The organism is Galbibacter sp. L-19 (assembly GCF_056857615.1).
The window spans coordinates 1-48769 of sequence record NZ_JBSXNL010000029.1; the positions used below are offsets into that span (position 1 = coordinate 1).

The 48769-nt window shown below is 31.7% G+C and carries 35 protein-coding genes; 10 read left to right on the top strand and 25 right to left on the bottom strand.

What is annotated here, in order from left to right; all coding sequences use genetic code 11:
- Positions 1-360: 360 nt before the first annotated feature.
- From AC13CQ_RS02135 to AC13CQ_RS02150, 4 genes are all read right to left on the bottom strand, one after another.
- Positions 361-1224, bottom strand: a complete 864-nt coding sequence (locus AC13CQ_RS02135) for an endonuclease/exonuclease/phosphatase family protein (RefSeq protein ID WP_337900792.1) — start codon at positions 1222-1224, stop codon at positions 361-363.
- Between the two features lie 11 nt (positions 1225-1235).
- Positions 1236-2975, bottom strand: a complete 1740-nt coding sequence (locus AC13CQ_RS02140) for a RagB/SusD family nutrient uptake outer membrane protein (RefSeq protein ID WP_008616293.1) — start codon at positions 2973-2975, stop codon at positions 1236-1238.
- A gap of 27 nt (positions 2976-3002) precedes the next feature.
- Positions 3003-6512: a SusC/RagA family TonB-linked outer membrane protein gene (locus AC13CQ_RS02145; RefSeq protein ID WP_337900791.1), complete on the bottom strand. Its 3510-nt coding sequence runs from the start codon at positions 6510-6512 to the stop codon at positions 3003-3005.
- A gap of 182 nt (positions 6513-6694) precedes the next feature.
- Positions 6695-7639, bottom strand: coding sequence for a FecR family protein (locus AC13CQ_RS02150; protein ID WP_337900790.1), 945 nt, complete (start codon positions 7637-7639; stop codon positions 6695-6697).
- A gap of 416 nt (positions 7640-8055) precedes the next feature.
- Here AC13CQ_RS02150 and AC13CQ_RS02155 point away from each other — a divergent pair, with 416 nt between their 5' ends.
- The 3 genes from AC13CQ_RS02155 (at position 8056) to AC13CQ_RS02165 (ending at position 13807) form a co-directional block, all read left to right on the top strand.
- A complete protein-coding gene (locus AC13CQ_RS02155) occupies positions 8056-11568 on the top strand; it encodes an MBG domain-containing protein (RefSeq protein WP_474507031.1) in 3513 nt (1170 codons plus the stop codon).
- Positions 11569-11596: 28 nt separating this feature from the next.
- Positions 11597-12904 carry an OmpA family protein gene (locus AC13CQ_RS02160; protein ID WP_337900787.1) on the top strand — a complete coding sequence of 436 codons (1308 nt, stop codon included), beginning with the start codon at positions 11597-11599 and terminating at the stop codon, positions 12902-12904.
- A gap of 390 nt (positions 12905-13294) precedes the next feature.
- Positions 13295-13807, top strand: coding sequence for a glutathione peroxidase (locus AC13CQ_RS02165; RefSeq protein WP_337900826.1), 513 nt, complete (start codon positions 13295-13297; stop codon positions 13805-13807).
- A gap of 3 nt (positions 13808-13810) precedes the next feature.
- Here AC13CQ_RS02165 and AC13CQ_RS02170 read toward each other — a convergent pair whose 3' ends face one another.
- The 6 genes from AC13CQ_RS02170 to AC13CQ_RS02195 all read right to left on the bottom strand — a co-directional run bounded on the left by AC13CQ_RS02170 (position 13811) and on the right by AC13CQ_RS02195 (position 19625).
- Positions 13811-14452, bottom strand: coding sequence for a universal stress protein (locus AC13CQ_RS02170; RefSeq protein WP_335587411.1), 642 nt, complete (start codon positions 14450-14452; stop codon positions 13811-13813).
- A 52-nt stretch (positions 14453-14504) separates the two neighbouring features.
- The gene (locus tag AC13CQ_RS02175) at positions 14505-14894 is read right to left on the bottom strand and encodes a hypothetical protein (protein ID WP_008616286.1); all 390 of its coding nucleotides are present in this window, start codon (positions 14892-14894) and stop codon (positions 14505-14507) included.
- Complete coding sequence (locus tag AC13CQ_RS02180; RefSeq protein WP_008616285.1) at positions 14894-15307, bottom strand: GreA/GreB family elongation factor; 414 nt, start codon at positions 15305-15307, stop codon at positions 14894-14896. Before AC13CQ_RS02180 ends, AC13CQ_RS02175 begins: the two co-directional genes overlap by 1 nt.
- Before the next feature lie 101 nt (positions 15308-15408).
- Positions 15409-16698 carry a Glu/Leu/Phe/Val family dehydrogenase gene (locus tag AC13CQ_RS02185; protein WP_474507032.1) on the bottom strand — a complete coding sequence of 430 codons (1290 nt, stop codon included), beginning with the start codon at positions 16696-16698 and terminating at the stop codon, positions 15409-15411.
- 515 nt (positions 16699-17213) lie between these two features.
- Entirely contained in the window at positions 17214-18533 is a 1320-nt protein-coding gene (locus AC13CQ_RS02190) for a sigma-54-dependent transcriptional regulator (protein ID WP_474507033.1), read from the bottom strand.
- Positions 18534-18536: 3 nt separating this feature from the next.
- The gene (locus tag AC13CQ_RS02195; protein WP_474507034.1) at positions 18537-19625 is read right to left on the bottom strand and encodes a sensor histidine kinase; all 1089 of its coding nucleotides are present in this window, start codon (positions 19623-19625) and stop codon (positions 18537-18539) included.
- A 205-nt stretch (positions 19626-19830) separates the two neighbouring features.
- On the opposite strand from AC13CQ_RS02195, the gene AC13CQ_RS02200 reads away from it, so the two are divergent.
- Positions 19831-20709, top strand: coding sequence for a sugar phosphate isomerase/epimerase family protein (locus AC13CQ_RS02200; RefSeq protein ID WP_474507049.1), 879 nt, complete (start codon positions 19831-19833; stop codon positions 20707-20709).
- A gap of 192 nt (positions 20710-20901) precedes the next feature.
- On the opposite strand, the gene AC13CQ_RS02205 is transcribed toward AC13CQ_RS02200, so the two are convergent.
- The 7 genes from AC13CQ_RS02205 to AC13CQ_RS02235 form a co-directional block, all read right to left on the bottom strand.
- Entirely contained in the window at positions 20902-22161 is a 1260-nt protein-coding gene (locus AC13CQ_RS02205) for a peptidoglycan-binding domain-containing protein (protein ID WP_474507035.1), read from the bottom strand.
- Between the two features lie 11 nt (positions 22162-22172).
- Positions 22173-23009, bottom strand: coding sequence for a peptidoglycan-binding domain-containing protein (locus AC13CQ_RS02210; protein ID WP_474507036.1), 837 nt, complete (start codon positions 23007-23009; stop codon positions 22173-22175).
- Positions 22978-24714, bottom strand: a complete 1737-nt coding sequence (locus AC13CQ_RS02215; RefSeq protein WP_474507037.1) for a S8 family serine peptidase — start codon at positions 24712-24714, stop codon at positions 22978-22980. Before AC13CQ_RS02215 ends, AC13CQ_RS02210 begins: the two co-directional genes overlap by 32 nt.
- Before the next feature lie 9 nt (positions 24715-24723).
- Positions 24724-25410: a hypothetical protein gene (locus tag AC13CQ_RS02220; protein ID WP_474507685.1), complete on the bottom strand. Its 687-nt coding sequence runs from the start codon at positions 25408-25410 to the stop codon at positions 24724-24726.
- 62 nt (positions 25411-25472) lie between these two features.
- Positions 25473-26207, bottom strand: a complete 735-nt coding sequence (locus AC13CQ_RS02225; protein WP_008616269.1) for a hypothetical protein — start codon at positions 26205-26207, stop codon at positions 25473-25475.
- 18 nt (positions 26208-26225) lie between these two features.
- Positions 26226-26675 carry a hypothetical protein gene (locus AC13CQ_RS02230; RefSeq protein ID WP_335587419.1) on the bottom strand — a complete coding sequence of 150 codons (450 nt, stop codon included), beginning with the start codon at positions 26673-26675 and terminating at the stop codon, positions 26226-26228.
- Positions 26676-26688: 13 nt separating this feature from the next.
- Entirely contained in the window at positions 26689-27546 is an 858-nt protein-coding gene (locus AC13CQ_RS02235; RefSeq protein WP_474507039.1) for a hypothetical protein, read from the bottom strand.
- 349 nt (positions 27547-27895) lie between these two features.
- Here AC13CQ_RS02235 and AC13CQ_RS02240 point away from each other — a divergent pair, with 349 nt between their 5' ends.
- The 6 genes from AC13CQ_RS02240 (at position 27896) to AC13CQ_RS02265 (ending at position 31594) form a co-directional block, all read left to right on the top strand.
- Entirely contained in the window at positions 27896-28582 is a 687-nt protein-coding gene (locus AC13CQ_RS02240) for a hypothetical protein (RefSeq protein ID WP_474507040.1), read from the top strand.
- Between the two features lie 6 nt (positions 28583-28588).
- Positions 28589-29245 (top strand): hypothetical protein, encoded by a 657-nt coding sequence (locus AC13CQ_RS02245; RefSeq protein ID WP_337900774.1) that lies wholly within the window; start codon positions 28589-28591, stop codon positions 29243-29245.
- Complete coding sequence (locus AC13CQ_RS02250; RefSeq protein ID WP_008616261.1) at positions 29218-29961, top strand: sensor histidine kinase; 744 nt, start codon at positions 29218-29220, stop codon at positions 29959-29961. Before AC13CQ_RS02245 ends, AC13CQ_RS02250 begins: the two co-directional genes overlap by 28 nt.
- Positions 29962-29963: 2 nt before the next feature.
- Complete coding sequence (locus tag AC13CQ_RS02255; RefSeq protein ID WP_008616260.1) at positions 29964-30605, top strand: response regulator; 642 nt, start codon at positions 29964-29966, stop codon at positions 30603-30605.
- Between the two features lie 113 nt (positions 30606-30718).
- Entirely contained in the window at positions 30719-31339 is a 621-nt protein-coding gene (locus tag AC13CQ_RS02260) for a hypothetical protein (RefSeq protein WP_335587424.1), read from the top strand.
- A gap of 21 nt (positions 31340-31360) precedes the next feature.
- Positions 31361-31594 carry a DUF1304 domain-containing protein gene (locus tag AC13CQ_RS02265; RefSeq protein ID WP_474507041.1) on the top strand — a complete coding sequence of 78 codons (234 nt, stop codon included), beginning with the start codon at positions 31361-31363 and terminating at the stop codon, positions 31592-31594.
- A gap of 43 nt (positions 31595-31637) precedes the next feature.
- Here the strand turns inward: AC13CQ_RS02265 and AC13CQ_RS02270 are convergent, their stop codons facing one another.
- From AC13CQ_RS02270 to AC13CQ_RS02305, 8 genes are all read right to left on the bottom strand, one after another.
- The gene (locus tag AC13CQ_RS02270; protein ID WP_474507042.1) at positions 31638-31994 is read right to left on the bottom strand and encodes a hypothetical protein; all 357 of its coding nucleotides are present in this window, start codon (positions 31992-31994) and stop codon (positions 31638-31640) included.
- A 230-nt stretch (positions 31995-32224) separates the two neighbouring features.
- Positions 32225-34498, bottom strand: coding sequence for a translocation and assembly module lipoprotein TamL (gene tamL / locus AC13CQ_RS02275; RefSeq protein WP_474507043.1), 2274 nt, complete (start codon positions 34496-34498; stop codon positions 32225-32227).
- Positions 34499-39556 carry a translocation/assembly module TamB domain-containing protein gene (locus AC13CQ_RS02280; protein WP_482882693.1) on the bottom strand — a complete coding sequence of 1686 codons (5058 nt, stop codon included), beginning with the start codon at positions 39554-39556 and terminating at the stop codon, positions 34499-34501.
- A gap of 321 nt (positions 39557-39877) precedes the next feature.
- A complete protein-coding gene (locus AC13CQ_RS02285) occupies positions 39878-40438 on the bottom strand; it encodes an RNA polymerase sigma-70 factor (RefSeq protein ID WP_157136797.1) in 561 nt (186 codons plus the stop codon).
- A gap of 260 nt (positions 40439-40698) precedes the next feature.
- A complete protein-coding gene (locus AC13CQ_RS02290; protein ID WP_474507045.1) occupies positions 40699-42291 on the bottom strand; it encodes a calcineurin-like phosphoesterase C-terminal domain-containing protein in 1593 nt (530 codons plus the stop codon).
- A 15-nt stretch (positions 42292-42306) separates the two neighbouring features.
- Complete coding sequence (locus AC13CQ_RS02295; protein WP_474507046.1) at positions 42307-43734, bottom strand: SusD/RagB family nutrient-binding outer membrane lipoprotein; 1428 nt, start codon at positions 43732-43734, stop codon at positions 42307-42309.
- 67 nt (positions 43735-43801) lie between these two features.
- Complete coding sequence (locus AC13CQ_RS02300; RefSeq protein WP_474507047.1) at positions 43802-47287, bottom strand: SusC/RagA family TonB-linked outer membrane protein; 3486 nt, start codon at positions 47285-47287, stop codon at positions 43802-43804.
- A gap of 126 nt (positions 47288-47413) precedes the next feature.
- The gene (locus tag AC13CQ_RS02305) at positions 47414-48352 is read right to left on the bottom strand and encodes a FecR family protein (protein WP_474507048.1); all 939 of its coding nucleotides are present in this window, start codon (positions 48350-48352) and stop codon (positions 47414-47416) included.
- Between the last annotated feature and the right edge of the window lie 417 nt (positions 48353-48769).

Sequence of the window (48769 nt, forward strand, 5' to 3'; positions counted from 1 at the left end):
ATATTGAATTCTATAACACCAAAAGAAGGCATACTGAAATAGGAAAAGTACCACCTGATCAAATTTATAATACAAAAAGAATAGCATCATAAATAATTAGATATATATTTAAACTGTCTTACAGATGGGGAGTAGTGTATAGAGTTGTTTTAACGCCCGCTCATCTCTTTGTTCAAGCGATTTTATAAGTAAGAAGTTTTTATCGGATGGGGTCATTTGGCTTGTTATTGAGAAGTATAAATTTATGAGGTCTTAGGATTATTTAGATTTAATTTTCTTTATGCTATTGTTATGAAAATGTTTAAATAAAAAGATGCTTAGCAATAGTTGCTAAGCATCTTATGGAATTAAATCAACAAACTATTTTACAATAGCATTTACAATAATTGGGAAATGATCTGAAATATACTTGGCTCCACGTTGACCATCAATAACGTGGTGTTTGTTTATAGCAATATTTCCATGATAGAAAATGTAATCTATACGTTCTCTATTTTCATCTGGTTCTAAATTAAAACCATTAAAAGTATACTTTGGCCCATAATTTTTTTGTGCATTATTATGGGTGTCTTTTAAAATATAATCTTCATTATTTTCTTTTGATATAACTGTATATGCTTCTACTGAAGGAGGGAAATTAAAATCTCCTGTTACAAAAAAAGGTACTGCCTCAGCAATTTCTTGAGTCTTTTTTATAAGAAGATCTGCACTTTTTAAACGAGCTACTTCTCCTTTATGATCAAAATGTGTATTGAAAAAATAAAATACTTTACTAGTATTTTTATCTTTTAATTTAACCCAAGTTACAATTCTTGGTAAAGCAGCATCCCAACCCTTAGAGTTCTCTTTTTCTGGAGTTTCAGAAAGCCAAAAGGTATTACTATCCAAAAGCTCATATTTATCCTTTTTGTAAAATACTGGACAAAATTCTCCTTCTTTTCCTCCATTTCTTCCTATTCCTACATAACTGTAGTCTGGTAATCTGGTAATCATATCTTGAAGTTGAGTATATATTACTTCTTGTCCTCCAAGAATATCTACTTCTTCAAAATTAATATGCTCGCATAACCAGTCTTTTCTGTTATCCCAAATATTAATCCCATCGTTTGGACTAGCATATCGAATATTGGTAGTCATTACTTTTACAGGTGTTGCTTGTGCATAATTTTTTAGTGAAAAAACAGCTATAAAAAGTACACTAATTATTTTAAATATATGTTTCATACTTATCAATATTATTCCCATCCTGGGTTTTGTGTTAGGTTTGGATTTAATTGTAGTTCAACTCTAGGGATTGGATATAAATAATCTCTATTTTCATTAAAAGATCTATTATTAAAATCTGGTTGTGGATTCACTAAGTTATTTTCATCTAAATAAAGATCCGAACCTAATTTTATATACTGTACCCCTTCTCCACTTATATCTGGTGTTTCTCCTTCATATAAAACTACATCTGTGTTACCATCAGCATCAAGATCGTATTCCCCAACACCTGGAAAGTATAAACCACGTAAAGATTGCGTAATTGTTTGTCCAGATTTCCAACGTACAATATCATCCCAACGGAAGTTTTCCATATACAATTCAATACGTCTTTCTCTTCTAATTTCTAAAACCAAACCTTTATTAGCCCCAGAAACTGTAGGATATTGATCTTCCATAAAAGTATCTGGATTACTGTTTGCATCTGCCATGGATAAATTAGGCATTCCTACACGGTCTCTAAGAAGTTTAATTGAAACATCTAGATCTGCTTGCGCAATGGTTCCTAATTCTGCTTTTGCCTCTGCATAATTTAACAACACTTCTCCAAATCTTAAGATTGGTAAATCTGTAATCGATTCATCATTGGTATCATAAACAGGCTCTGTAACATATTTTGTTAGTTGATATCCTGTCATGGTTGCCCCTAAATTTGGAGCCAACTCGATACTTTCTCCTTTTCTAATATATCCAGGCGTACGGATTGTTTGAGATAAACGAGGGTCTCTATTTGCTACCTCATCTGTAAAGAAAATCTGATTGTAATTTGCTTGATCTGTAAAACGAGATCCATCTACCATTAAATAGCTATTTACCAAGGCTTTTGGCATTCCTGGACGCCCATAAGATGAAGTGGTTGTATAGTAATTTACATTATGATCTACCGCTACTGCTTGATCAAACTGTCGACTTAAAATCATTTCACTTGTTTGCGCATCATGCGAATTGAATAAATTCATATAATCATTCCTAGTATCTCCAGTACTATAAACACCATAAGGAGAATCGTTCATTAATACTAAAGAAGCACTTACAGATGCTTGTAAGTATTTTTCATAATTACTTACCCCTCTATATTTTTCAAAAGTACCTTCGTAAAGTCCTACTCTTGATTTTAAAGCCAAAGCACTGTATTTAGTAATTCTGTATGCTTGTACTTCTTCGTTTAGGTTTTCAATAGCATAATCTAGATCTTCAATAATCTTATCTACTACAAATTGTCTACTATCTCTAGGTTTTTGTAAACTTTCTGTATCTGTAGGATCTATGGTTTTTTCATACCATGGTACATCTCCAAAACGTTTCACTTTTTCAAAATAAAAATAGGCTCTAAAGAAACGTGCAACACCACTATAATGCCTTTTAGCACTTTCATCATCACACTTTTCATAATTATCTAAAAAATAATTAATGTCTCTTAAATAATCCCAATTCCATCCTCCTCCACTAGTAGGAATTAGGCGGGCACTTCTTACTTCTTCACTTAAAGTAGTAGTAATAATCTCCCCAGCTCTTTCATCTCCATTATAAATAGATGCTTCTGGAAACATTCTGTAAAAACCATTGGTATAAAGCTCTAGATCGCTTGCTTTTAAAAAGAAACTATCTTCTGTGACTTCAGAGAGAGGTTCCTTGTTTAAATATTCATCGCTACAGCTTATAAATAATAAGCTAATTATGAATGATAGTATGTAAATTTTATGTTTCATCTTTACTATTTATTATTTTATTATTTATTAAAACTGAAGTGAAACTCCTAAGGAATAGATTTCTGAAAATGGTACAGTTTGCGCTGTACTTCTATTAGTAGAAGTTGAAGGAGCATTTAAATTCACTGAATTACTTGCTGCTTCTGGATCAATATAATCTGTTAATTTTGAGAATGTTAACAAGTTCTCTCCACTAAAATAAATTCTGAATTTTGTAAAAGGTAGCCTATCGATAATATTTTTAGGAATAGTATATCCAACAGTCAAGTTTTTGAGTCGCAAATATGAAATATCCTGAATATATCTATCGTTTACAGCACCTAAAGCATCATTGTCTGAAAGTGCAATGTACCCGAACATTCTTGGAAAGTATGCATCTGGATTTTCTGGACTCCAAATATTATTTGCTAAATCCTTACGTATAAAAGAATCGTATGGACGGTTATACATAGCCCAAAATGTTCTTGAATCGGTATTTGGATACCAATCTTGTTGCCCTACTCCTTGGAAAAAAGCAGAGATATCAAACCCTTTCCAAGAAGAACTTACTTTAAAACTATATAAATAATGAGGAGCTGAATTTCCAATAATTCGTCTATCTCCAGGATTATCTACAGTATTTTCTCCTTCGTTAATAACACCATCTCCGTTTAAATCTACATATCTAACATCTCCTGGTTGCAATCCTCCAGCAGCCATAATTCTGTTTGAAACACGAGTTTGATCGGCATGTCCTACTATTTCTTCTTCCGATTGAAACAATCCATCTATATGATATCCCCACAACTCTCCAATAGTCATTCCTTCATAAAAATCTAATAAACTATTACTTGGATTGTCAAAACGAGTAATTATGGTTTCAGAATCTGAAAGCGTTCCTGTTATAGAAAAATTAAAAGGAGAATTTGCTACCTGAAATGTTTTATTGTACCCTAATGATAATTCAAATCCGCGAGTTCTTAAATCGGCTGCATTTTCTTGAGGAGAAGAAGTTCCTAGAACACTTGGTAAGGTAGCTCCAGCAGTTAACATTCCATCTGTATCTCTTTGAAACCAGTCAAAACCAGCCGTTAAACTATTATTAAAAAATCCAACGTCTACCCCCAAGTTGAGTGTTTTTACTTCCTCCCAAGTAATTTCGTTTGGATTTAATCCTGGAGATTCAATATAACCTAAGGTTGAGCCATCTATAGCATATCCTGTATTAATCCCTTTGTTTAATGTTGGAATGTATGCATAATCGGATATATTTTGATTTCCTAACGAACCGTAAGAAGCTCTTAATTTTAAAAGGCTAAAAGTATCGTTTATTCCATCAAAAAAATCTTCTTTACTAACAATCCATCCTGCAGATACAGAAGGGAAGAATCCCCACCTATGTTCCTCTGGAAATCTTGAAGAACCATCATAACGACCATTAAATTCTATTAAATATTTCTTTTTAAAATCGTATGAAAATCTGTAGAACAATCCTTGTAAAGCCCATTCAGAAGCACTCCCTGTTGTTTCTGCATTAGAAGTTGCTAAGCCTAACGAGTTTAAATCATCAGAAATACTGTTTTGCTTACTAGCCTCAATACTCTTTATTTGATAATTCTCTTGGTTAAAACCAACCATTCCAGTTAAGGAATGATTTCCTAATTGCTTTTTATACTCTCCAAAAATATTAAACGCATTATAACTAGAACTGTTATTGTATTCTGTTAACTTATCACTTCCGAAGGTATTAATATCATCCACAAAAATAGAATAAGGAATTCTTGTTGAGCGTTGGTAACGATTAAATGTAACCTTACGAATAGCGTAACTTGCCGTTATATCAAAACCTGGAAGCGGATTTAACTTTGCGGTTGCAATATTAGAAAACTCAGTATCATCTGTTACCTGTTTTGATTTACCTTGTAATAAAGAGGCATAGACTCCATCTCCTACAGTATAATTATTTAATTCTGTTCTCCACAGAGCAGAACCATCTGGATTGGTAGGCATATAAGAAGGTAAAGCATGTACCCAAATTAAACTTCCCCAAACATCTCTCCATCCATATTGACTTCCACCATGCTCTACATCATTTGCGCTATTGTATTGCATATTATTAGAGAATGTCAACCAATCATTAACTTCAACATCAATTTTTCCTCGTAAATTATATTGTTTGTACTGATCGTCTTGAACTTTTAAAATTCCAGTAGCTTGATAATTTCTATAAGAAAAATAACTTTTTACTTTATCTGAACCTCCAGAAATGGATACATTTGTAATATTTGAAGGGTATGAATCTCTAAAGAAAGTATCCCACCAATCGGTTGCTCCATAATGTACATATTGTAACTTTCCGTTTCTATAATCGCTTATTACTCTAGCCTTTGAAGGATCTTTTGAGACTTCTAATAATGCTGCATAATCTGCCTCTGTATATCCAGTATAATTTCTACCAACTGCAGTTCTAAATGCTTCATCAACCAGCGTTACCGCTTTATATGGGTCTGTAACAAAGTCTGTATTAATAGTAGGCGAACTTATTACCGTGGTATTACTAACATCTACAGTAATATTTCCTTTTTTAGCTTTTTTTGTAGTTACTAAAACCACCCCAAAAGCTCCTCTAGCACCATAAATAGCAGAAGAACCCGCATCTTTTAAAACACTTATCGATTCAATATCGTTTGGATTTAAACTATTAATATCTCCTTCAACTCCATCTACAATAATAAGAGGAGACCCACCATTGATAGAAGTAAATCCACGAATGTTTAATCGAGGTTCACTTCCTGGCTTTCCAGAAGACTGTGTTACGTTTAACCCTGGACTAACACCTTGCAATGCATTTGCCGCATTAGATACAGGGCGCTCTTCTATAGATTTTGGATCCACCTTATTTACCGCATCAATCAAAGTTTCCTTACTGGTTTCTCCATATCCAATTACCACAACCTCATCAAGCATTTCTTGATCTGCTTCCATGGTAACCGACATAGTGTTTGTAGAAGATTTTACAGCAATATTTATAGTTTTCATTCCTACATAAGTAAACACCAATGTACTTCCAATAGGTGCATTGATTGTAAAATTCCCATCAAAATCGGTAGTAACTCCATTAGCAGTTCCTTCTTGCATTACACTTACTCCCATTAATGGTACTCCAGTGTTATCTGTTACTGTACCTTTAATTTGCTTTTCTTGAATAGCCACTTTATTTGTACTAATAGCAATGGTTTTATTAATTTTTTTATAGGAAACTTGAAATTTTTTTGCAATGTCATTTAAAACCATTAGAAGAGGCTCATTACTATAATTAATAGAGCGTTTTAAATGAAGTTGTTTTACATCATCTCCATAAACAAAAGAAACAGAGGTTTGATTTTCTATGGAAGACAATATATTTATTAAAGTCTCATTAGATGAATCTAGAGTTACTTTTTCGTCTTCAGAAATATTTGCGTAGCTACTCCAAACTGATAAGATGGTTAGCAAACTCAAATAAATAGTGCGTGTAAAAGAAAGTTTTTTTTCTCTTTTTTGTATTTTTGATTTCATGTGTTTGTTTAATTGTTTTTAACGATCACATAGAACATCCAAATAACATATAGTTATGCTTGTTATAAAGTATGGATGTTTCATTATAAATTTTCTATTAGGTTAGTTGATAACTTTTTTAGACGATTTTCGCCCTTTTCTGTGCCAGCAGAAAGGGCTTTTTTATGCTTTTTTATTTCATATCAAGGTTTCTTTTTTATTATTAATTCATTTTCTTTAGTATGCTCTACGGAAAATTGTAAAGAGAATTGTAAGCCTTCTAGTACCTCTTCTAAGCTTGAATCTTTAAACTTCCCGTTAATATGTTCCTTTTTTAGATTTTCATCAGTAACTACAATACTAACATTAAACCACTTTTCTAATTTTTTGAAAGCACTATCAACAGAGATGTCATTAAACAAAATGATATTGTCTTTCCATGCAATATCATTTACAGAATTGTAATACTCCTTTTTATAAGTATTGTTTAATGGATTGAATCTTAATTGCTCATTTTTTATTAAATATTCTTTCTGATTATTCGCTACAGAAACTTCAACTTTCCCTGTAGCTACACTAACTTTAACCTCCTTATTTTCCTTATAAGAATTGATATTAAAAGACGTTCCAAGCACTCTAGTTTTTAAATGCGTAGTAGTTACTATAAAAGGTTTTTCCTTATTATGCGAAACTTCAAAAAAGCCTTCTCCATTTAAAAGTACTTCTCGCTTTTTATCATTAAAACTTGAAGTGTACTGTAATGTACTCCCTGCATTTAAAGCCACTTTTGACCCATCGGGTAGATATACTGTTTTTCTTTCGCCCAAAGCAGCCATTTCAGTATAAATAGTTTCCTTAGTTAATAATTGAAATAAAACGCCTATTCCAATAATAGCTGTAATGGCAGCAGCAATATTGATAAAAACTTTTCGATTTCGATGTTGTCTATGTTTGTGCTTTTTAGCTTCAATAGACATCTGAATTTTACGGTAGATTCGTTGCTTTATAGCTTGCTCATTTTCTATACTTTCTATTGTGGTATCCTGAAAACTATCAAGGTAATGATCTACAATTTTTTCTTCTTCCGATGTGCATTTCCCTTTTGAAAACTTTCCTAATAGCTTATCAATGTTTTTATCTTCCTTCAACGGTGCAAACTTTATGTGTTTACCTATAAGTCACATAAATTGACACTTACACGTAGTGAAAAATTCAAAAAAGAAGCTTCTTAACAATTTGTTTAAATTCAGAATTGTAGTTAACATTTAAGAGAAGTCTAGCTAACATTCAACTTATTTCTAGAGATTTATAAAGATTTTTCATCTTATATGAAGGAAGATATGAAAGAAAAGATTCTTTTAACGCCCAAAATTGCCTATTAACGATTAAAAATTATAAAACTCATCCGACTTTATAAATTTACTTCAAATAAACCTCCTCCACTCCTCTATATATTATTTAGTTAATTTTTAATAGAGTCTACTATTCTCTAAAACCAACCAATATGAAAGTTAAATTAAGCTACTACTTAATTTTGCTATTAAGTATATTTTGCAATTTTTTTATGCTAAATAAAGCTAACGCCCAAGCTACGGTAAATCTCAGTGTTAGCCCTAGCTCTAGGAGTGAAAGTGTTAATGTAGCCGTAGCTATAGAAGCTACTTTAAGTGAAACGCAAACGTTACCAGTTACGGTTTACTTAAGTTTCTCTGGAACCGCTACAAATGGCGTGGATTACACGCTTAGTTCTGAGAATATAGTTATTAATCCAGGGGAATTATCGGGGTCTATTAGCTTAAATAATATTTCAGATGTTTTAAATGAAGGAAATGAAACTGTAATTATAGATATTCTAGATATAACCAATGCTTCTGAAAATGGAAATCAACAAAAAACATATACAATTATTGATAGTAATAATACTCCTACAGTTGAATTAATACTAAAGGATATTTATAACCCTATTGTAGATGAAAATGCAGGAGAGGCTTATGTTGTTGCAGAAATTAGAGAACCCTCTCAATTTACAGTTACCGTTCCCTTACAATTTAGTGGTACAGCTACAGGGAACGGAACAGATTATACAACCTCATCAAATGCTATTATAATTCCCGCAGGAAAATTAAAAGACAGTCTTAAAATAACGGCAGTTCCTGATGGAATTCTAGAAGGCGATGAAACCGTTGTTATGGAAATGCTGCCGCCAATTCATACGCTAGAAAACGAAGGGAGTCCTGTAAAACTTACCATTGAAAAAATAGAAGGAGGTTATAAAGTTACTACAAGTATTGAAGGAATTATACAAGCGGAAGAAATTGTTGCCATGGACTTTGAATATTCTATTCACGCTATTAAAGATGGTTTTCAGCAAGAAACACTTATAATAACCGACAATGGTATTACTCCTCCAGAAGGATACGCTGTTTCTATTGACCAAGATCCTATAAATGAAGACAATGAAAGTAATGTTAGCTTTACTTTTGCAAATGCAACAATAGGGAGTGCTTACAATTATACATTTTCTAGTTCTGGTGGAGGAACTCCAATTAATGGAACTGGTGTTATTACAGAAGAAAATCAACAAATAACTGGAGTTGATTTAAGTGGCCTTCCTGTAGGAATAATTACCTTATCGGCCACCTTAACCAATGATATTGGTATAGCAGGAGCTCCCGCTACAGATACTGCAAATAAAATAAAAGCACTTAGCATTACTGCCAATACTGGTCAAGCAAAAGTTTATGGAGATCCAGATCCCGTATTTACATATACTGCAACTGGTTTTGATGGAAATGACGATGTTTCTATTCTTACTGGAGCGCTTACTAGAACTCCAGGAGAAACTATTGGAAGTTACCCTATTCTTATTGGTACGCTAAGTGCTGGGCCTTATTATACTATTGATTATACTGGAGCCGATTTTATTATTTCTAATAACTTATTAACTGTTGTTGCAGATGCAAATCAGGCTAAAGTATATGGAGATTCAGATCCTACTTTTACGTATACAGTAGCTGGTTTTATGGGAACTGACGATAAGAGTATTCTTACAGGAAGCTTGACTAGAACCTCAGGAGAAAATGTAGGAACTTATCCTATTCAATTAGGAACACTTTCTGCTACAGGCTACGATATTAATTTTATAACTGAAACTTTTGAAATTACGCATAAAGATTTAAACATTATTGCAGATTCTAATCAATCTAAAGTATACGGAGATTCAGACCCAGAACTTACCTATTCGGTAAATGGATTTGTAAATTCAGATGATGCTTCGCTTCTTACAGGAAACCTCACTAGAGAAATTGGAGAAAATGTAGGAAACTATAACATTCTTCAAGGAACAGTAACTGCTGGAAATAATTATACTATTTCTTATTCTGGTTCGGTATTTAATATTTCTCCTCGGAATATAATAATAACAACCCATTCAGGTCAAAATAAACAATACGGAAATCCAGAACCTACCCTTACTTATACAGTTGAAAATCTTGCAGAAAACGATACCGAAAGTATCTTATCTGGTAACTTAACAAGAACTAATGGAGAAGCTATTGGTTCCTACCCTATTACACAAGGTACTTTAACCACAAATAGTAATTATATTATCGACTTTAAGGGCGCCGATTTTTACATCACTCAAAGAATTCTAACAATTAGTGCAGATTCCAATCAATCTAAAGTATATGGAGAAGAAGATCCTGAGTTTTCCTATAGTGTAAATGGACTTGCTCCTACGGAAGATACTAGTATTCTATCTGGTAAATTAACTAGAGAGACTGGAGAAAATGTAGGTAGCTATGCTATTTTACAAGGAGATTTAACAGCTAATGATAATTATTTAATTAATTTTTCTGAAAATACTTTCAAAATTACTCCTGCTTATATTAACCCAGCTCCCCCAACTCCTAGTATTATTTTTAATAATAAAACTTTTGTTTTTAATGGCTCACCAAAGTCAATTTTTATTAATGGTACTATTCCTGTTGGAACCTCTGTTATCTATATAAATAATGAGCAAATTAATGTTGGTGCGCATGAGGTTAAAGCTATTATTACAGGACCAAATCATTATGATTTAGAATTAACGGCAGAACTTACTATTACTCCAAAAGAATTAAATATTACTGCAGATAATGGACAAAATAAAATGTATGGGCAAAAAGATCCAATATTTACATATACTGCTACAGGATTTGAAGGAACAGATGATGAATCTATCATAACAGGAACGCTAAGTAGAGCTACTGGAGAAACTATTGGCTCTTATCCAATTGAACTTGGAGCCTTAGGTGCAGGTTCAAATTACTCCATAACATTTAACGATGCTTCTTTTGAAATTATAAAAGCAGATCAATTAATTACTTGGGATCAAGAATTAATATTTGGATGCGACTCCAATTCAGAACTAGCCTTAACTGCAACTTCAAGTAGCGGACTCCCAGTATCTTATTCGTCTACAAATAATAACGTTGCTTCAATTTCTAATAATATACTTGTTAAAAATACCTCTGGAACTGCCAGTATTACTGTTTCTCAAGAAGGGAACGAAAATTACAATCCTGCAACAGTTATTGTCAAGCCTATAATTATTAATACTCCCGGACTTATTAGTCAGTATTGGGAAGATGTATTGGTGTTTGATAATAGTAGTAAACAGTATGTTTCCTACCAATGGTTTAAAAATGGAGTTGCCATAGATGGAGCCACTAAGCAATATTATTCTGAAAATAATCCGTTAAATGGAATCTACCATGCAGAAGCCATTGATGTAAACGGAAATACAATAATTACATGTCCGCTAGAAATTGATGGAGGGGATTTTTCTAGGAAAGTTAAAATTATCCCGAATCCAGTAGATGCTTCTTCACAATTTACTGTTCAATGTAGTTTTGAGGAATCAGTTCTTAACGGTGCGGTAATACATATCTTCGATTTAAACGCGAGACTATTACAAACAGTTGCAGTTACTGGAACACGCACACAGCTAACCGCTCCAAGAGAAATAGGAATGTATATTGTTTCTGTAACATTTACCAATGGAAAAAGAAAAACAGCAAATCTTGTAGTAAAATAAACCAATAATAACCACCAATAAAATCAATATGAAAGTAACATATTTTTTAATCATTTTAATACTCTGTATGCTTTCTACAGAAGCTCAAGAAATTACCATTAAAGCCACTGGAGGCATCTCTGGTATTGATTATCAAAGTCCTATTGGAAATGGAGAGGAAAAAGCTGGTTTTGGACTTGGTGTAGGATATACTTATTTTTTTAATGACCATTGGGGGATTACGACTGGTATAGAAGCTAGCTTAAACAGAAATACATTTGAGTTATTTAATGGAACTACTATTACTACTTTAGAAATAGATGACCAAGCTTCTGCTTTTGAATATAGCGTTGCTCCAACTGGATATGAGGAGAATCAATATTTTTGGTCTTTTGCAATTCCAGTTATGTTACACTATAAAACGCACATTTCCACAAATACAGGAATTTATATTGGCGCGGGTGTAAAATCTATGATTCCTACAAAGCAACATATCGATGCAAGTGCAGATAAACTAACTGTTACAGGTTATTATCCAGATCTAAATTTGGTGTTTGATGATTTATCAGTGCATGGTTTTGGAGATGTTAATAATTGGCAAGACGAAACAAAAGTGGCTCTTAAACCTAGCTTTTTAGCAAGTGCTGAAGCTGGATTATTTTTTAAACTGAAAAAGAAAATGAACCTCTATACTGGACTCTATTTTGATTATGGAATGTCTGATCTACAAAAAGATAATCAAACAAAAAATCTAGTAACCTATAGTAATAATGGCACGAGTTCTGTCAAAGCAAATGGTGTGATGTCTACTGAAAATAGCATCGATAAAAACAGATATTTTGCATTAGGGTTTCAAGTAAAATTAGGTTTTGATTTAAGAAAAGAAGTAGTTGTTCCAGAAACCGTTATTGAGGAAGAAATTATTGAAGAACCAGAAGAAACAGCTCCTATTGAAATTGTAAAGGATACTGTTGTTATAGAAGAAAAACCCATTTATACAGATGCAGAACTAGAATATATTCAGAAACCAATAATTTTTAACGTTATCAATAACACAGTCATTCCTTCTTCTTTAGATGAAAGATTAGATACAATTGCTGAGCTCCTAAAGAGAGATGAAGGCATTGATATTACTATTATTGGTCATACATGCAATCTAGGAAGTGAAGCCGTAAATATGAGAGTTGGAATGCAAAGAGCGCAGGCTGTAGCTAATAATTTAAAAGCAAATGGAATAGCAGAAGAACGTATGGAGGTTATCTCTAAAGGAGAATCTGAACCTTTGGTTCCAAATACATCAAGTGAGAATCGAGCTAAAAACAGAAGAGTTTCTATTGTAGTACTTATAGAAGAATAAAAACCTTTTATTATCAGTAATAGGTAGAGGGGCTGGCTTATGCCAGTCTCTTTTTTTAATAAAACTTTAAATGATTTTTCTAAAAAATAATGTAAGTTTGAAGTAATTCCTTTTGAGCAAAAGCCATTAGGCATTTAACTAAACTAGTTTAATAATAATCAACTACCTCGAAGCAAGCCTACGAGGTATTCAAAGGAAAATAATTTAATCCATTTCGATATAGAGCCCTTCGGTAAACTCTGGACAGGCTTTGGGGAATAAAACCCTCAATGAGGGATTTAATTCAAAAGTTCTTCGGTTTATTAAGAAAAGGTTTTGGAGCATTTAAATCTCGATTATCGAGTAAACTTATTATTTCAAATGAAAAAAACACTAATTATATTTTGCATTATGATATCTTTTTTTGGAAAAGCACAAGAGCCTGTAAACCCTTCAGCATCTATTTATGATATTTCCATTAATAATATTGATGGAGATAAAATACACTTAGGCACTTACAAAGGCAAAAAAATTCTATTTGTAAATGTAGCTTCCGAATGTGGTTTTACAGGTCAGTATGAAGATCTTCAGAAATTATATGAAACATATCAAGAAAATTTAATGATTATAGGGGTTCCATGTAATCAATTTGGAGGTCAAGAACCAGGTACAGCAGATGAAATTAAAACATTTTGTGAGAAAAACTACGGAGTTGAATTTCTAATTACCGAAAAAGTAGCTGTAAAAGGAGAAAACCAACATCCTTTGTATGCATGGCTAACCAAAAAATCTATAAACGGATTAAAAGATTCTACTGTAAAATGGAACTTTCAAAAATATCTTGTAGATGAGCAAGGTAGATTTATAGATTATTATATGTCTACTACAAAACCTATGAGTAGCAAAATAACTAAATATCTATAAGTGTTAAATCCCTATTCTTTGTGTAAATCCTAAATAGATATTTTGTAACATATCTGTTAGTACATAGGTAGGGTAAGAAGTTGTCTCTTCAGGAAAGGTATTTTTTAATAACATAATTGGGCCTTCATTTAAGGTTGCCTCTATAGATGAAAATGAAATATTTTTAGCTTGTATTTTATATGTCGGTTTTAAATTTTTAAGATTAGAAACTATAAGGATGGGTACTTCTTTAATTTTTTTAATTATTTCTCTGGCATTGCGTCCTAATTTATAACTCTTTTTATTAGAATTTTCTTTTGCAGCTATTAAAACTTGCTCAATATTTAATTCTGCAATAAGGCATTTAGTAGCCGATAGTAATCCTTTAGCCTCTCCAATTATAAAGAATTGATGCTCTTTATTGGAGTCAAAAAAAGTAATTCTTTGCAGGAGTTTAGTTAATTTACTTTTAGATTCAATTTCTGAAACCTTATGAAACGCTTCATATGGATCTAAATAATCTATAGTGTTTAATCCATATTTGTCTCTCGAATAAGAGTTTAAAATATAAAATTCGCAAGCTACATCTTTATATAACGAAGTGGTATATTTTAAAGCGTTCCAAGCATTCTCGGAGAAATCTGTTAAAACTAATATCTTTTTCATCGTTATATAATTTAAATTAATAGCTAGACTACATACTTTACGTAGCCATATTTCACAATCTCGTATAAATCAACATTTTTGAATAAAAAGTAATTTTAAAAGATTGAAGTATTTCTAAGAAACCAAGGTAAATTTTTCTACTTTTTTCATGATTACTTAAAAAAAATGTATCACAATCTACTGTATCACATTCGGTTCTATTTCCTAAGCTTACATCATATCGATATAAATCTTTTAAAGCTATAGCATTCTTCCTTCTTAAATCATTTAATTCTTTACTTATAACTGGATCTTTAATTAACTGACTTTCAATTTTTATAAAGAAATTAAGTTCATTATTTATAAATTCTAAATGATTAGTCCAGTTTTCAACTTCTTCTTTGTCTTTCCTTATCATTATTTGGGAGTCATTATCATGACTATAGAATAATTTTCCTCTCATTACAGATTGTTTATATTAGATAGCTGTTCCTGAGCAACATAAGCTATTTTTATTAATTGCTTTCCAGAAGGAAATTCCCACTGAAAAATATCTTCTAATGCATGACCAATTACGGCTGTTCCCATTGGGGATAATACCGAAATCTTATCATTCTGCACATCGCTTTTATTACCTACTACTAACTGAAATTTTTTTGTCCATCCGCCTTCTAATTTTACTTCTACATAAGAATTAAAACGAACCACATCTTCTGGCATCTCATTTTCATCAATAATTATTGCTGTTGCCAACTCATCCATTAATTGTTTGATGGACTTTTTAAAAACCACATCTCTATTATAATTAGACAAGCTCAACATTTGCTTTAAAAGCACATATTCTTTTTTTTCTATAACTAACTGTTTGTATTTCATTTTTACTTTCTTAAGTAGAAAAGCAAATTGCTAAAACGCTATGAACGCTCGGCGTAATAGCAACTGCTTTTCTTCAATAAATAATCCTATTTTTAAGCTTATTATGGAAAAATCCCTCTTTGAACATAGGCTTCTTCAAGTCTTTCAATAGCAATTATAAATGCGGCCGTTCTTTTATCAATACCTCTTTTTTGAGATACATCGATTACTTTTCTAAACGATTCATAAAGCTTTTTTTCTAACTTTTGCATCACCTCTTCTAAAGACCAAATCTCTCCATTTCGATTTTGCAACCACTCGTAATAACTTCCTATTACTCCTCCAGAATTACATAATATATCTGGAAGAATCTCCACCCCTCTTGCCAATAGCATTTCTTCTGCTTCTACATCTGTAGGTCCATTTGCTCCTTCAGCTATAACTTTAGCCTTAATATCTGGGGCATTGTTAACAGTTATTTGGTTTCCTAAAGCTGCTGGAATACAGATGTCGCAGTCTAATGAAAAGAAATCCTCAGAAGGTAAACTTCTACTCCCTTTAAATCCTGCTATGTTCCCTTGACTTTTATTGTATTCAAAAAGCGTAGTTACATCAATCCCTTCAGTATTTGAAATACTTCCAAATGCATCTTGAACCCCTACCATTTTGGCTCCTTCTTTTTCTAAAAAGTATGCTGCCCAATAGCCTACATTACCGAAGCCTTGTACTATAAACTTTTTATCTTTTAAAGGCAGTTCATTATGGTCTGCCCAGAATTTTATACATAAAAACACGCCAAATCCAGTTGCTCGGTCTCTTCCTTCAGACCCCCCTGCTCCAATTGGCTTTCCGGTAACAACATGCATATTTGTAGAACGCTCATTTGGAGATTTAGTAGACATATAAGTATCTAAAATCCAAGCCATTGTTTGCGGATTTGTATTAACATCTGGAGCAGGAATATCTAATTCAGGTCCAATATTATCTCCTAAGGCATAGGTAAATCTTCTTGTAATTCTCTCCAATTCTGAGGTTGAGTATTTTGATGGATCCAATTGGATTCCTCCCTTAGCTCCCCCATAAGGTAATCCTGCTAATGAGGTTTTCCATGTCATCCACATAGCCAAAGCTCTCGCAGCATCAATATCTACCGTTGGATGGTATCTCAATCCTCCTTTATATGGTCCTAAAGCATTGTTGTGTTGTACTCGGTATCCCGTAAAAACTTCTACCTCTCCATTGTCCATTTTTACAGGAAAATGAACAACCAATTCATTATTTGTAATACTTAATATTTTGCGAATGTTTTTATTTAAATCAATAATATCCGAAGCATTATTGAATTGTCGCATTACATTATTTAACATCCCTTGTTTCTGAGGTGTCTTTTTTTCTAATTCTTTTGTAATCATTGTTTGCTGTTTTTTAGCTTAACATTAGTCCACTTAATGGATTTTAAAACTAACTTGCCAAAATTGTTTTAAGTTCATTTCTATTTTCGTGTTCACTACATGTTATCACAAACTTTTTGTTCAGTGTAAGAACACAGTTATTTATAAAATGACATGTAGAACAGATACTTTTACTATAGTTTTTCATTACTTTTAATTTTTCTATAACTAGATAGACAATAGCTGTGCCAAGAGAAAATATAAAAAGAACAACAACCTCAATGAATTAATAATCAATAAGTTATTGTTTTATTTTAAATGAAGTAAGAAATATTAAATGAGGAGAAAATACCCAGCTGAAGCAAAACACCCCAATATATTTTATTGCTGAAACATGGTATTATAATGCAGCTTAAAAAACAGAGGTTTATAATAAACTTAAAGTCCATTTGTTATAAATTCTAAACTAAGAAGGCTTGTTGGAATTATAGGATTTTAAATCCTTTTCAGGGTTTAGTACACATGGTAAACCCTGTTTAATCACTCATTTTATTGCGTAGTGTTTTTCTGTCGATTCCTAAAATTTCGGCAGCTTTTGTTTTATTATTTCCAACCGTATCAAGTACTTTTTTAATATACTTTTTTTCCATTTCTGCCAAAGAAACTAATGCTTCTTCTGGGAAATCTATTTGGTATTTTAAAGCATCTGGAATATGAGACAATTCTATACTTTTATCACTCATAATTACCGCCCTTTGGATACAGTTTTCTAATTCTCTAATATTACCAGGCCATGGATATCTAAGAAGTAAATCTAATGCTTCTGGACTTACTTTTAGGAATCTATCTTTATACTCCAGTCCATATTTCATTACAAACTTATCCACCAATAAAGGAATATCTGTTTTTCGGTTTCGTAAGGGTGGGGCTTTTATTTCTACTACTGCCAATCTATAAAACAAATCTTGCCTAAATTTATCTTGAGTCACCAATTCCAATAAATTACTATTGGTAGCTGCAACCACTCTTATATCTATAGGTTGTGCTTTTTGAGCGCCTACTTTTATAATTTCCTTTTCTTGTAAGACTCTCAAGAGGCTATTTTGAACTTTTGCAGAAGCATTTCCTATTTCATCTAAAAAAATAGTGCCTCCATTTGCAGCTTGGAAAAATCCGTTTCTAGATTCATTTGCCCCCGTAAACGCTCCCTTTTCATATCCAAAAAGTTCTGCTTCTAAGAGATTTTCTGGTATTGCGCCACAGTTTACTGCAATAAATGGTGCTCTTGCATATTTTCCATTATAATGAATTGCTCTTGCAATAAGCTCTTTTCCTGTACCACTTTCTCCTTGAATAAGTACCGTTGCTTTAATGTCTTTTACGCGTTCAATAATATCTTTTACAACATTAAAAGCCTCCGATTCTCCTATTAATTCATCAAATTTTGAAACCGATTTAGAGACCTTTACTTCTTTCTTTGAAGTGTTATTAACCAACGATTTATCTATCGCATTTTTTAATTCTTCCTTAGTAAAAGGCTTCACTAAATAGTCTACCACGCCAGATTTCCCCATTTCTAAAGCGCCTTTAGCAGAAATATAACCAGAAACGACTAAAACTGGCATTTTAGAATAATGCTCAGAAACATATTGAATTAACTGAAACCCATCTACCTCTGGCATTTGTAAGTCTGTAACCAGTAAATCAATAGTATTTCCTTTTAAAATAGTTACCGCCTCTTTTACAGAAACTGCCTTAAATGTATAATAATTTAAAGCCTCTAACTGCCGTTGTAGTAACTCTAAAATATGAATATCATCGTCTACTATTAATATATTTTCTTTTTTATATGCCATTTTTTAATTTTCAGGGAAATTAATAGTAAAAATAGTTCCTTTTGGGGAGTTTTTAGAATGCTTTATAGTTCCTTTATGACTTGAGATAATTCCATGAACCACACTTAACCCTAAACCCGAACCGTCTCCTGTGGGTTTTGTAGTAAAAAAAGGTTCATAAACTTTGTCTTCAATAGTAGATGCTATTCCAGATCCTTCATCTATAATTTTAACCTGAATATTTCCTTTTAGCTTTTTAATACTAATTTCCACTTTACTGTGCTCTGGAGAAGCATAAATAGCATTCATTATAATATTAAATAATACTTGCGTAATTTGTATCTCATCGGCTCTAATTTGAAGCTCTGGAGATTCTATATCAAAAATACTTTGGATATTTTTATTCTTAAAAGAAGGCTTTAATAAATTAAGGACATTATCTACAATAGGTTTTAAAGTAACTTTTTGCATTTGTTGAGGAACTTCACAAGCAAAAAACATAAGTTTCTTTACTATTTCTCTAGAAAAGATAGCGCTTTCTTTAATCCTACCTAAATCGCTAAGCTGCTTTTTATCTTTAATTTCATCTTCCAAAAGTTCGGTAAATCCTAAAATATTGGTAAGCGGAGTATTGAGTTCATGGGCAATTCCAGCAGTTATTTCTCCTAAAATATTTAAACGATCGGTGCGTTCCATCTGCTTTTTTATGTACGCTTCATTATCTCTAATTTGCTTTCTTTCAATTAGATTTCCTATTTCTAAACATACATTTTCAAGCAATTTTTTTTCTTCATCTAAAAAATCATCTTCCGAGAATTTATCAGAAGGATAACCTATTAAAATAGTGCCACTTACTTCATTAAATACTTTTATATTCGACTTTATACAACAGAGACTTTCCTTAAAACTCCCGTCTTCTAAAACATAATTATTAGTTGTAATTTTTACATAACTCTCGGTTTCGTATTGCACAGCACCCTTTAAACAATGCGCAATTGCTTGCAATGAGAGTTCAAGCTGACTATAATCACAATTAACTATAATAGATGTAACCTCGTATAAACAAGTTAATTCTTTTATGCGTTCTCTTAATTTATCTTCAGTAGTATTCATAAACAAAAAATTTAATCAACGCTTCAATTTTAACCTTATGCAGAAAAAATGAGAAATTGAACTATTTACAAAAAAAGTATCTCAATAATAAACAATTAATAATTTATCCGCTATAAAAAAACTACTTATAAAGTTATTTTATACTTTTGAAAGAATAGAACTCATTAAAATGAGTCTACTAATTACTAACTATTTACGTAACAACATGAAATTTAAGTATTTAAAAAGTACTGTAAAAGTACTCGCAATTGCATCAATTATTTTTTTAACATCTTGCCAAGGAACTTCTAAAGATAAATTTGGAGGTTTGGCGCTCTATACCGTTAGAGATGATATGGGAGCAAATACAGAAGCTACCTTAGACTCGGTAGCTAAAGCTGGATATGTAAACATTGAAGCCGCAGGATATAGTAATGGAAAGTTCTATAATATGGCTCCAGAAGATTTTAAAAAGCTTTTAGATGATAAAGGTCTAAAAGGAATAAGTACGCACCAAGGAAGCGCTACGCTTGATAATATAGATGAAGAAATTGCTGCTGTAAAAGCTGCTGGATTTACCTATTTTGTAATTCCAGTTCCTCCTATGGGGCATTTTAAATATTATCCTGAAACTCAAACAATGGGAATGGATCCTGATCTGGACTTTATGATTAATTTCTTAAATACTGTAGGAAAAAAATGTAGTGATGCTGGATTGCAATTACTTTACCATAACCACGATTTTGAATTTAAAGAAAATGAAAACGGAATTGTTCCAATTGAATATTTCTTGGAAAATACAGATACTAAATATGTAAATTTCCAAATGGATCTTTTCTGGGTAACAAAAGCAGGTGCTAGCCCTATTGAATATTTTGAAAAATATCCTGGCCGTTTTAAATTATGGCATGTAAAAGACATGAGTAAAGATGGAAAGTTTGCGCCTGTTGGAGAAGGAACTATAGATTTTAGTAAAATTTGGGAGAAAAGAGAGCTTTCAGGTATGAAATATTATATGGTAGAACAAGATCAAACTTTTCACCACACACCACTTGAAGCAATTAAAATAAGTCACGACGGACTTAAAACATTTGGTTTTAACTAAAAATATTAGTGTATACTACTAAAAAGAGGCTGTCTAGAAAGTATCTAAACTCTAAATGTCATCCTGAGCTCAGTTCGACAACTATGAATTACTTTTTAGACAGCCTCTTTTTTATACAATTTCTGCTACGTTCCTACTGTTAAAAACGCAATTATATTTTATAGATTTAAGCATAGAATAATCTCTTATTCACTAACTAACTAACTTTTCTATCATTTGAATAACTCTTAATTTTAAAAGTCTTCCATATCTAGCGCTCCCTCCTACACGGTATCCTACATAAAATAAAGAACCGCTACCACTTCTTGAAGTCGAGGTTTGAAGTAATTTTGCTTTATTAGCTGGAATTGATAAAAAATTATTCCTTCTATTTTGAAAATTATATATGGCATAACAGGGAAATTCTAAATTTGTATTCATAAATAAATTATCCCAATCAGCATTACTACTACCACTTAAAATAGCCTCGGTGCTTAAACTTTGCCATCTTGTTTTATACGTATTTAAGGTAGAATTATTTCCGTTATAGCTTTTTATAAATCCTAAAAGTCTAGAATAAGTACTTCTAAAAGTTGTTTGTATCAAACCTCTACCTCTAAATTTGTAAAAATCGGCCTCCGATATAATTCCTGCATTTACTGGATTATTAGGAAATGTAGAAGGATAAATCTCTCCTCTCCACACACTATTAGTTGTATTTGCAATTTGTGTATGATAAGGTTTTTGCTGATGTGCGCTTAGAAAAGTGGTATCTCTAAATAGTTCGTAAGCACTTTTATTCCCAGAAGCCGTGTTGTACGACCGTTTCCTACCAGAATTTGTACCAAACATATAAGCTAGATTTCCAATTTCACTAATAGGAACAAACTTCCCTCCTGTTTCATTTATAATAATACTAACTAAAGCGAAGAATTGAAATATATTAATCGATTGATTTCCTGCTATCCCGAAAAAAACAAGAGCAATATTATTCCATACGCGATTAAAATTTTGTTGATGTGTTGAAAAATTACCACGAGGAATACTCCTACCATGTCTGCTTCTCCCTTCAAAAGTGATACTGCCCCAATATCCTTTATTACCTATTTCATCTTTAAACCAAGAACAAAAATCCTTTCCAGTCAACTGCGAAAAAAAAGCATTGATTTCTGCACTATTTCTAAAAGTTTTAGTGCCATGGGCTGTAATAAATCTATCTAATTTTGATGTCCCCGAAGGTGGGGTTACAGGAGGCGTTACTGGAGTAGGAATTGGTGCGCCACCTATTTGCGTTTTAAAATAGTTGTACAAAGCCGATTTTGTTTTTCTACCTAGTTTGCCATCTACACCATAACCCCCTAGATCAAACCCTTTAGTGTGTAAAAATTCTTGCACTTCCCTTACTTGATTAGAAGTATTAAGTTCTGCTAAAAAAATTTCATCAATGTTTTGATATGTATGTGTTGTTCTCATCTTTCATATTTTTATAAAATAGCTACCCCTCTTTTTTCTAATAATGTGTATGTAAATTTAGTTCCTGCTCCAAGTGTTGATTCCGACTTTTTACATAAATTAATAAACTCATTAAAGTCCACTTCACGCTTAAAAACCTGGCAACCAGCAGACCACTTATTTACATTGGTTGAGTTTGCACCCGCTTTATGAATATTTATTCCAAAAAAACCTGTATCGGTACTACCTGTCATAAAATCAAGACTCCCATTTTTGTTATTATCTCGATAAACAGTAACGGGACCATTACGTTGTACTAACGCCAAATATTGACCTCTGTGTAAACCAAGTTTATACGCATTTCTATATTGACCAGCTTTCAAAATAGCTGTTCCTTTTGGGTTAATCATAACATTTTGAAGATATCCTTTTCCAGGATCGGTAGTAACTGGGTATCTTTTTACATTATTGATGTTGTTCTCCTTCCAAATAACTACCAATTCATCATCAAAAAAATCAGCATTAGCGTCTAAATTTCTAATTCCAATAATATTTAGTTGAAGATTTTCATTTAGGAAAATATAATTTTTACGTCTAAAAATAGCTTTAAACTCTTCAATTAATGTATTATTTGCAGGTATGGTTGGATTTGTTGGAGTGCTATTCTCTCCATTAGATTGAGCTGTTATATAATTATAAATAGCTTGCTTGGTCATTCTCCCCAAATCTCCATCGGCGCCCCAGTGTCCTAAATTATACCCCTTACTAATCAAGAATTGCTGTATTTCTCTAACTTCATTTGAAGTATTTAATTCTGGGAAAGCTTCTTGAAAACGGTTATGATATATATGTTGTGTTGCGGTTCTCATATTGTATCTTTTTTTGGGTTATTAACTCATTTAATTTTTGTGCATTAATTACTCCATATCCAGATTTGTTAATTGTAGACTCGTTCATAGATTTTAAAGGCTCGCAACTGCTAAATAAGAGATGACGCAATTCGTATATATTCATTTTAGGAAACTCTTCTAATATTTTCACCGCTAAAGAAGCGATGTAAGGAGAAGCCATACTTGAACCACTTTTAGCTGTTAACTGATTTTTAGATTTCCTTTCAAACTTACTAGCAGATTTTGCAGCCATAATCTTATTTCCTGGGGCTAAAACTTCAGGTTTTTTTCGCCTATCAATGGTTGGTCCTGCACTACTAAACGACATAGGTACTTTTAAAAAATCTTCTTGATTGTATGCTCCAACAGCAATTGTTAAAGGAGCGTTACAAATAGAGCCAACAGTAAAATTTGTATTTACATCTTGAGTTGCAAATCTTGATTGCCCAATATCGTCTCTCTCAATATAGGCATGGTACTCTCCATTTGTTATTTCAATACCCTTAAGACGTACTATTAAAACTCTAGAATCTGGTCTTTTGGATAGAATAATATTGATATGGTTTTTGGTTGAATTAGGCTCCTTATATCTATGAAAAATGATTCCATTTTGTACCCCATCATAATTTACTATACTATCTTTAAAAGGTTCTGAAGTACCTAAAACCTCCCCATCTGTATCAAGAATTTCTACCCCTATTCTGTCTTGGTTTTCATACCAAATTTCTATTTCATTTGGCGATTTATCTATGGTATTAAACAACCACTCTATTTCTTTAATTCCATCTTGCTCTATTATCCCTGCATGGTGGCAATTTGCCATAAAGTAATTACCAGTACTTTGTATGATTGCCGTGCCTCCGCGCTTTTTTAAAACATTATTTAAAGCAATTTCTACTAAAGTATTCCCTGTATGATCACTACAATGTCCGCCTAAACTCAAATTAATAACACAAGGACGTTGCCCTGCTTGTTGCAATATAAAATCGATTCCTTCTATTAATTTTACAGAGTCTCCAAGCGATAAATCTGAGCCATTTACATAGCTAGAACCCATATCTACCGCAATAATAGGACTATTGCCTGCCAAACTTTTTTCTCCTATATTTCCAGAAGATGCAGCTATGCCTAACACATGAGTGCCATGCATTCCTCTCCCCATAAAATCATTTTTTCCAGGATGATAGCCTAATGTTTTAAAAGGCGCTGTGGTATAAAGAGCCACATTAATTTCCTCTTCTGTATAAATTCTTCCATACCCATATTTAGAATCATTTTTTTGTTTTGAGGGCTGTACCCATATTTTTTCAAACCTTGTTTTATTAGTGTGATTTAAAAAGTCGGAATGTGTAAAATCAAAACCAAAATCGATGATTCCAAAAACTACTTTACTTTTTTGAGAAACTGAGTAGTTACTTTTTTCTCTTTTTATAATTGATGTTGAATCTACCGAATTTTCATAAAACTGCGCTGGAATTACCTGAGGAGCTTTTACACTTCTCGTGGCAGGATCATCATAAATAGATAGTAAATTTTTTCTCAAAATACGACAACTAATAATGTCGTGAAATTGAGATATAACTATACAATGTTTAGGATAAATATCTGGATGCTTTAGCCTCAACAATAATTGAAGTTCCTCACGCGGATCTCCTTTTACGATAAGTTTTAAATTCGGATCCATACTACATCATTATGCTTTTGCTGATTGTGATTCGTGTTTTTCAGACATCCTTTTTATAGCTGATGTTAACGAATATAACTCATTAATAACCTGACCAATAAAAACATTATCGGTATATGTTTCTACTTTAAGTTTTTTGATGTTTTCTAAAAAAGGTTCTGTAGCAATACTTTTGTATTGGTTGTAATTACTTTTTAACTTTTCGTCATTACACTTTGTTATGAGCTTTACATTTTTCTTAAAATCATCACTCTGTATATTTTGAATTATTAAATCTATCTCCTTTTCATTCTTATAAGCTACAACACTGTTAAAATCAAACTTATATTTAGTAAATATTTCATTTAACTCATTGGATGGTTCTATCCTTTTAATCGTGTTAATTTGACTTAAAACCTCTTCTTGTTTCTTACTTATATGTTCTAATTTTTCTTCAGTATTTTTATCACTTTTAATAACTTCATTTCTTACCAATTCGAATTCTTTCTTTAATAAATCTGTGAATTCAATGTTGCTAGTGTTACTATTTAGCTCCTTATACTCTCTTTTCTCTAATATTGTAATAATATCATCTATTTCTGAGGAATCTTCTTTCTGTATTGATTTTTCCTTTGCTTCAAGGATTTTTATTAGATTATCAATAGTAGATATATTATTTGGTGTACTAGTTTTCTGTACTTTCTCTTTTGTTTTCATTATCATTAATTTTATAAAAAAAGGCTAAAGCTAATATCTCTAGCCTTTTAGGTTAGAAACAATTATTTCATTAAAAGCATCATCGGTAGTAGCATACTATTATCTGATGAGTTACCATTTTGAGTTAACATCAACATTAAAGGAATCATCATATCATTAGATTTACTAGATCCAGAATCTCCTTGCGTTGCTAAGAGTGGTAATAGTAAGCTCATGGTTTGGTCAAAAGTTACCGTTTTGTCATTTTCTTTTTCTACAATTGTAACATCGGTAGCATTCCCAGAGTTATCTTTAACTAGCTTCAAGCTTAAGTTTTCTTCAGCAAATTTTGGTTTATTAAGGAACGAACCTAACATATTCATCATTTGCATATTCTTTAAAACTTTAGTCTGATTTGCATCTTTTCTAGCAATGTCTTTTACAATAGAAGAATACTTACCATCTACAGCCTTTAAAGTCTTACCATTAGAAATTACTGTGCTTTTAAGTCCATTAACATCTTTTGAGATTGTGTTTAAAGCTACTTTTAAATCGGCTTTAGTAACATAATTTTTAGAGCCTCCTGCAATAGATCTCCCAAAATTGGAACGTTTTTTTACGCTGCTATTAATACGAGGAGATACTCTTTTAAAGCGTCTTCGCTTACGTCTTCGTTCTGAAAAATCTTCTCCATAACCATCGTCTAGGAGGTCGTCGTCCAATAAGTCTTCGTCGTAATAATCTTCGTCAAAAACTCCATCGTCTAATAAATCTTCGATTAATAAACTGTCATCGTACAAATCTTCTGTGTAATACATAATTTTAAATTTAAAAAGTTAATAATTGGTCTTTGCATTAAAGTGTAAATTGAATTTTTTTATGGCTGGTAAAATGAGTTCCTTATAATGGATATAATCTGGTACAAAAAAACCTGGTGCTCCTTCGCCATGGCAATTATTACAATCATCATCACAACCAAAGCAATATTTACAAGCGCCTATGGCTAGAGCCAAATCGTGATTTAACTGAGATTCGTTATAAACTTCTTGTTTTAAGACTTTAACAAGCTGTCTCAGTTTTAAAATTTCTGATTTCAGCTTTTTCATTTGAATAGCTTCTGGTTTTACTTTTGACTCTTCATCAAACAACTCCACAGCATCTTCATCTTGCATATCTTCTAAAACAGTAGCTTCCTCTTGATCTTGAGTTTGCAGGGTATCTATAACTGTTATAAACTCTGCTAATTCAGGTTTTTGTGTTTTTATATATTCTAGTATAGGATTCATCTTTTCGATTTTTTTAAGCCATTGCTTCTATATAGCTTTCTACTCTTTCCATTCTATCTTCAGGATAATTTACAACTAACTCCCCCTGTTCATCTATAAAATAGGTATCGTCATCAAGTAAATCGTCTTCGTAATATTCAGCAATAATATCCTCTGTCAGATAGTTAACTACTTCAACCATATCCAAAAAGTCCAAATCATTTTCTGAAATTTCTTCTGGTAGATACTCCCCTTGCCCATTAGCTCTACCAAATAAAAGTGCTTGAAACTGTGGATTGTTCATAATACTAGATAACGCAGCCGAAGAAGTCCTACCAAGTAAAGGTCCCGTGGGGGTATTTGTAGGAGTCACTGGATTATTTGTAGCATACCTTGCTGCTCCTTGAAGTGCTGCCCGACCTGCTCCAACAGCATATTGCTTAGTTTGATTCCATGCTTGGCGTAATTCTGGATTGGTATTGGTTCTTCTATTCCTTTGTCTACTAGGTCTACGTCTTCTTCTAGTACTTCTGGATCTAGATTTAAAATCTGGCACCCTATCCAAAGCCTTTGCTCCCGCTCCAGCTAGATTTCCTGCTAACCCGCCAATAGCTGCACCAGCAGGCCCTCCCACAACTGTTCCTACTATTGGAGCTGCTACAGAAGCTACTTTTAAAGCTCCAGAGCCTACTTTTTTAGCAATATTTCCTAAACTACTCCAAAAACCTTCTGCCTCTTCTGCAGTCATTCCGCTAACACGCTCAATAAGGTAATTATCTATTTCTTCAGGAGTGGCTTCAGATAATTCCTGATGAAATGCATAACGTGCAGCATTGTAAAAATCTTCTTCATAGAAAGATTCTCCATGATAAATTTCTTGATACAAATTCATTTTAATCAGATTGTAATTTTACCTACTCTATTTAAGTTTTTCGGTTTTCACTTCTGCACTTTCATTTAAAGTACCTTACAAAAGTGATTACATATCAAAAAAGAATCCCTAGGATAAAAACGGAAAATAAAAACACTTGTTCCTGAAAATTTTGAAAGAAAAAGAAGAATAATCATCATGTTTTTCCCTCTATGGTTAAAAGGAAAAACACCTAATCTGCTGGAAGATAAAATATATAAACAATTGAAATACAGTTGGTTAATTTTAATTTTTAATTCTTCAAAAACTATAATCTGTTTAAGTGATACATAAAAACCTTAATTTTGTAGTAAATCAATTCCAATATATTATGAAAAAAATCACAACTCTTAAAATCGGTATTTTAACATTGCTTTCAGCATTTATGTCTTGTATTGAACCTAATAAAAAACAAGACGAGACTGTAAAAACACCGCAGCAGATAATTAATATAGAAACTGCTATTGAAATGTATCAAGAGGACTTAAAAATTAAAGATAAGGTTATAAACCCTTCACTAAGAGATTTATATCAAGACAATACCTTTGAAGACACCCAATTTGCGTGGTTTTCTATAGACGAAATGAGAGATTATATAAAGTACATAGATGCCATACAAAAAGAAAACCCAAAGCAAGACATATCTGGAATTCGCATTTATTTTGGGAGATATTCTAGAAATAATTCTAAAAAATATGTAAATCAGCAAACAGTTTTCATGGTACCAACAGTTAGTAACAAAGGTGTTAACTCTAAATACGAAAACTTAAATCACTTACCATTTGCAATTCTTCCAGATGAAAGTAACAACCCTATTAAAGGAGAGTACTCCATTATTGAAGAACTATTGTTGGACGTTGGTAAAAAAGATCGGATTAAAAATTTCATGAAAAGTACTACCAATAAGCAACAGGCAGCGTTTAGCCTTCCTGCACTTAATTACAATCCAGTACTACAATTAACAAGCGTTATTCTAAACGAAGGAGAAATGGCGCCACCTCCAAAAAAAGAACAATAATAAATTATGTTTGTAGAAATATCATTTTTAGATATAAAATATCTCATTAAATATATTGAACTTATTACAGCAATTATAGGTTCAATATATCTATTTAAGTATAAACATACCTTTTTAAAGTATTTTTTAGTGTTGTTATGGTTTATTGTAATTATTGAATTTCTTGGAAAGTATTATTATCATTTTTTTGGTGCTAATTATATTATTTACAATATATACCATTTAATTAATTTTTGTTTTTTGTTATTTCTTTATAAAAATTATGTAGAAAGTAATAGGTATAAAAAATTAATTTCTTGGTTTTTCTATTTGTATTTAGCTTTCTTTTTTGGAAATCTTTTATTTCAAAATTATTTCACCCAAATCCAAACTGTGCCATTTATAATGGGCGCCCTATTTGTAATTATTAGCATTCTTTTTCTTTTTATAGAAATATTACGAAGTGATAGAGTACTGTATGTAACTAAAAATTTGTTGTTTTGGATAAGTGTCGGACTATTATTGTATTTTGTAGGTAGAATTCCAACTAGAATTATAAAAAATTATTGGGAAGAAATCTCTTACTATAAGAGCATCTACATTGTAGAATATATCTTAAGTATTATTATGAATGTTTGTTTTATTATTGGTTTTATATGCAGCGAGAAGAACAAGCAATATTAATAGCAGTTTTTATACTATTTTTTTTAAGTATTATTTTGATAGTACTTTTTGTTGTCTTTCAAAAAAGAAAGAATGTTCTTTTACTTGATAAAAAAGAATCTGCAAAACGTTTTAAACAAGAAATAGCTAAAACACAAATAGAGATAAGAGAAGAAACTTTTAGAAATATAAGTTGGGAATTGCATGACAATATAGGACAGCTTATAACATTAGCAAAAATACAGCTTCAAACAGATACTAATAAAGAAGATATCATGGAAGTATTAAACAAAGGACTTAAAGAATTGAGAGCACTATCTAAATCTATAAATCCAGATGTTTTAAATAGTATTACATTGATTGCTGCAATTAAACAAGAATTAGAAAGACTAAACAAACTTCAATACCTTAGAGCTACCCTAACTGTTGAAGGAAAAGAATTTAATGTAAACAATGATGCACAAATAATTTTATTTAGAATTATACAAGAATTTTTATCTAACACAATTAAACATGCTAAAGCTACCGAACTAAATATAAGCTTAAAATTTGAAGGAAACACATTACGCCTCTTTGCTAAAGATAATGGAAAAGGAATTCCTAAAGACAGAGAGCGATTTGACGGAATGGGATTAAAAAACATCGTTAAAAGAGCTCAATTAATTAATGCTGAAGTATTAATAGACTCCGAAGAAAATAAAGGAACACAATTATCTATTCTTTATAGAAACCCCTAAAAATGATTACTCATAAAGTTGTTATTGTTGAAGATTACGTGCTTATTTCTCAAGCAATGAAAGAACTTGTTAATTCTTTTGAGAATTTTAATGTGTTATATTTATGTAGAAACGGAAAAGAATTAGTAACAAAGCTAAAAACTCCTAAAAATGTTCCAAATATAATTTTGATGGATGTAAACATGCCTATTATGGACGGAATAGAAACCACGCAATATTTAAAAGATAATTTTCCAGACATTAAGGTTATAGCGTTATCTGTTGATGAAAACGACGAGACAATTATAAAAATGCTAAAAGCTGGCGCTAAAGGATATCTGTTAAAAGATGTAGAAAAACAAACATTAGAATACGCATTGGAAGAAGTTGTAAAAGCTGGTTTTTACCACACCAAAAGTGTAACAGATATTTTAATAAGTTCTTTAAATGAAGAAAATAAGAAACTCCCAGTACTAAAAGAACGAGAAATTGAATTTATTAAACATGTCTGCACAGAACTGACCTATAAAGAAATAGCAGAAAAAATGTTTTTAAGTCCGAAAACTATTGATGGATATAGAGATACGTTATTTGAAAAATTAGATGTGAAAAACAGAATAGGCTTGGTGGTCTACGCTATTAAACATCAAATTTTTAAGGTCTAGTTAAAATTTATATTACTCATAAAATACTGAGTAACAATAATAGCTCGGAGTTTAGTATACAATTAATTCTGTATATTTAAACTTACAAACCATCCCTTTAGAATATATCTCAAATGAAATATACCTTTTTACTAATTTCCTTCTTTATCCTTAATACCACTCACGCTCAATCTATTAAAGATTCTATCTTTAAGGAAGATATCGTGACTTTAGTAGAAGAAATGGAGTTCATGTATGGTTATGACCAAATGCTTCGTGAGTATACTTTATATCAAACTTTTGATAAGTCGGACACTGACAGAATAGAAAGCCTCCCAGATAGCTTAAATGTAATTGAAATAGAGAAAAGAAAATTTAAATCTGATAGTACAGTGAAATTCATCTGGCAGAAATATATTTCACCAAAAGATATTGAGCATACAGAAAGGATGATTGAAATTACCGAGAAATATGGGTTTCCATCAACTAAAAGAATTAAAATGTACTATGAGGAAGAATTTAATGATCCAGAGTTTAATCCATACATACTTTTAATTCATGCTCCTAAAGAATATTGGAATGAATTAATAACTCTGATGAAAAACGAGTTAGATAATAACCGAATTAGTAAATGTACCTACGGACATATGCTCTGGCATTTTACAGGACGGAAAAGTTTTCAACCAATGTTAGATAATGGCTATGAAATGGTCGAAGAAAATGGAAAAACTATTTTAAAATCAACCTGTAAATAATTTAACCTAAAATACATCTTTATGGAAGTTGCTATACAAATCCTCATAGCTATTATTGCTCTTCTTCATTGCTATATTATGTGGTTTGAAATGTTTGCTTGGGAAACTAAAGGGAAGAAAATTTTTAAAACATTCCCTTCAGATTTATTTCCAAAAACAAAGACAATGGCTGGTAATCAAGGCTTATATAATGGCTTTTTGGCCGTTGGTTTACTTTGGACTTTTTTTTTATTAATGATGAGCTACTACAGCTAGTTATTAAAAAATAACTAAATAAATACACTTATACATTTTATAATTAATCCTTTAACGATACTCTACTATTTTCGGGATTTGATTCAATTAGTTCCACTTGAATTTTTTTACCTTTATAAGCATGTATTGAATCAAAACTCAAATTCCATAAGTTCTTTGTAAAGTTTGCAGAATTCGTATATGAATTACCTTTGAATTTATAATTATATCTAAATCCTGGGTTTGTCCTAGCTCCTGGATATATTTTTATGATAACCCCCTCTACTATTTCTTTTTTTACTGATGGATCATTCCATTGTTCTTCTCGTATATTTTTCTTACGAATCAGAATATAAATAAATATGCAAAAAATAACTCCCGCAAAGATTTTTAAAACTAATTTTATTTTATCACTTCTCATTATATATAGGATTGTTTCCGTAACTAGGTGCTTTAGCTTTTATTTAAAACATTCCTCAGCCTAATCCATTTCACAAAATTAAATGCTTCAGATTTATTAATAACATTATTCAATCTTTGGTTGCCATTTTTAAATGATTTTACACTATGGCTTAAACTCCCTTATCCTTATCTCAAATCATATTCCCATTATCATCGTACATATAGTCATTCCCTGTCTTATTCCCTTTTTTAAAAAGGATATCCAAAAGCAAAGTTTAAAATAGGTTCTTTTAAATCAAAATTATAGCGCTTTTCATATGGTTTATGGATTGGAGCTGCAAGATCAAAACGGATTACAAAACTTTGGATATCTATTCGGACTCCAGCGCCAACACCAACCCCTAATTCCTTCATAAATCCTGATGAAATTTCATCACCTTCAATAGCTGGGTTGTCTTTAAGTAACCATACATTTCCTGCATCGGCAAATAAGGCTCCTTTTAGAAAGGAAACAATAGGAAAACGGTATTCCAGATTTGCTTCCAACCGAATGTCTCCTGTTTGGTCTAAATACGAACTATTCTCATCATCAGATAATCGATACGTTCCAGGTCCTAAAGACCTAATTCTAAAAGCTCGTACACTAAATGGTCCTCCAGCATAATATTGTTTTGAATAAGGCATCGTGGTAGAGTTTCCGTAAGCATACCCTATTCCTCCAAAAAGGCGTGCCACCAATGCTTGTTCTCGGTCAATTCTATATCGATATCTAAAATCTACATCTAATTTTGCAAATTGCGCATACTCAAGTCCCAATACTTTTTTTATTCCATCCTCATTGGGTTCTCCACTAATTAAATCTAAAATATTACCCGCAATTTCAAAATTGGTGGCAAAATAAATTGGATGTCGCTTTTCCATATCCGAAGTTTCATTATATATAAAACTATATGTAAGTCCAGCTATAAATTTCTGTTCAAAACTATTGGCTAGAAATTGATTCTCGGCCAATAAATCTTCAAATTCTTGAGAAGTATTAGACAAGCTACTGTAGTTAAAACTTAGAGGCGCTAATTCGTGATACACATATTTATTAGCATTCCAAGTATACCCATAAGACGCTAATAAAGTAGTAGATGTATAAAGGTCTTCTCGATCTAAATATTCGATTCCTGCAGTAATTTTAGTCTTTGGCACCTCATACCCATATCCCAAATCAAATTTAAATGGAAAGATTATTCTAGGAAAAATAAGGTTTGTTTGAAATCCTAATTGCGTACTAGAAAGTCCTGTATCATCACTCCCTCCTGCAATTTGCTTTTCATAACCTACTCTTGCAGAGACATTAAATATTTCACCTCCTCTAAAAAAATTTCTATTTGTATACGCAAGGGCTAAGGCTGGTCCTACATAATTATTAGACTTTGAATTTGCTTGAATTTCTGCTCGTACAGAATGTTTATTTAAAGGCGATAAATATATTTTTGCATCCAAAAGCCCAATAGAATCTCCTTCTTGGAATTCTTTAACTTTATCATAACGGATGGTTGTGTATTTATAAGACCCTATTTTTGCCAAACGATTGCTGGTAAACTTAGAGCGCTGAGGATTGTAATATTGTCCCTTTTCAAATAATACAAATGGAGCTAACCGTTCTACTTTAAAATAATCTGTACTTTGGATATAATTTATTCCTTTGTAATGGATAGTATCTTTCGGAACACTATCATTTTCAACGGAATAATCGGAATAAACCGATACTGAATTTAACTTATATGGTATCTTAGATTTTGCTGGAGTTTCTGTTTTTAAACGTAAAAATAAATCAAACTTTTTTTCTTTATATTGATTTGTATCCGCTTCAAAAATTAAAAAATCTTCATTAAAATTATAATATCCTCTTGCCTTTAAATAATCATCTATTCTTTCTCTTTCTTCTTTAAATTTAGCTAAATCAAAACGGGTTTTATCTGTTAAAACTGTTTGTGAGATTGATTGCTGAATAGAATCATATATTGGTAAACTATCTTTATCCAATTCATAATTAGCCAGTTTATAAGGTTCTGCTAAACTAACTTCATAGTGTGTTGACCCAGTTTTTTTCTTTTTTTCTACTGAAGAAGCAATTGTATTTTTAAAGAAACCTCTATTTTCTAATCGATTATTTATAAGCTCTTCGGTACGAGTAACATCTACATCTGATAAATATATTGGCTCTTCTCCTATTTTTTTATTCAAAAATCTATTGATAAATCCTGGATTCTCTTTTTGAGATTTATAATGTGTAAGTAATCCCCAACGAACTCCCAAAAATTTAGAATTAGGTACTGGTCGTAACAAACCATCTAATTCATCTTTAATTTCTCCTAAATCCTTAATTTTTTCTTCTGTCTCTACATCTATAGCTCCTCCAGTATATAACACTTCATTTTCCGGAATATATTTTTTAACACTACAGGCTGTTAAACCTAGTGCTATTAGAAAGAATACTATTTTTTTATATGTTTTTATTTTACTCTTCAATTAGTCTTCTTTTAACTCTTTTTCCTTTTCTTCTTTACTTTCTTTTGCTTCTTCCTTTTTCAATGCATTCTCTTTAGCTACTTCCTCTCTTACCTTTCTTTCCCAAAGTTCTTTAAACTTATTAAACTCCTTATTAAAAATAATTGAAATTCCGGTAACTATAAGCTCTCCATCAATAACACTTTCAAATTTATTTTTTCGATAACCTCGTAGACGATATCTTCCATCTTCGGTAATTAAATATTCCAATCCTACATTTCCTATAACAGGCGCATTCCCATCAGAATTTTGATTACTTCCTTGAATATCTACTTCACTTCCAACCTGTACCACCAATCTATCGTTAAACAAACTTTTGCTTGCATTTATATCTAATTCTGTACGGTCTTGCGGGGAAGCCGATTGATAATCGGTATAACTATCTAAACCAAAATCCAACTGTACACCTGTATTTCCTAATATTTTATCTGAAAACGCATTTAATTGATCTGAAAGCACATCATTTACATTATCTCTAGCAATAGAAGCTGGTCCACCAGCACTTCCATCGCTTCCAGATGATGGGAAAAAACGATTCATTACTAATAATGAAAAAACTTGTTTATTTAATTCTTCTTCTTGATTATTTAACTGTTGAACAGAACTATAAACATCTCCTCCAGCGGCACTTTGCTCATCTTCTGGCATGTCTAATTTAAACGATAACTCTGGACTTAACAGCTCTCCTTCCACATTTAAATATACTAAGAACGGGTATTTTTGTCGGTAAGTATTTAAATCGGTTGTACTAGCGTTAGAGATTTGAGTAGCCATTAAAGCAGATGCTGAAGTTTCAACATTATAAATAGCTTTAATATCTAAAATAGCATCCAACGGATCGCCATTCCATGTAATTTTACTTCCTTGAGAAATATCAAACCTCCGTTTTACAATATTATAAAGACTCGCCTCATAATGTCCATTATTAACTTCATATTGTCCAGAGAGGGTTGTTCTTCCATTAGGTTCCATTTTAAAGTTAAACTCTCCAGTACCAGAAACTTGTAAATTATCTCCTGTCCTTTCGTTTATTACAATTCGGAAAACAGAATTTTTATCTACCGAAATTAAAGCATTAATATCTAAATTATCTAGAATTTCTGTGGGAGATGCATGCGCTTCTTTTCTTGTTAGGATCTCATTTTCGTTTTTTCTGTTGACAAAAATTACCACTCCTTCTCTTTCATTTAAATCCAATTCAGATTCTGGAACAATTACTGTAAATTTTGAATCTTCTTTAATTTTTAGTTTTCCATCAATTTTAGGAACTTCCAGATTTCCTTTTATAGTTATATCTGTATTTAAGCTTACATTTCCGAAAAACAAATCGTTATCTTCTCGAGTAGAGTTTAATACCTTAAAATTAGACGCTTTTAAACTTAAATCGAAAGTTGGATTTATAAAGTCTTCTGTTAAAATACTTCCATCTAAAACAAAGTCATTATTATCTTCATCCTTAATAGAAAAATTATCTAGACGAAAACCTTTGTTATCGAATGTAAGATTTTGCTGATCAATTTTAAATATAGAATTTAACTGATTAACAAGCATTTCAACGCCATTAAAATTTAAGTTTCCATTGTAAATAGGATCAGAAGTTGTTCCTGTAAGCTTGGCTTTCCCTGTAATATTTCCTTTAGCATTTGAGATCTCTCCTTGCGCAAAACCTTCAATAGCTTTCATTTTTAAATCGTTAATCAGTAATTCTAAATCCAATTTAGAATTATTTTGAGAGGCTATATAATTTCCTGTAAGGTCTAAATCGATATTCCCTTCTTTAAGTCCTAAATCAAAAACATAATCTTTATAGTTTTCTGAAGAAGCATTCAACGCTAGTTTCCCTAATGGCACTTTTAAGGCTTCAAATTCATCAATTGTTAAATCTGCTTGTAACCCAGCATTATTAAAAGGATCTTCAATATTTAAAACTCCTTTAACCACCCCTTTAACAATAGGCTCTTCAGGGTTTAGAAAACTCAAAATGGTGTTTAATTTAAAGTCATCAAAAGACAAACCAACAATAGGTTTTGAGTCTTCTGATGTTGTTTTTACTACCCCTATTTTCTGTCCATTATTTGTTAAGGTAAAGTCTTGAACGTCTATATATTTTGGAGCATACACAAGTTCATTACTGTTGGGGATTGTCCAATTTTTCCGATTAACAACTAAAGTATTAGGATTAATATGGTAATGAATGGTATCTCCAACAAAGTTTACTTCAGAATTTACTTGAATTAAAGTCTCCCCTGCTGTATTGCTATTAAAATCGAGCAATAATTTCTTAGCCTTTAAAGTTCCTTTAAGCGTGGTTTTATCAATTAAAAAAGGAGAAGATTCAATTCCACTCCACCCTAAACTAAAATCTAAATCTTCCTGAGTTCCATAAAAATCTAAATATAAACTATCTACTACACTTGTATTATATTTTATGTAAGGGGCGCTTATTTTTGCATTCAGTTTTTTCTGAGATTCATTAAAATCTATTGCCACATTTATAGAATCCATCTCTTCTAACCCTGGAAGGTAAACCTTACTCAATGCAGTAGTGTGCCTTACTAATACATTCATTTTCATAAGAGTATTAGTATTTCTTTTAAGAGTAGTAGTGTCTACAGCAATAGTATCGTTTACATCTTTCCAATACCCAGAAAATTGCTCTTGCAAAGCTTCAATTAAAATAGGTGGCTTAGCATTTGCCTTTAAATCGGCTTCTAAAATATCACTGTTAATCTTAAAAAGGGTACTATCGTTTTGAATAGCCGTTTCAAATTTAAAATCGCCAATAGTATATGATTGATTTTTATAAACTGCCACCCCTTCTGTTATTCCTCCATCTAGTTTAAAGTTGGATAAATCTCCAGTATAATCTGCATTTAGTTTAAGTCCAATGCGGACATCATTATTTGTAATTCCCAAATTGTATAAATCGGCTCCATTTAAATCTAGTAAGATTTTGAATTTTGAATTCAACGTATCCAAAATCATATGCGTATTAAGGTCTAAATCTAAATTATCATCTTTAAAAGCAATATTTACATCTCCTTCTCCATTTTTTATATTTCCATTGAATTTCAACTTCGAAAAATCATAACCGCTATATGTTAAAGAATCAAATTTAGATTCTAAAACAGCATCTAACGTATTTAAATTATTACCTTTTCCTGAAGTTTTTATAGCAAAAGATAAGGTTCCTATTTTATCATTTTTAAGAATTTTCCCTAGGTCTAATTCTTCTGCATCAAGATTAGCATTAAATACTAATTTTTGTTGGTTGTTGAAAGTTCCATCTAATGTTACAGTTCCATCAGACGACTTTAGAATTGTATTTGCTTTTATATTATTTAAACCTCCCTGAAAACTCCCAACAAGCTCAAGTGAGTCTGGCACTGAAATTCCCAACGAATCTTCACTAATAAAATTAACAATATCGCTTTTACGAGTGTTCATTTTAAAATTGGGGATATAGAGCTTTAAACTGTCAGGATTAGTTACCGATTTGGCACTTCCCGATAAGGATATAGAAGTGTTTTCTCCCCAATTTAGATTACTTTTCTGAAGATTAAGACTGTCTAAACTCCCTCTTAAATTTAGAGTTCCATATAGATTTTTTGTAGCGAGAGAATCCAAATATGCATTTGCTTCTAAATCTGGCTGAAAATAATAAGCATCTTGAATGTTAACTCTAAAATTTGGGAGCTCAATGTCCATTATGGCCGACTCAAAACTATTTATAAAGCTATCCATGGAAGCATACCTTATTTTTGCCGAACCTGATAAATTGCTCCTTCCTGTTACAGCATGTAGGGAGCTTAATTGTAAAGAATTATCATCCAGATCTAATTGAAAATTTAAATCTTTAAGCTGAAATTTATTATGTTCTAAAAAAGATAATTCATTTAATTTCAAACCTGCCTTTGCGGGTTCATACAAAATATCTTCCGAAGAAAAATTAAATTGTTTTAACTGGATATCGTTTGGATTAAAACCACTGGAAACCACCGCATTTGAAGGAGTCTTGAAATTAATTTCATTATTTTGAAACACAATGCTATTCGCTTTTATTTTCCAATCTGGCCAGTTAAAAGCGGATTCCTTTTGAATTGAAAGTGTGTCTATAGGTTTAGGAATACTCGAGTCTATATATGAGAATTTGGTGTTTGATAAATTAAATTCATCCACCTCTATTTCGTTATTACTCAAATCAGTTTTTGGAAGTTCTAATACTAACTTCCCTAAATCAATATTCATCAACATAGCATCTACCTCCGAATTATATTCAGCTTGAATATTTTCAAAGGCTATATTTGAAAAACGCAAATAAGGTAATGTGCTTGTTGATGTTATATCTTCTTCTTCCTGAAAAGCTTGGTGTTGTATATAGCTGATTTTACTATTAGAAAACTCAAAATTATCCACTTCAAAACGCAATGTTTCCAGATCAAAAACATCCACATCTAAGAACAGATTCCCAATAGTAGTTTTTAAATCGATTCCCGAAAATTTATCATCATAAACTACTTTTAAAGTTTTTAGATCTATATTTCCTAAAGTAATCTTAATGCTTTGAGAAGTAGTGTCTACAGTTGTAGAGTCTGAAGAAGCAAAAGCATTTACAATAAAATCAAAGTTAAATTCTCCCAAAGTATCACGCTTAATAGTAGCGTGTAAACCAGTCCAATCTATATGCTTTAAATCTACCTCTGTGCCTCTAATTAATGGCAATAAAGCAGTAGCAACCTCCAAGTTTTTAGAATATATTAATGTATCCCCTTTTTCATCTTCAATATAAAGTCCGTCTAAAGAAACATTTCCAGAGAACGTTATATAAAGCCTGTCTATAGAAACTTCTGTCTTTATTTTATTGGATAAATACGTTACTGCCTTTCCTACAATTAAGTTCTGCCCCCAAGGGGTTCTTACCAAAAGAACTAACACAAAAAATAAAAATAATAAACCCACAAAAATTCTTAGTAAAATTCTAAGAAAACGAGACTTTATAAATTTTTGTTTTTTTGGCATAAGTAGTTTCCCTCATTTCTATATTTTGAGGTTGATTAACAAAGATACATTGTTGTATGTATAATTTTTATAAAAGTATTTAAAAATAGTATTTAGAATTAAGTATTAAGTAGTTAGACTTTTTAGTATAAAATAATAGATTATCTTCTTGCCACGAATTCACTAATACATTTTTTTTAAAATAGTATTTGGAATTAAGTATTAAGTAGCTAGACTCTTTATTATAAAATAAAGGATTCCCTTCTTGCCACGAATTCACTACTATTTTTTTGGAGAAAAATAGTATTTAGTTAAATTTATGCTGACTTGAAGAGGTTAAACTTATAACATTATCCCAAATAGAAAAGAAGTAAGTCGCATTCTCAAGCTTTTTAAGGCATGAGAAATATGAGTCTCAACAGTACGCTTGGAGATATTAAGCTGATTTGCTATCTCTTGATTACTCAAATTTTCTTCGCGACTCAGTTGAAAAATTTCACGACAACGATCTGGTAATTCATGAATTGTATTGGTAAGCATATTGTTTGTCTGACTATAAATAAGATGATCGTCGGTAGCAGTTTCTGCTGCTATTTCTTGGAGATATTCTTTATGCTCATTACTCAAAACTGAATTTCTAAGTTCTTTATAAACGCTAAACTTAATGGCTTGTTTTAAATAGGCTTCAATATTAGTACTCTCTATTTTTTTTCTTCGCTCCCAAAAATTTATCCAAACTTCTTGTACTAAATCTTTGGCTATAGCTTCATCATTTAAAATAGACTTTGCCAATACAAAAAGAACTTCCCAATAACGATTAAATAACAAATGAAATGCTTTTTCATCATCGTTTTTTATACGTTCCATAAGTTGGTTAGCAGAAAGTGGAGCGGTGTTATTCATGGTTTTCAAAATAAAGAAAAACACTTCCTTTTTGAGTTAACTTAAGGTAAACTGTAGGCTATTTTAGCGTTATTAAATTTATTATTTGAAGGGAAAAGATAATATATGGCCTTTCGAAAATTACAGTAGACTACCTCACTTCTCCCATAAAAAACCCTGCAGAAATTCTACAGGGTTTATTGGAAAAAAAATCAACTACTTTTTTGGATTGCCTCCAAAAAGTACACAAATGAAACTCCTTAGTGATGGAGTTTTAATTATTAATTAGCATTCACTGCTGATTGAGCTGGCAAATCTAATCTGTAACTACTTGTTCCTGTATATGTATTTCCATACATATCGGTTGCTTTCACTTCAATTTTGTGAGTTCCTGTTTTTAATTTTGTAGGAATTTTACCCTTCCATAGATGTTTAGAATCTATTGGATTAGACGACCTTCTTCCTGGCATTAATTTATCGGTTAAATCCCATTCATACACTAAAACCTCATACGAAGGATCTTGCTCTTCAACATATTCCATTGGTTTCCAATCTCCTTCATCTATTCGGTATAAAACCTCATCATTTTCACTTCCTGTAAAAAAGTTTACATAAATCCCAGCTTTGGTATTTCTTCCTTCAGCAACAACTTTAGGAACAAAAATGTTCATTTGATAGTCTGCTGGTTTTCCTGCTACTTTATATTTTACTTCATATTGATTTCCTTTAAAATTAATAAAAGCATATCCTTTTGGAGTTCCGTCTCGCATTACAGAAATTGGGATTCCATTTTCATCTAATTTCCCAGAATACCAATCGCCTGAAGTAGTTCCTACATTATAATGATGATGTGGTTTTTCTTGATGCCATCCAGATTCTCTATCAAAAAAGTCTTGACGTTGAATATGGGTATGCGCCGATAAAGAAAGAGTATTTGGATAATCTTTTAGTAAATCGAATAATTGCTGACGGTCTTCATCTCTATAAGAATCTCCCTCAGGTTCACTAATAGGAATATGAAAAGCCAAAACTATTAAATGGTCTTTAGGTACATATTTTAAATCGTTTTTCACAAAATCTAATTGGTCTTTTCTAAAACCACCCCAATACCCTTTCTCATCGCGTGGGTCTGGGTATAAAACATCATCTAAAACAATAAAATGCACTTTTCCTTCATTAAATGCATAATTTGCTGGTCCAAAATGTGCCTCATAAGTTTCATCTGCTAATTGGTCTTTATTAGCATCAAAGTTTAAATCGTGATTCCCTAATAAATTATACCAAGGAAGTCCCAATTCTTTAACTGCTTTTATATACGGATTAAACAAACTCAAATCGTTTCCTACCAAATCCCCCATACTCAAACCAAATGACACATCCTCCGTTTTGGTAACATCTTCAACAATTCCACGAGCAAAATAATTTACTTCCTCTAGTGTATACGGTTGTGGATCTCCAAAAATAAGTGCAGTAAAATCGTTTTTTTCTTCTGAAGAAATTAACGGAAAATTAATCTCTTTTGGTAATCTTCCTGTAGGAGAAACTCCTTTGAACTTAGCCTCTGGAGAACCTTCTGGCTTATGGATATAGAAAAATTGAGATAAGTTATCTTCATTTACATTAATAGCATAATAAGATGGTTTTATAACAGAAATAATGGCGTCGTTACTAACCGGAAGTTTATATGCCCCTTTTTTATCGGTTTGTACCACTTCCACTCCATTGGTTACAGAAACTCCTTCTATTCCGTTTTCCTTTCTGTCTTTTTTTCCATTTTTGTTGGTGTCGTTAAACACGTATCCCTTTACGGTAGATTGCCCGTATGTAAAAGATGCAAAGAGAATTACTCCTGTAGTTAAAATTATTTTTTTCATATCTATTTACGTTTATTATTTATCCCACCATACTTTTACATTAATATCATCAACTCCTCCTAACATTTCAACTCCTTGATCAAATCCAGCTGGATTTCCGATCGCTAAATCACTTGGATAGTATAACCTAGAAGGCATTACCGCATTATTCTCCATAGCGGTTGTTGTTGGCAATTCTGGAAATCCTGTTCTTCTATATTCAAACCATTGTTGATAATCTGTAAAGTAAAGCGCATAATATTTTTGTAGCATTATTTGCGCTAGCGTCCCATTATATACAACAGATGGATTTTCAAAATATGCTTCTGTAATTTCTATTCCTAATTGCTCCATAGCAGCCGATACACCATTTTTATAGTGCGTTTCTGCATTAGAAATATATCCTTTCTGAGCTACCTCTGCTTTTATAAACTCAACTTCAGCATAGGTTAATAAAAATATATTCATAGGGTTAGTAACCTGCTCTATATTGAATGTAGAGGCATTATATTCAAATTGAGAGTCTGAACCTTCATAAGCACTTGGAATCCCTTTATATCCTATATGCTCTCCATCAATATCAGCCTCTGTTGTTATTACAGCTCTTCTAGGATCTTCCCATTCATTTAAATTATCAATAAAAAAGGAAGCAACTTTAGTACTTAATCTAAAGTCTTGTGGTCTTCCCCATGGCGAAACATTCGGTGTTTCTCCTGTTACTTTCAGAATAGCAGATTCTTCTGTATTTTCAAAAACAGGATATTTAGCAGGATTGTTTATAATGCTAGCTAATTTTTCGTAAACTTTTAGTTCAGTTCTGTTTGACAGTCTTAATAGCAATCTTAGATGTAATGAATTGGTAAATTTTTGCCACTTTTCAACATCATTACCAAATAAAATATCGGTTTCATACACCATAGCTTCCGATAAATTGTAAAGCTCATTTGCAGCTTCTAGATCGGCTAGAAGTGTATTATAAATAGTCTCTTGGTCGTTAAATTTTGGATACAAAACTCCTTCTTCGGCACTAGAAGCTTCTTCCATTGGTACAGGTCCAAATAAGTCGGTTAAATTTGCATACACAAGAGCATTTAAAGTTAAAGCAATGGCTTTATAATTCTCGTCTTCTCTTTCCGCTGCTGCATTGCGCATTTCCTTAATATTTTGTGCCCATTTGTAATAATTGTTCCATGAAGAATTCCCTATTCCTAAACTAACATCATAGCGGTGTAAACCTCCCGAAATACTAGGAAACGGGAGCGAAACTTGCATTAAATTAAAGGTAATAGCATCACTACGCCCCGCATTATGAGAAGCTACCCCATAAATAATTGGATTTAATAAGGTTCCCGGACTAATTTCTGAAATTCTATTTGGGTCGTCGTTTAGTTCTTCAAAATCTCCTGTACATGAAATGACAGTTAATAATAAGAAGCTTAATAGTATTATAATTCTATTTTTCATTTCTTAAGATTTATTTTTTAATGGTTGGATAGAATCCCCATAATTAATAATGAGGATTCTATTACAACTATAATTTTACTTTTAAATTAACTCCATAGTTTGCTGGTGATGGCATTTGTCCCATTTCTACACCTGGCATAATTCGGTTTCCATTTAAAGCTGCCGTTTCAGGATCATAAATTGGAAAATCAGAAATTGTTAATAAATTACTTCCAAACAAAGAAATGTCTACTCCTTGTATTCCAGAATTATTCAACCATTTGTTTGGTAATGAGTATTGAATACTTACTTCTCTAAGTTTTATATAGGAAGCGTCAAAAGAGTTTGATTCTACATTAGCACGTCTATAGTAACGATTGTACCAATCTGGTGTAACAACTTCTGTAGTATTAGGCGAGTAAGTTCCATCTCCATTATCTACCACTCCTTCTCCAGTTATAAATCCTGTTTCTCTTCCATAATAAGTAGAAGTAAGTTTTCCTTGCTGTACTAATTTATGATGCGTTTGTGAGTAGATAATTCCTCCATACTGCCCATCAATAGTAATTCCAGCAGTGAAATTCCCCAATTTAAACTGGTTATACCAACCTGCTCTCCAATCTGGCATAGCATCTCCTATGTACTCAAAGTCTCCAGAAGCAGGGTATGCTGGTAATCCACCTTCATCATAAACTATTTGTCCATCAGGAGAGCGTACAAAACCATATCCATATATTGCTGTTGGCGATTCTCCCACCTTAGCAATCATGTTTGCTTGTCCTCCAGAGTCAATTAAAAATTCATTATCTACTTCATCTGGTAAATCAGAAACTCTTCCTTGATTTTTAGACCAAGTAAGATTGGTATTCCATTCAAACTTTTTATTCTGAATAATTTTTCCTCCAAGAGTTAATTCAATTCCTCTATTTCTTACACTTCCAGAGTTAACATAAGTTGAGCTATATCCTGTGTTATAATCAAGATCTAACCGAATTACTTGATTTTCAGTTTCAATTTGATATATAGTAGCATCTATACTGATTCTATTTTTAAACAGTTTTGCTTCTATTCCTGTTTCAAAACTTGTAGAGAGTTCTGGTTTTAAATTAGGATTATAAAGTGTAGCAGGAACTGTAGCTGAACTCGAAAAATCACTATTATTATAATATTTACTGGTTTGATATGGGTCTGTATCGTTTCCTACTTGAGCATAAGAAAATCTGTATTTTAAATAATCAAGTGTATTACCCTTTAGATTAAAAATATCTGATAAAATAAAACTTGTATTTACTGAAGGATAGAAAAATGACCAGTTATCTTTTGGTAATGTACTAGACCAGTCGTTACGACCCGTAACATCCACAAAAATTTGATCTTTAAATGAAAATGTTGCTAACCCATATAAACTATTTACTTTTTTATCATAATCGGAAGTGGAGATAGAAGGCGTGCTTTTTCCATTTGCCAATTTATAAACTCCAGGAACTACTAATCCAGTAACCGAGGTAGAAGTATACCTACGCTTTTCAATACGATTATTCCCACCAACCGACATTTTAAATCCAAAGTTTTTAGAAAAATCTTTATCATAAGACAATAAGAAATCGTTATTTATTTCTTGTTTAAACACATCTTGATTTCCATAATACCCTTCTCCATATCTATTTATACTATATGGGCGCTTTAACTCTCTATCTTGATTATAGGTATTTAAAGAAGTTCTTACTAATAAATCTAAGTTTTTACCTAAGTGGATGTTGGCATTAATATTTCCTACAATTTGATTACTCTCCAATGTATTTAGAGATTCATACGCAATTAAGTATGGATTATCTATATAAGAACTAAATGGCTGTATTTGTTGAATATCCTCTTGCCCTTCTTGCCAAATTGGTCGGTACCAATCTAAATTCACATTTGGGTTCTGAAAAATCATAAAGTACGCAATAGAACCATTATTATATCCAGTACTCGGTAAGTTATCACTAGATCTGTTGGTATAATTAATAACCGCTCCTAAATCTACATAATCAGATATTTTATATTTTGAATTAATGGAAGCTGTAATTCTATCAAATCCAGTATTTGGCATAATCCACTCATTTTTAGTGTATCCTATAGATGCTCTCATAGAACCTCTTTCTCCTCCTCCTTGAATGGATAAGTTATTGATGGTAGTTACTCCTGTTCTCCAAAAATCCTTCCGATTGTCTTTATAAGGTTTCCAAAGTTGACGCTCTGCAGATTGCCCTTCTAAAGTTGGATCGTATTGGTAGTAATATTGTCCGTTAAATTCTGGTCCCCAAGCACTACTTGTAGCTCCTGTATTCCCGCCATCTTCAGACATTCCATAAGAATAATAAGGGTTTCCTTCATCATCAAAATATTTTCCTGACCCCTGTCCATATTTATATTGATAATCTGGCCAACGTTGAATAACATCAAAAGAGGTACTCGAATCAAAAGTGACTCCTAATCCTTTTGTTCCTTTTCCAGATTTTGTGGTAATCATCAAAACTCCATTCGCAGCTCTACTTCCATATAATGCAGCTGCTCCTGGTCCTTTTAATACCGAAACACTTTCTATATCTTCTAAATTTAAATCGGATATGGCATTTCCATAATCTATCGGAGAATCATCTCCAGTATAGGCTGTGCTCGACCCAGAGGTTGTCATTTCTGTATTTACAGGAACTCCATCTACTACTACTAAAGCATAGTTTCCATTTAAATCAAAAGAACTATTTCCTCTTAAAGTTATTTGTTGAGAATTTATAGGTCCCGAACCAGCAGATACTATATTCAATCCAGCAACCTTACCTTTTAACCCAGAAGACCAGTTTGTTGGCATAGCTTGATCTAACTTTTCGGACTCAACAGTCTCTTGAGAAAATCCTAACATTTTCTCTTCTCTTTTTATCCCTAAAGCAGTAACAACAACCTCGTCCAGTTCTGATACATCTTGCTCTAATTTAATTTCGTAAAAAGTTTTATCTCCTATGATAAAGGTAGTTGGCAAAAATCCTACATAAGTAATTTTTACTTCGTCTCCTTTTTTAGCTGTTATGCTAAAATTCCCATTAAAATCGGTTACAACCCCAATGGCTTTATTATTTACTTGAACACTTGCTCCAGGTAATGGTACGCCTTCTTGGTCTACCACCAATCCTGTTACAGTTACTTGTTCCACAACTTGTACTCTTTCTCTAATTGGAAAGCTCTTTATTTTTGAAACACTTATTAATTCGTTTACTCTGTAAAAACGTAACTGTTTTTCTTTTGAAATAGATTCTAATAAATACAATAAATTAACCTTTCCAGAAGCGGTTAAAATAGTAGTATCCGTATTAAGGTAATCTTCAGAAATTACAAAATTATAGGCTGTTTCTGCTTCTATAATTTCAAATAACTCTTCAAGTTTATAGCTGTTCTTTTCTAAAAGAATATTAGAACTCTTTAATGCCTGTCCGTTTATTTCGGTAGCAAATAAACTATGCAATCCTAAGACTATTATGATGTAAAAGGTGGAAATACGCATAATTAATTTATGACATTTACTTGCGTTTTTTTTCATATTTTTATTGCGGTTTAATCAATTACAATAATTTGATTTGTGTTTGACTGATACATTTTAAATTTGACATGATTCTACTGTTGAAGGGAGTGTTGGCGCACTTCCTTTTTTTTATTTCTTATGTTTTCATATTGATTTCTGAGGGTTATAGATTAGTATTTGGTTTTTAGTTGTTCGTTTAAAACTTAAATCTGTTGCCTTTGTTATAGTTACTAAAATAGATGTAAGACTCTGATTGGTAAAGGTTCCGCTAACTTTCACCTCATTTAAAGTTGGAGAATCTAAATCAATAGAAACCTCAAATTTTTTCTCCAAAAGCTGAATTATCTCTACTAAAGAAGTGTTATTAAACGTCAGTTTATTTGTCATCCATAACAGTTCCTCATCAGGATTAAATCTGACAGTTTCTATTTCTTTATTTTTTAAATTGAAGTTTATTTTTTCCTTCGGTTTTAAGATTTTTGAAGTTTGTAAGCCTTTTACATCAACAGATCCTTCTACCAAAGCCACCGAAATATTAGTGCTATCCATTTTTATATTGAACTGGGTTCCTAAAACTTTGGTGGTAATGTTATTTGCTATTACTTTAAAAGGACGTTTTTTATCTTTCGAAATTTTAAAATAGGCTTCCCCTTTTAGAATAACATGCCGACTAGTAGAGGTAAAATGATTTGGGAATTTTAAAAAACTATTCTCATTTAAAGTAACTACACTACTATCTTGTAAAACAATATTTTTAATTTCATTCTCATTTGTCGCTATCAATGTGTAAGAAATAGTTTCCTTAGGATTAAAAACAAACCATACAGAAATTCCCACTCCAAGCAATACAATAATACTGGCTGCTATTTTGTACCAATTAGTAGGACTCTTAGCTGTTGAACGTTTTACAACTCGGTAAATATCGTTCTGTACTTTATTTTTATGAGATGCTGATTGAAAAACAGTAGCTTCATTCTTTTTAAGAAAATGATTCTCAAATTTTTCGAGAAGTTCTTTTTCTTCTGAAGTAGTTTCTCCCTTTTCATATTTCTTTAAAAGGTATTTAAATGTTGATTCCTTCATGCTTTTGTTATCGGCTTTCAATAGTAAATACCAGAAATAACATAACACACGTAGTGGAAAAAATAGAAAACAACACCATTTAACCTTTTTTTTAAATAGTGTTGTTTTTGTTTACATTGAATTAACTATTTGGATAAGTGGAGGTAAATTGAAGGAGTTGGAAGACTGAAGTCCGAAGACAGAAGTCGGAGATTTTATTTATTACACATTTAAAAATTGAAAGATTGAAGGATTGAAAGATTGAAGAAGACTGAAGTCAGGAGTCAGGAGTCAGAAGTTGTACTTCCCTGATATAGGTTGACCACTTAAAGTCAATTTATATGAAAGCAACTATAAAATTAATTAAGAAATCCCGTAAGTTTTCTGAAGCGTATAAAAAATCTATTGTTGCAGATTTTGAAAGTGGTAAATTTAGCG

Excerpts from the sequence above, each read along its gene's own strand:
- AC13CQ_RS02175 (WP_008616286.1), bottom strand. The coding sequence starts at position 14,894 with ATGAGAGGAAAATTATTCTATAGTCATGATAATGACTCCCAAATAATG.
- AC13CQ_RS02270 (WP_474507042.1), bottom strand. The coding sequence starts at position 31,994 with ATGAGAAGTGATAAAATAAAATTAGTTTTAAAAATCTTTGCGGGAGTT.
- AC13CQ_RS02155 (WP_474507031.1), top strand. The coding sequence starts at position 8,056 with ATGCTAAATAAAGCTAACGCCCAAGCTACGGTAAATCTCAGTGTTAGC.
- AC13CQ_RS02145 (WP_337900791.1), bottom strand. The coding sequence starts at position 6,512 with ATGAAATCAAAAATACAAAAAAGAGAAAAAAAACTTTCTTTTACACGC.
- AC13CQ_RS02170 (WP_335587411.1), bottom strand. The coding sequence starts at position 14,452 with ATGAAAAAGATATTAGTTTTAACAGATTTCTCCGAGAATGCTTGGAAC.
- AC13CQ_RS02215 (WP_474507037.1), bottom strand. The coding sequence starts at position 24,714 with ATGGATCCGAATTTAAAACTTATCGTAAAAGGAGATCCGCGTGAGGAA.
- AC13CQ_RS02235 (WP_474507039.1), bottom strand. The coding sequence starts at position 27,546 with ATGAATTTGTATCAAGAAATTTATCATGGAGAATCTTTCTATGAAGAA.
- AC13CQ_RS02260 (WP_335587424.1), top strand. The coding sequence starts at position 30,719 with ATGAAATATACCTTTTTACTAATTTCCTTCTTTATCCTTAATACCACT.
- AC13CQ_RS02240 (WP_474507040.1), top strand. The coding sequence starts at position 27,896 with ATGAAAAAAATCACAACTCTTAAAATCGGTATTTTAACATTGCTTTCA.
- AC13CQ_RS02305 (WP_474507048.1), bottom strand. The coding sequence starts at position 48,352 with ATGAAGGAATCAACATTTAAATACCTTTTAAAGAAATATGAAAAGGGA.
- AC13CQ_RS02195 (WP_474507034.1), bottom strand. The coding sequence starts at position 19,625 with ATGAATACTACTGAAGATAAATTAAGAGAACGCATAAAAGAATTAACT.
- AC13CQ_RS02135 (WP_337900792.1), bottom strand. The coding sequence starts at position 1,224 with ATGAAACATATATTTAAAATAATTAGTGTACTTTTTATAGCTGTTTTT.
- AC13CQ_RS02185 (WP_474507032.1), bottom strand. The coding sequence starts at position 16,698 with ATGATTACAAAAGAATTAGAAAAAAAGACACCTCAGAAACAAGGGATG.
- AC13CQ_RS02220 (WP_474507685.1), bottom strand. The coding sequence starts at position 25,410 with ATGAAAACAAAAGAGAAAGTACAGAAAACTAGTACACCAAATAATATA.
- AC13CQ_RS02300 (WP_474507047.1), bottom strand. The coding sequence starts at position 47,287 with ATGAAAAAAAACGCAAGTAAATGTCATAAATTAATTATGCGTATTTCC.
- AC13CQ_RS02180 (WP_008616285.1), bottom strand. The coding sequence starts at position 15,307 with ATGAAATACAAACAGTTAGTTATAGAAAAAAAAGAATATGTGCTTTTA.
- AC13CQ_RS02265 (WP_474507041.1), top strand. The coding sequence starts at position 31,361 with ATGGAAGTTGCTATACAAATCCTCATAGCTATTATTGCTCTTCTTCAT.
- AC13CQ_RS02255 (WP_008616260.1), top strand. The coding sequence starts at position 29,964 with ATGATTACTCATAAAGTTGTTATTGTTGAAGATTACGTGCTTATTTCT.
- AC13CQ_RS02295 (WP_474507046.1), bottom strand. The coding sequence starts at position 43,734 with ATGAAAAATAGAATTATAATACTATTAAGCTTCTTATTATTAACTGTC.
- AC13CQ_RS02205 (WP_474507035.1), bottom strand. The coding sequence starts at position 22,161 with ATGAGAACAACACATACATATCAAAACATTGATGAAATTTTTTTAGCA.
- AC13CQ_RS02190 (WP_474507033.1), bottom strand. The coding sequence starts at position 18,533 with ATGGCATATAAAAAAGAAAATATATTAATAGTAGACGATGATATTCAT.
- AC13CQ_RS02160 (WP_337900787.1), top strand. The coding sequence starts at position 11,597 with ATGAAAGTAACATATTTTTTAATCATTTTAATACTCTGTATGCTTTCT.
- AC13CQ_RS02165 (WP_337900826.1), top strand. The coding sequence starts at position 13,295 with ATGATATCTTTTTTTGGAAAAGCACAAGAGCCTGTAAACCCTTCAGCA.
- AC13CQ_RS02290 (WP_474507045.1), bottom strand. The coding sequence starts at position 42,291 with ATGAAAAAAATAATTTTAACTACAGGAGTAATTCTCTTTGCATCTTTT.
- AC13CQ_RS02140 (WP_008616293.1), bottom strand. The coding sequence starts at position 2,975 with ATGAAACATAAAATTTACATACTATCATTCATAATTAGCTTATTATTT.
- AC13CQ_RS02250 (WP_008616261.1), top strand. The coding sequence starts at position 29,218 with ATGCAGCGAGAAGAACAAGCAATATTAATAGCAGTTTTTATACTATTT.
- AC13CQ_RS02200 (WP_474507049.1), top strand. The coding sequence starts at position 19,831 with ATGAAATTTAAGTATTTAAAAAGTACTGTAAAAGTACTCGCAATTGCA.
- AC13CQ_RS02245 (WP_337900774.1), top strand. The coding sequence starts at position 28,589 with ATGTTTGTAGAAATATCATTTTTAGATATAAAATATCTCATTAAATAT.
- AC13CQ_RS02280 (WP_482882693.1), bottom strand. The coding sequence starts at position 39,556 with ATGCCAAAAAAACAAAAATTTATAAAGTCTCGTTTTCTTAGAATTTTA.
- AC13CQ_RS02230 (WP_335587419.1), bottom strand. The coding sequence starts at position 26,675 with ATGAATCCTATACTAGAATATATAAAAACACAAAAACCTGAATTAGCA.
- AC13CQ_RS02210 (WP_474507036.1), bottom strand. The coding sequence starts at position 23,009 with ATGAGAACCGCAACACAACATATATATCATAACCGTTTTCAAGAAGCT.
- AC13CQ_RS02225 (WP_008616269.1), bottom strand. The coding sequence starts at position 26,207 with ATGTATTACACAGAAGATTTGTACGATGACAGTTTATTAATCGAAGAT.
- AC13CQ_RS02285 (WP_157136797.1), bottom strand. The coding sequence starts at position 40,438 with ATGAATAACACCGCTCCACTTTCTGCTAACCAACTTATGGAACGTATA.